The 51,254-nt window shown below is 40.8% G+C and carries 40 protein-coding genes, 4 tRNA genes and 2 pseudogenes; 29 read left to right on the top strand and 17 right to left on the bottom strand.

Translation table 11 applies throughout. From position 1 onward, the window contains the following. A pseudogene (locus ACNAV8_RS09635) lies at nucleotides 1-156 on the bottom strand (IS1595 family transposase); the annotation flags it as partial. A 100-nt stretch (nucleotides 157-256) separates the two neighbouring features. Here ACNAV8_RS09635 and ACNAV8_RS09630 point away from each other — a divergent pair. The 7 genes and pseudogenes from ACNAV8_RS09630 to ACNAV8_RS09600 all read left to right on the top strand — a co-directional run bounded on the left by ACNAV8_RS09630 (nucleotide 257) and on the right by ACNAV8_RS09600 (nucleotide 14,892). Next, complete coding sequence (locus ACNAV8_RS09630; RefSeq protein ID WP_103855558.1) at nucleotides 257-2,002, top strand: ShlB/FhaC/HecB family hemolysin secretion/activation protein; 1,746 nt, start codon at nucleotides 257-259, stop codon at nucleotides 2,000-2,002. Nucleotides 2,003-2,035: 33 nt separating this feature from the next. Further along, nucleotides 2,036-10,411, top strand: coding sequence for a two-partner secretion domain-containing protein (locus ACNAV8_RS09625; protein ID WP_415777636.1), 8,376 nt, complete (start codon nucleotides 2,036-2,038; stop codon nucleotides 10,409-10,411). Between the two features lie 2 nt (nucleotides 10,412-10,413). Next, nucleotides 10,414-10,815 carry a hypothetical protein gene (locus ACNAV8_RS09620; protein WP_103855285.1) on the top strand — a complete coding sequence of 134 codons (402 nt, stop codon included), beginning with the start codon at nucleotides 10,414-10,416 and terminating at the stop codon, nucleotides 10,813-10,815. A gap of 249 nt (nucleotides 10,816-11,064) precedes the next feature. Further along, nucleotides 11,065-11,586, top strand: coding sequence for a hypothetical protein (locus ACNAV8_RS09615; RefSeq protein WP_103855286.1), 522 nt, complete (start codon nucleotides 11,065-11,067; stop codon nucleotides 11,584-11,586). Nucleotides 11,587-11,861: 275 nt separating this feature from the next. Further along, a pseudogene (locus tag ACNAV8_RS09610) lies at nucleotides 11,862-14,273 on the top strand (hemagglutinin repeat-containing protein); the annotation flags it as partial. Continuing rightward, entirely contained in the window at nucleotides 14,270-14,620 is a 351-nt protein-coding gene (locus ACNAV8_RS09605) for a hypothetical protein (RefSeq protein WP_415777635.1), read from the top strand. The pseudogene ACNAV8_RS09610 and the gene ACNAV8_RS09605, both read left to right, overlap by 4 nt. An 8-nt stretch (nucleotides 14,621-14,628) precedes the next feature. Beyond that, nucleotides 14,629-14,892: a hypothetical protein gene (locus ACNAV8_RS09600; protein ID WP_415777634.1), complete on the top strand. Its 264-nt coding sequence runs from the start codon at nucleotides 14,629-14,631 to the stop codon at nucleotides 14,890-14,892. A gap of 438 nt (nucleotides 14,893-15,330) precedes the next feature. Here the strand turns inward: ACNAV8_RS09600 and ACNAV8_RS09595 are convergent, their stop codons facing one another. Next, on the bottom strand, nucleotides 15,331-16,095 hold the full coding sequence (locus ACNAV8_RS09595; protein ID WP_103855288.1) for an Abi family protein: 765 nt from the start codon (nucleotides 16,093-16,095) through the stop codon (nucleotides 15,331-15,333). Between the two features lie 153 nt (nucleotides 16,096-16,248). Beyond that, nucleotides 16,249-16,476 (bottom strand): hypothetical protein, encoded by a 228-nt coding sequence (locus tag ACNAV8_RS09590; RefSeq protein WP_103855289.1) that lies wholly within the window; start codon nucleotides 16,474-16,476, stop codon nucleotides 16,249-16,251. A gap of 198 nt (nucleotides 16,477-16,674) precedes the next feature. Here ACNAV8_RS09590 and ACNAV8_RS09585 point away from each other — a divergent pair, with 198 nt between their 5' ends. After that, a complete protein-coding gene (locus tag ACNAV8_RS09585) occupies nucleotides 16,675-17,247 on the top strand; it encodes a hypothetical protein (protein ID WP_415777633.1) in 573 nt (190 codons plus the stop codon). A 485-nt stretch (nucleotides 17,248-17,732) separates the two neighbouring features. On the opposite strand, the gene ACNAV8_RS09580 is transcribed toward ACNAV8_RS09585, so the two are convergent. The 3 genes from ACNAV8_RS09580 to ACNAV8_RS09570 form a co-directional block, all read right to left on the bottom strand. Beyond that, nucleotides 17,733-17,819, bottom strand: a tRNA-Leu gene (locus ACNAV8_RS09580). Between the two features lie 30 nt (nucleotides 17,820-17,849). Next, nucleotides 17,850-17,923 (bottom strand) — tRNA-Cys (locus tag ACNAV8_RS09575). A gap of 11 nt (nucleotides 17,924-17,934) precedes the next feature. Further along, a tRNA-Gly gene (locus tag ACNAV8_RS09570) sits at nucleotides 17,935-18,010 on the bottom strand. A 327-nt stretch (nucleotides 18,011-18,337) separates the two neighbouring features. Between ACNAV8_RS09570 and ACNAV8_RS09565 the strand changes: the two genes are divergently transcribed. The 3 genes from ACNAV8_RS09565 (at nucleotide 18,338) to trxA (ending at nucleotide 20,902) form a co-directional block, all read left to right on the top strand. Then, nucleotides 18,338-19,447 (top strand): methionine biosynthesis PLP-dependent protein, encoded by a 1,110-nt coding sequence (locus tag ACNAV8_RS09565; RefSeq protein WP_415777632.1) that lies wholly within the window; start codon nucleotides 18,338-18,340, stop codon nucleotides 19,445-19,447. 18 nt (nucleotides 19,448-19,465) lie between these two features. Next, nucleotides 19,466-20,461, top strand: coding sequence for a 2-hydroxyacid dehydrogenase (locus tag ACNAV8_RS09560; RefSeq protein WP_103855881.1), 996 nt, complete (start codon nucleotides 19,466-19,468; stop codon nucleotides 20,459-20,461). A gap of 117 nt (nucleotides 20,462-20,578) precedes the next feature. After that, on the top strand, nucleotides 20,579-20,902 hold the full coding sequence (trxA, locus tag ACNAV8_RS09555) for a thioredoxin (protein ID WP_415777631.1): 324 nt from the start codon (nucleotides 20,579-20,581) through the stop codon (nucleotides 20,900-20,902). Nucleotides 20,903-21,015: 113 nt separating this feature from the next. Here the strand turns inward: trxA and ACNAV8_RS09550 are convergent, their stop codons facing one another. After that, nucleotides 21,016-22,731: a protein-disulfide reductase DsbD gene (locus ACNAV8_RS09550; RefSeq protein WP_415777630.1), complete on the bottom strand. Its 1,716-nt coding sequence runs from the start codon at nucleotides 22,729-22,731 to the stop codon at nucleotides 21,016-21,018. A 254-nt stretch (nucleotides 22,732-22,985) separates the two neighbouring features. Between ACNAV8_RS09550 and ACNAV8_RS09545 the strand changes: the two genes are divergently transcribed. The 3 genes from ACNAV8_RS09545 to arcA all read left to right on the top strand — a co-directional run bounded on the left by ACNAV8_RS09545 (nucleotide 22,986) and on the right by arcA (nucleotide 24,344). Next, nucleotides 22,986-23,252, top strand: coding sequence for a type B 50S ribosomal protein L31 (locus tag ACNAV8_RS09545; RefSeq protein WP_103852717.1), 267 nt, complete (start codon nucleotides 22,986-22,988; stop codon nucleotides 23,250-23,252). 9 nt (nucleotides 23,253-23,261) lie between these two features. After that, the gene (ykgO, locus tag ACNAV8_RS09540) at nucleotides 23,262-23,405 is read left to right on the top strand and encodes a type B 50S ribosomal protein L36 (protein ID WP_415777629.1); all 144 of its coding nucleotides are present in this window, start codon (nucleotides 23,262-23,264) and stop codon (nucleotides 23,403-23,405) included. A gap of 225 nt (nucleotides 23,406-23,630) precedes the next feature. Continuing rightward, the gene (gene arcA / locus ACNAV8_RS09535; protein ID WP_103852715.1) at nucleotides 23,631-24,344 is read left to right on the top strand and encodes a two-component system response regulator ArcA; all 714 of its coding nucleotides are present in this window, start codon (nucleotides 23,631-23,633) and stop codon (nucleotides 24,342-24,344) included. 623 nt (nucleotides 24,345-24,967) lie between these two features. On the opposite strand, the gene ACNAV8_RS09530 is transcribed toward arcA, so the two are convergent. Both ACNAV8_RS09530 and ACNAV8_RS09525 read right to left on the bottom strand, forming a co-directional pair. Beyond that, on the bottom strand, nucleotides 24,968-25,225 hold the full coding sequence (locus ACNAV8_RS09530) for a DinI-like family protein (RefSeq protein ID WP_103855883.1): 258 nt from the start codon (nucleotides 25,223-25,225) through the stop codon (nucleotides 24,968-24,970). An 81-nt stretch (nucleotides 25,226-25,306) separates the two neighbouring features. After that, nucleotides 25,307-25,741: a LexA family protein gene (locus tag ACNAV8_RS09525; RefSeq protein WP_415777638.1), complete on the bottom strand. Its 435-nt coding sequence runs from the start codon at nucleotides 25,739-25,741 to the stop codon at nucleotides 25,307-25,309. 345 nt (nucleotides 25,742-26,086) lie between these two features. Between ACNAV8_RS09525 and sstT the strand changes: the two genes are divergently transcribed. The 6 genes from sstT to ACNAV8_RS09495 all read left to right on the top strand — a co-directional run bounded on the left by sstT (nucleotide 26,087) and on the right by ACNAV8_RS09495 (nucleotide 31,520). Further along, the gene (gene sstT, locus ACNAV8_RS09520; RefSeq protein WP_103855885.1) at nucleotides 26,087-27,331 is read left to right on the top strand and encodes a serine/threonine transporter SstT; all 1,245 of its coding nucleotides are present in this window, start codon (nucleotides 26,087-26,089) and stop codon (nucleotides 27,329-27,331) included. A 65-nt stretch (nucleotides 27,332-27,396) separates the two neighbouring features. Continuing rightward, nucleotides 27,397-28,842: a molybdate ABC transporter ATP-binding protein ModF gene (gene modF, locus ACNAV8_RS09515; RefSeq protein ID WP_415777628.1), complete on the top strand. Its 1,446-nt coding sequence runs from the start codon at nucleotides 27,397-27,399 to the stop codon at nucleotides 28,840-28,842. A 45-nt stretch (nucleotides 28,843-28,887) separates the two neighbouring features. After that, nucleotides 28,888-29,808: an SPFH domain-containing protein gene (locus ACNAV8_RS09510; RefSeq protein WP_103852710.1), complete on the top strand. Its 921-nt coding sequence runs from the start codon at nucleotides 28,888-28,890 to the stop codon at nucleotides 29,806-29,808. Nucleotides 29,809-29,864: 56 nt separating this feature from the next. Beyond that, complete coding sequence (locus ACNAV8_RS09505) at nucleotides 29,865-30,314, top strand: NfeD family protein (protein WP_415777627.1); 450 nt, start codon at nucleotides 29,865-29,867, stop codon at nucleotides 30,312-30,314. A gap of 4 nt (nucleotides 30,315-30,318) precedes the next feature. Next, the gene (locus ACNAV8_RS09500; RefSeq protein WP_415777626.1) at nucleotides 30,319-30,951 is read left to right on the top strand and encodes an NAD(P)H-dependent oxidoreductase; all 633 of its coding nucleotides are present in this window, start codon (nucleotides 30,319-30,321) and stop codon (nucleotides 30,949-30,951) included. Then, the gene (locus ACNAV8_RS09495) at nucleotides 30,951-31,520 is read left to right on the top strand and encodes a TorD/DmsD family molecular chaperone (RefSeq protein WP_103855886.1); all 570 of its coding nucleotides are present in this window, start codon (nucleotides 30,951-30,953) and stop codon (nucleotides 31,518-31,520) included. Before ACNAV8_RS09500 ends, ACNAV8_RS09495 begins: the two co-directional genes overlap by 1 nt. A gap of 87 nt (nucleotides 31,521-31,607) precedes the next feature. Here the strand turns inward: ACNAV8_RS09495 and ACNAV8_RS09490 are convergent, their stop codons facing one another. Continuing rightward, entirely contained in the window at nucleotides 31,608-32,543 is a 936-nt protein-coding gene (locus tag ACNAV8_RS09490; RefSeq protein ID WP_103855889.1) for a Kdo(2)-lipid IV(A) acyltransferase, read from the bottom strand. A gap of 132 nt (nucleotides 32,544-32,675) precedes the next feature. On the opposite strand from ACNAV8_RS09490, the gene hldE reads away from it, so the two are divergent. The 3 genes from hldE to ACNAV8_RS09475 all read left to right on the top strand — a co-directional run bounded on the left by hldE (nucleotide 32,676) and on the right by ACNAV8_RS09475 (nucleotide 35,647). Further along, entirely contained in the window at nucleotides 32,676-34,103 is a 1,428-nt protein-coding gene (hldE, locus tag ACNAV8_RS09485) for a bifunctional D-glycero-beta-D-manno-heptose-7-phosphate kinase/D-glycero-beta-D-manno-heptose 1-phosphate adenylyltransferase HldE (RefSeq protein ID WP_103855890.1), read from the top strand. A gap of 236 nt (nucleotides 34,104-34,339) precedes the next feature. Beyond that, on the top strand, nucleotides 34,340-34,678 hold the full coding sequence (locus ACNAV8_RS09480) for a YegP family protein (protein WP_103852704.1): 339 nt from the start codon (nucleotides 34,340-34,342) through the stop codon (nucleotides 34,676-34,678). A gap of 138 nt (nucleotides 34,679-34,816) precedes the next feature. Beyond that, nucleotides 34,817-35,647, top strand: coding sequence for a DUF5718 family protein (locus ACNAV8_RS09475; protein WP_415777625.1), 831 nt, complete (start codon nucleotides 34,817-34,819; stop codon nucleotides 35,645-35,647). A gap of 85 nt (nucleotides 35,648-35,732) precedes the next feature. Here ACNAV8_RS09475 and birA read toward each other — a convergent pair whose 3' ends face one another. Further along, nucleotides 35,733-36,665, bottom strand: coding sequence for a bifunctional biotin--[acetyl-CoA-carboxylase] ligase/biotin operon repressor BirA (gene birA / locus ACNAV8_RS09470; protein ID WP_415777624.1), 933 nt, complete (start codon nucleotides 36,663-36,665; stop codon nucleotides 35,733-35,735). A 174-nt stretch (nucleotides 36,666-36,839) separates the two neighbouring features. Here birA and guaB point away from each other — a divergent pair, with 174 nt between their 5' ends. Genes guaB through guaA form a run of 3 tightly spaced genes read left to right on the top strand, consistent with a single transcriptional unit; the run spans nucleotide 36,840 to nucleotide 40,282 of the window. Further along, nucleotides 36,840-38,303, top strand: coding sequence for an IMP dehydrogenase (gene guaB / locus ACNAV8_RS09465; RefSeq protein ID WP_103855887.1), 1,464 nt, complete (start codon nucleotides 36,840-36,842; stop codon nucleotides 38,301-38,303). A gap of 4 nt (nucleotides 38,304-38,307) precedes the next feature. Next, entirely contained in the window at nucleotides 38,308-38,712 is a 405-nt protein-coding gene (locus tag ACNAV8_RS09460) for an HNH endonuclease (protein ID WP_415777623.1), read from the top strand. A 10-nt stretch (nucleotides 38,713-38,722) separates the two neighbouring features. Then, a complete protein-coding gene (gene guaA, locus ACNAV8_RS09455; protein ID WP_103855888.1) occupies nucleotides 38,723-40,282 on the top strand; it encodes a glutamine-hydrolyzing GMP synthase in 1,560 nt (519 codons plus the stop codon). A 181-nt stretch (nucleotides 40,283-40,463) separates the two neighbouring features. On the opposite strand, the gene ettA is transcribed toward guaA, so the two are convergent. Further along, nucleotides 40,464-42,134 carry an energy-dependent translational throttle protein EttA gene (gene ettA, locus ACNAV8_RS09450; RefSeq protein WP_415777622.1) on the bottom strand — a complete coding sequence of 557 codons (1,671 nt, stop codon included), beginning with the start codon at nucleotides 42,132-42,134 and terminating at the stop codon, nucleotides 40,464-40,466. A gap of 349 nt (nucleotides 42,135-42,483) precedes the next feature. On the opposite strand from ettA, the gene ACNAV8_RS09445 reads away from it, so the two are divergent. Together ACNAV8_RS09445 and zevB are read left to right on the top strand one after the other, a co-directional pair. Beyond that, on the top strand, nucleotides 42,484-43,128 hold the full coding sequence (locus ACNAV8_RS09445; protein WP_103855118.1) for a DUF1007 family protein: 645 nt from the start codon (nucleotides 42,484-42,486) through the stop codon (nucleotides 43,126-43,128). Then, the gene (gene zevB, locus ACNAV8_RS09440; protein ID WP_103855119.1) at nucleotides 43,119-44,156 is read left to right on the top strand and encodes a zinc transporter permease subunit ZevB; all 1,038 of its coding nucleotides are present in this window, start codon (nucleotides 43,119-43,121) and stop codon (nucleotides 44,154-44,156) included. Before ACNAV8_RS09445 ends, zevB begins: the two co-directional genes overlap by 10 nt. A 66-nt stretch (nucleotides 44,157-44,222) precedes the next feature. On the opposite strand, the gene ACNAV8_RS09435 is transcribed toward zevB, so the two are convergent. Next, entirely contained in the window at nucleotides 44,223-45,194 is a 972-nt protein-coding gene (locus ACNAV8_RS09435) for a calcium/sodium antiporter (protein WP_415777621.1), read from the bottom strand. Nucleotides 45,195-45,356: 162 nt separating this feature from the next. Further along, nucleotides 45,357-45,432, bottom strand: a tRNA-Asn gene (locus tag ACNAV8_RS09430). A gap of 391 nt (nucleotides 45,433-45,823) precedes the next feature. Here ACNAV8_RS09430 and uvrB point away from each other — a divergent pair. After that, nucleotides 45,824-47,863, top strand: coding sequence for an excinuclease ABC subunit UvrB (gene uvrB, locus ACNAV8_RS09425; protein WP_103855121.1), 2,040 nt, complete (start codon nucleotides 45,824-45,826; stop codon nucleotides 47,861-47,863). On the opposite strand, the gene ACNAV8_RS09420 is transcribed toward uvrB, so the two are convergent. The 3 genes from ACNAV8_RS09420 to ACNAV8_RS09410 all read right to left on the bottom strand — a co-directional run bounded on the left by ACNAV8_RS09420 (nucleotide 47,854) and on the right by ACNAV8_RS09410 (nucleotide 51,148). After that, nucleotides 47,854-48,261, bottom strand: a complete 408-nt coding sequence (locus ACNAV8_RS09420; RefSeq protein ID WP_103855122.1) for an OsmC family protein — start codon at nucleotides 48,259-48,261, stop codon at nucleotides 47,854-47,856. The two genes, uvrB and ACNAV8_RS09420, sit on opposite strands and share 10 nt — an antisense overlap. 163 nt (nucleotides 48,262-48,424) lie before the next feature. After that, nucleotides 48,425-49,384: an AEC family transporter gene (locus ACNAV8_RS09415; RefSeq protein WP_415777620.1), complete on the bottom strand. Its 960-nt coding sequence runs from the start codon at nucleotides 49,382-49,384 to the stop codon at nucleotides 48,425-48,427. 126 nt (nucleotides 49,385-49,510) lie between these two features. Beyond that, nucleotides 49,511-51,148: an NAD-dependent malic enzyme gene (locus ACNAV8_RS09410; protein ID WP_103855660.1), complete on the bottom strand. Its 1,638-nt coding sequence runs from the start codon at nucleotides 51,146-51,148 to the stop codon at nucleotides 49,511-49,513. Nucleotides 51,149-51,254: the final 106 nt, after the last annotated feature.

The raw sequence follows: 51,254 nt of genomic DNA, 5'->3' as shown, positions 1-51,254 counted from the left end.
GTCAATCACAAGCCTGATTTTATGGTAGAACAAAGCGGCTGTATTAGGTTGAATATCTAGCAAATTTGCTGCCGTTCTTGCAGTAACTTCTGCGATAAAAAACTCCAGCAGTTTTTTCTGTATGGATTTCTTTAATTTACAATGTGTTATCTTCATTTTTGTAGTATAGCATTGTTGCTAATCTACTACAGCCCCTAAAATTAAAATATAATTTATTCTTGATTTTTACGGTTTCTTAATTTTTGTAGGGCTATATATGAAAAAGATAGCGGTATTGATTTGGTTTTGCAGTTTCTCGTCATTATTATCTGCGGTAGAACGACCTTCTCCAGAATTAAACCGTATTGATGCTCAACAGCAACAACGCCAAAAGGAGCAAATCCAACAGCAAAACGAACGGCTTCGTTCAGATGCTGATGTAAGAATGGAAATTTCTTCAGAAAAACCTACCGCACTTCCCTTAAATGAATCTCCTTGTTATCCCATTCAACACCTTTCCATTGTAGATTATTCCGCTGATAACACCGTGAAATCGAGCCAATTTCAATGGGCATTAAATAAAGCCATCACACAATTAAACCTCAAATTGCCACATTGTTTCGGGGCTCAAGGATTAGGCATTTTAATGAAACAGATGCAAAATAATGTGATTGAGCAAGGCTATATCACAACCAGAGTGGTGGCGAGTGAACAAGATTTAACGCAAGGCATATTTTCTTTAACGGTTATTCCAGGGCAAGTTCGCCATACCATTATTGCTGATGCAAGTCGCATTCCTTGGTTTAGTAAACTTACCGCAAAAACCGCATTGGCATTTAAACAGGGGGATTTAATTAATCTCCGTGATATTGAACAATCGTTGGAAAATCTCAAGCGTGTGCCAACGGCGGATGCCAACATTGAAATCCTTCCCGCCGATAACAGTGCTCAGCTTGGTGAGAGCGATATTAAAATTACCTATCAACAGCGTTTTCCTTTCCGGTTAAGCGTAAATTTAGATGATTCAGGTTCAAAATCCACCGGAAAATGGCAAGGCTCAGCAACGCTTTCGTGGGATAACTTGTTTTCTGCCAACGATTTATTTTATACCACCTTCACACATAGCATAAAACGCCATACGGACGATGACGGGCGTCGTGCCACAAGAAATTATGGTTTCTATTATTCTGTGCTTTTTGGCTACTGGGCCTTCTCTGCCTCACTGTATAAAACAAATTACCATCAAGAGGTTTTCGCTGCTTTTAATAATAACTATCTCTATTCTGGACAGAGTGAAACAACCAATTTGAATCTCTCCTATTTGCTTTATCGTGATGCGGTACGAAAAACCACAATCTCAGGTGGCTTTTGGTCTCGCCATTCGAAAAACTACATTGATGACGCTGAAATTGATGTTCAACGCCGCCGAATGGCAGGTTGGCAAATCAACTTGAGCCATATTGAATATATTAAGGCAGCAACACTGAAACTTTCTGCAGGATTTAAATGGGGAACGGGCGTACGCGGCTCTATGAAAGCTCCTGAAGAATATTGGGGAGAAGGCACATCTCGCCCAAAAATCCTCACTGCATCGCTTGAATTTAATTATCCTTTCCACATTGGCAAGCAGGCTTGGGCATTTAACACTGATTGGTCAGCACAATGGAATAAAACAACGCTTATTCAGCAAGATAGATTAAGCATTGGCGGACGTTATACGGTGCGAGGTTTTGACGGTGAACTCACCTTATCAGGGGAACGCGGTTGGCTATGGCGTAATGAGCTTAGTTGGAATGTGGCGAATAAGGGGCATTGGCTATATCTAGCACTTGATGGCGGCAGGGTAATGGGACGTGATGAAGAAATGCGTCTTGGTCATCACTTGATGGGTACGGCACTCGGACTACGCGGAGGTTGGACGCACTTTTATTATGATGTGTTTATTGGACGCCCATTAAGCAAACCGCGTGGTTTTAAAACATCGCATAGCGTAACAGGCTTTAATATCGGCTTAACCTTTTAATTTAGTGCATTAGGCTTAAACGAGGATTTTCTTATGAATAAACATAATTTTCGTGTGATTTTCAGCAAAACACTGCAACGCCTTATCGTGGTGTCTGAACTGGCAAAAGCGGAAGGCAAAGCAAAAAGTGAAATGCCTCAAACACAAAGTGCGGTTGGTTTTTTACCGATTTTTGCCACCTTAAAACCGCTCACTTTCCGTTTATTCTGTGCTTTGGGTTTTGTTTTTTCCTTCTCTGCATTTGCAGAAACCTTAATCATCAAAGCCGATCCTAATGCACCTAAAAATCAGCAACCCATTATCCTTCAAACTGCTAATGGATTGCCACAAGTCAATATTCAAACACCCAATGATAAAGGGCTTTCCCATAATAAATACCAGGATTTTAATGTAGATAAAAAAGGGGCAATTCTTAATAACAGCCACAAGACCACTCAAACTCAACAAGCTGGATTAATACAAGGCAATCCCTATCTTGCACGTGGTGAAGCCAAAGTCATTCTCAATGAAGTCACCTCTACAAATCCAACCCAACTGAAGGGGTATCTTGAAGTGGCAGGGAAAAAAGCCGAAGTAATTATCGCCAACCCAAATGGGCTGCACTGTGATGGCTGTGGCACGATTAACGCCACCCGTTCCACAATGACCACAGGCAAACCACTGATTGAAGAGGGACGTGTAACAGGCTTTCAGGTCGAAAAAGGCAAAATGAAAGTCAGCGGTCGGGGTTTAGATAACAGCCGTGTAGATTATACGGATATCCTTGCTCGAGAAGCAGAAATCAATGCAGGCATTTGGGCAGGCAAAAAGCTCAATGTGGTTACAGGGAAAAATACCGTCAAACAAGCGGATCTTGCCAATACCGACAGTGAACTACAAATTACCCGTATTGACAGCCAAAATCTCAGTGAAAATACACCGCACTTTGCCTTAGATGTGAGTGAACTTGGCGGTATGTATGCAGGAAAAATTCATCTTGTTGGTACTGAGCAAGGATTAGGCGTGCGTAATACAGGGCATATTGGGGCGAGTGCGGAGAATTTAGTGATTGACTCACAAGGGAAAATTGTCAATAAAGGGATACTCAGCGCCGCTCAACAACTCAGTGCCAAAAGTCAACTCGATATTGAAAATACGGGGCGTATTGAAACAAAAACGCAAAATATTGAATTACATTCAAATACGGGTATCAAACAAAATGGGCAACTTATTGCTCGCCAAGGTGCTATCAACGCAAAAACAAAGAATACCTTAAGCCAAACGGGGACAACCTTAGCACGAGGAAACATTCATTACCAAGCCGCTAACATTAACGCAACGCTAGAGTCACTTATTGCTGCCGGTGTGATCACCACGAATGCGGAGAATAAGGAAACCCACCAATTAGCCTCACAATCTGCACAAGAGGCAACCATTGATATTCAATCGGAAAATATCGCTCAACTGGCAGGGCAACAGGCTGCCTCAGGTAAATTTAATGTATCGGCTCAAGTAATTAATTTAGATCACAGCAGAAATAATGCTTATGGGATTTCTCTCCACGCTAATAATGGTGATGTCACGGCTAACTATAGCCAATTAAGTGCAGTGGAGAATTTAACCATTTTTACGCCACAAACCCTTTCCACCCAACATAGTCAACTGACTGCACAGCGTATTCAAACAACGCAAAAAGATTTAAATATGCAGAATGCACAATGGCAGCAGCTTGGCACGGAGCATTTTCGCTTAAATGCCAATACGATTTCCCATCAAGGTGGCACCTTAAGTGTGGGAGGAAATTTTACCCTTGACGCTGAGAACGTGGATAATACGGCTGGCCGTTTTATTTCGGGTAAGCAATTTACGCTTCGTGTTAAAAATCAATTTAATTCTACACAAGGCTTAGTTTTTTCTGGCGACAATTTGAGCATAGAAAGTGGCAACTTAATCAATGATAATGGCGTAATTCAAAGCATTGGTAATGCCGCTATCAATACAAAAAATAGCAAAATCTCCAATAAAAATACCCTTACCGATGATAATAGCAAAGGAATTATTGCGTTAGGTGATTTATCTATTAACAGCCATCAGATCGATAATAGCAGTGGTTTTATCGGCACAGAGAAAAAGCTGAACGTAAATACAAATCCGTTAAATAATGCGAAAGGCACAATAATCGGATCTGAGACAAGCCTCAATACTGGTAATCTCAATAATGAGAATGGCACAATTTTGGCGAACAAAACGCTGACAGTAGTCTCAAATATGATCAACAATGTTTTGGGTGCATTAGGTAGCCAAGGTACATTATCGCTTGATACTCAGCAGGCTTCTCTCAACAACCAGCAAGGACAAATTTTTGCTAAGCGAGCAGCGTTAAAGACAGGTGAAATAAATAATCAACAAGGTTTATTACGCGGTGATGAAGCACTTACATTGAATACCCATTCTTCACTATTAGATAACCGTTTTACTCAACGCACCAATCAAGGCATTATTGGATTAGGCGAAGTGTTGCTAGACCAAGTCTCTCAATTAAATAATACTGAAGGGCGTATCGCAACAGGGCAAAATTTAACGGTCAATGCCCAATCACTCCTTAATACCAAAGGAAATATCAACGGGCAACAGAATACGATAATTCAGGCTGCACAAGTTGATAATAAAGAAGGCACAATCTGGGGTGGGAATGTCAGTGTAGCTGCAACAGAAGTTGATAATCGAACCTTATCTGCTCAAGGCTCCTTGATTGGTGCGGATAATCAATTAACTGTGAATGCTCAACAACTCCATAATCAACAAACCAAAGCCACACAAACAACACCGACACAGGGGCTGCAAGGAAAACAGCTTCAACTCAATATTTCACAATTAAATAATCAGAATGGAGGGATTTATGCCACTGAAAATCTTTCTGCACGGGTTGAACAAATACTCAATAATCAACGCGGTGAAATTTTGGGTGGGAATACGGTTTCGATTTTATCCCCGCAACACCAACTGGTTATTGATAATCAAGATGGGCTGCTGGAGGCTGGGAGACAGTTCAATATAACAGCAAAAACCTTACTTAATGAAGGAACCATTAAAACAGCTGGGAATGCAGTTATCCAATTAACAGATGATTTTACCTTAAATCACGCATTTCAAATTGGGAATAATCTCACCTTTAGCGCAGCGGGGAGCTTTGTCAATAATTCCCCTTTAATTGTCGGCAACCAAGCAATGTTTACAGCCAAAAATCTCCTGAACAATAAAGAGGCTGAGATTTCATCAAAACGGACATTAATTAATACCAATACAGTGACAAACTATGGGCTCATTGATGGTACTGAAAATATAATTAAAACGGGGATATTGAATAATCTAGGTACGGGTAAAATTTATGGTAATCACCTCGCTATTCAAGCTGAACAATTAAATAATTTAAATGAGGGTGATAAATCAGCAACGATAGCCGCTCGAGAAAAGCTCGATCTCGGTATCCATACTTTAGTGAATAAAGATCATAGTCTCATATTAAGCCTTGGAAATTTATCTATTGGTGGTGAGCTTGATGAGCATAATCAAGCAACGGGCAAAGCGACCTTAATCGACAATGGTAGTGCAACGATTGAAGCCCTAGGTGATGGGGATATTCGTACTGAAAAACTCTTTAACCACGATTTACATATTAAAACAGGTATTCAAACAGAGAAAGAATATTTTGAAGAACACGCTTTAGGAAATAGTAGTACTCGCTATCGAGGCAATACAAATGGGAAAATTTATGATGGCGTATATTATGTTAATAATGGAAGCAGAGATCAACATTCCTACTTTCGTCTAAATAACGGTAAAAAAGTATCGGGTTTTGGTTGGTATTCTTGGTGGTATAACCGTACAACAGAAACAACAACACTAGAAGATAGCGATCCCGCTAAAATTCTGATTGGTGGATCATTACACTTATCTGGTCAACACCTTCATAATCAATACAGTCAATTATTAATTGGCGATCGTTTATCCCTTGATGATAAAGTTATTACCCAAAATCTACGTGATAACCTATCTTCTGACACATCAACCCTTATTAATGAAGATTTAATTGGCAATATCGATCGTAATGATAGTGGGACTTATCGTATTGAATACCGTATCAGAAAGAAAAAAGGAAAAACGCGTTACTATCATTACCATCGTAATGGTCTAAAGTATGAAGATGTTCACCCGACAGAACATTTCAATTTCAACTTGGTATTAAACGAAATTGGTTCCCCGGTTAATGGCACTGGCGTAAACATCGCTTCTCAGGCAGAAAGTGCGAACATTGCATTAAAAAATGTATCAACAACAGCACAGAATGAAATTATTTCTGGTCAGGTTGTTGCCCACTACCCAGAACAATTAGGAAATGACCGAATACCAACCATTAAAACCCATTTAGTGGATATTCGTCTTCCACAAGCAAGCCTTTATCAAATCAACCCTGATGCCCCTAATGGCTATTTAGTGGAAACCGATCCTCGTTTTATTGACCGTAAACAATGGCTTGGCTCTGACTATATGTTTAACGCATTGCGTTACGATCACGAAAATGTACAGAAACGATTAGGTGATGGTTATTATGAACAACGCTTGATAAACGAACAAATTCATCAACTTACGGGGCGTCGTTTCCTCGATAATTACAGTTCTGACATCGAACAATATAAAGCGTTAATGGATAGTGGTATCCATTATGCGAAGAAATTTAACCTGAGTTTAGGCATAGGTTTAACGGCTGAACAAATGGCAGAGCTAACCTCAGATATGGTGTGGTTTGTGAATAAAGAAATCACTCTACCAAGTGGCAAGAAACTGACTGTTCTCACCCCACAAGTTTACCTTGTTTCCCGTAACCTTGATGTGAGTTCACAAGGGGCGTTAATTTCAGCAAGAGAAATTGTAGGAAGCCTCAATGGCGATATCACTAACACAGGAACCATTGCCGGGCGAAATCTAACCGCACTTTCAGCCCAAAATCTCAATAACCAAGGGCTTGTTTTGGGGGATTCCGTTAATTTACTTGCGGAGCAAAAATTAGTCAACCTTGGCGGTAAAATTGAAGCATTAAGTCGTGCTACATTAGTTGGCAAAACAGGCGTTGAAATCGCAAGTACAACAAGTAGCCGAGCTTATCAAGATGACTTTGGTAATGAATTTAACCGCACTAATTTAGATAATCTCGCCAGCATTAATGTCAAAGATAAAACTGGAAAATTGACCATTTACAGCCCACAAGGCGTTACCACTAAAGGTGCTGTACTCAATAGTGCAGGTGAAATGCTTGTTCAAGCCAAACAGATTGATATTGGTACGATTAATATACAAAATAAAACGGATTACAATGCGGATGCGGATAATTACTATCGTCTAAATCAACAACAAGAAGTCGGCTCCCAACTGAATGGAGGAGGCAATATCACCCTTGTGAGTGAGCAAGGCACTGTCGTTCGCCAAGGAGAAATCCATAGCGAAAATGGTGATGTTAATCTTTCTTCAAATGGTGATATTCGCATTGAAGAAGGACGCAATAAAGAGCAACTTTCTTCGAGCTCAAAAGGGACAACAAGTGGATTCTTAAGCAAAACCACCATTATCCGTAAACACGCACACAATAATGATTTAGCCAAAAGCTCAATCATTGATGGCAAAAATGTTACCTTTAATACAAATAAGGGAAATCTCACTATACAGGGTTCTTCTGTTGTAGCGGAAAATAATCTTATTGCCAAAGCCAAGAACATAAGGATTCAAGAAGCTGAAAACCGTATTTATTCAGAAGATTTTTATAGTAAACAAAAATCAGGGCTAATGGGCTCGGGCGGTGGCGTTGGTTTTACCGTAGGAAGCAAAAAAGACACCACAGAAAATGATCAAACTAAATATTACGCTACAGGCAGCCAAGTAGGCAGCCTAAAAGGGAATACTACCCTACTTGCTCAAGACCATTACCAACAACAAGGCAGTACGGTTTCTTCTGTTGAAGGTGATGTGAATATCGGTGCGAAAAAAGTCGATATTTTGGCAACCGATGACAAATACGAAAGCCATTATAAACACACCATGGAACAAAAAGGCTTCACCATTGCGGTAAATATTCCTGTGGTGCAAGCGGTGCAAAATGCCCTTGCTGTAGCGGAACAAGCTAAACAAATGGGCGAAAGCAAACATAGCCGTGTTAATGCAATGGCAGCAGCGAACACTGCGTGGGGTGCATATCGAGCAGGTGAGGGTTTAATGAAAGCCAGTGAAACCTTAAGCCAAATGGCGAATGGTAATCTAGCTCAAGGAGCGATGAATGCCAGTGTGTCTATTACTTATGGCGAACAAAAAAATGTGCAAACCACCGATACTCAAGGCAACACTGCCACAAACAGTGCAATTAACGCAGGAGGAAAAGTAATCATTACCGCTACAGGGGCAGGCAAGGCGTCAGATATTAACATTGTAGGCTCTGATGTCTCAGGCAAACAAGGCACAATCTTACAAGCGGATGATGAAATCAATTTACTGGCTGTCAAACAAACCCACCAAGAACGCAGCAAAAATAAATCTAGTGGGTTTAATGCGGGTGTGGCAGTGAGTTATGGCTCTGATGGTTTTGCTTTTGGGATTACCGCAGGCGGCAACTACGGCAAAGGCTATGGCAATGGCGATGAAACCACTTGGCGAACAAGTCATATTGGCGATAAAGGTAGCCACACCATTATTCAAAGCGGTGGCGACACCAATATCAAAGGCGCTCAAGTGCGAGGCAACGGCATCATGGTTGATGCGGAAAACCTTAACATTGAAAGCCTGCAAGATACCATGACCTATAAAGGCAAACAAATGAATGTGAGCGGTCAAGTAACCGTTGGTTACGGCTTCTCAGGCTCAGCGAGTTTCAACCAATCAAAAATGAATGCCGATTATGCTAGCGTGCAAGAGCAATCTGGTTTATTTGCAGGCGATGAAGGCTATCAAGTCAATGTGCGGAAGCATACGGATTTAAAAGGTGGGTTAATTACTTCCACTGCACAAGCGGAAGCGGACAACAAAAATAGCTTCAGTACAGGCTCGCTTTCTTATTCAGATATTCAAAACCATGCAAATACTAGTGGAAGTGCCTTTGGCGTGAGCGGCTCAGTTGCCATGAATTTTGACACACCATTTGGTGAACATGGACAAGCACAAAGCAATAAGCAAGCTGTCAATGAACAAGGTGAGAAGTTATATATTGACAGTCAGGGCAATCAAACCACTGCAAGCCGAGATAGTTCTGGGAAAGAGAATAAAGTCAAATTAGCGGAGGGTTTAGATTCGCTAACGGGTAATCTATCTGTTGGTTTTGGTTATGAAAAAGAAAGTCAATCCAGCGTAACGAAAAGTGGCATTAACACCACAAATCTTCATATCCGTGATGAAAATGCACAGCAATCACTGACAGGAAAATCTGTTGAAGAAACGCTGCAAGATATAAAAACCGATATTACAACAGAATCAGCAGAGCAACATTCAGGTAAGTTAGCAAATCACTTTGATAAAGACAAAGTACTAAAAGAACTGAATATTCAAGTTAAGGTAACAAAAGAGTTCAGACAAAATGCCTTTTCAACGATAGATGCTTATGTTTTGCCGAAACAGGCTGAGTTAAGAAAGCAAATTAAAGAGGCAAAAACAGAAGAAGAAAAGACCGCACTTTATAATGAGATTTATAAACTCCAGTATCAAAAACGATTGCTTGAAACCGTGGTTGGTATTGTTTCAGGTTCACCTGATCTTGCAATTACGCAAGGCACTTTACAACTAGCAGCGACAAAAATGCGAGAGGAAACCTTAGCTAATTCACGAAAATTTAAAGGCATTATTGATGCTAAAACAGGTAAGAAAATCAGTAATGTTTCCTATGATAGTGGTTATTTTGATGGTGTGAAGTTAGGTGGGGTTAGGGTTGATGTTGATGCTATTTGTGGTTCAAGTAACGAGCGTTGTACTGTAAATTCTGATGGTAGTTATCAATATATTGGTGGTGTATCTAGTAACGGAAAACAAATTCTTACCTTAAAAGATGCGATTGATGTAGATTTAAATCCTGATGCTAAAGATATGTATGGACCAACAGGTGGTTTTCAAGCAATTAAAGGCGGATGGTATTTGCCATTTAATACAACTATTTCATATGAGGTTGGAAGTTTTTCAGATAGATTGGTAGAGTCTTTTGCTGGAACTCATGACCTAATAGGAGGACAAGCATGGGGTTTTTATAATTCGCAAGGAAATACAGCACAGAAAACAGCAACAGAAAAACTTAGAGCTGAAATAACAACAACTGCTGCTATTCCTGCTGCAACTCCTTTTGCAGTAGCGGATTTAATGTCATCTGATTTTGTAGAACTTCTATTTCAGTTAGGAGGAAATTAAAAATGAAGAAACTCTTGCTTATTTTATCATTATTTATCTTAAATGGATGTCTATATTCTTTTGAAAATGGTTGTATTAGACCAATAATTCAAACAGTTTCATCAAACTGTTATAAAAATAGAAAATATTTTCCATATGTAGCATATTTTCAGAAAGAAGGAACTATTGGTCACACAGATCCTACTATACGGTGGAATGATGTAAAATCTTGTGGTGGAATTAATATATCTCTTAAAGACAATACATTCAAATTGAAGAATGAAAGGGATTCTAAGGGTCTTTTTAATCCTGATGCATATAATGCTTTTGACCAATGTATGGAGAAGAAAGGATATATTCATTTTAAATATGAAGACTGTGGATCACAAGAACCTAAATGGAATAAAGGAAAATGTAACCTTTAAAAAATATTGATCAAGCCAGTTTATTCAAATGAATTATTGGGTGTGATTGCAGAAGGAAATCGAACACGCCAATATAGTAGCGACATTGTCAATTGAGACTATTTTAATTATGTTACTTCGCCAAAAGGTATAGTTGATCCTGTTATTTGGGAGGATTTATTAGTTGGAGGAGGATTAAAACTTGGAAGAAAAGCCCTTTCAGCTACAAATAGAGCCTTAACAGCAACAGGTGAAACTTTAGCAAAATCTATGGTATCAAATGAAGCAATTGTATTAGGTACATTTGCGGATACGGAATTAAAGCTGATGTTGGAAAAACTCGCAACGAATAGTAAGTCCTACCTAGATAATTCATTTAAAGCTGCAGCGAATGCACCAATGAAAACCACCCTTACTAAAGGGGTGGCGGCTGGTATCGCTTCACTAGGTGGTGAAGTTTATGATTACACTAAAGATAATAACCCGAAAGAGCTAACAAAAGACAACTTATATAAATCAGCGACGAATGTCACTAGTGATGCCTATAAAGGATTGCTGTTTGGAAATACCAATATAGGAACAACTATTATAGGGAATAGCCTTGTAGATAAAGCGGTAACTGGAGAAAGTAATTTAGAGCAGAATGCGGTTTCTGGGATAGAAGGGGAAATTATTGATAAACTAATTCCTACTGTGCCAGGTAGAGAATTTATTATTGAAGGATCACAAAAATTTCTTAATAAGGGGATTATAGAGAATGAAAATAAAGAGGAATATTGTAAATATTTTTAAGGAAATAGCAAAGAATTTTTTAAAATAATAGTTGTTTTTTTTTATGGTTATTTTTTTATACTAAACGTCTATTTAGAAACGGGTAGTTTACACACCTCTTTATCTAGAATAAAAGATGGGATAGATTATTATATCTTTTATTTTTTACCATTACTTATATTCTTCTATTTCTTAAAAAAGAATTTTTAATAAATAATTTATCTAATATTTATTAACCTTTTAAAGATATTAATATATTTTATTATTTTAGTTATGGTTACTCAGGCTAAAATATGGAACAAAAAGGTTTCACCATTGCGGTAAATATCCCTGTAGTTCAAGCGGTACAAAATGCTCTCGCTGTAGCGGAACAAGCTAAACAAATGGGCGAAAGCAAACATAGCCGTGTTAATGCAATGGCAGCAGCGAACACTGCGTGGGGTGCATATCGAGCAGGTGAGGGTTTAATGAAAGCCAGTGAAACCTTAAGCCAAATGGCGAATGGTAATCTAGCTCAAGGAGCGATGAATGCCAGTGTGTCTATTACTTATGGCGAACAAAAAAATGTGCAAACCACCGATACTCAAGGCAACACTGCCACAAACAGTGCAATTAACGCAGGAGGAAAAGTAATCATTACCGCTACAGGGGCAGGCAAGGCGTCAGATATTAACATTGTAGGCTCTGATGTCTCAGGCAAACAAGGCACAATCTTACAAGCGGATGATGAAATCAATTTACTGGCTGTCAAACAAACCCACCAAGAACGCAGCAAAAATAAATCTAGTGGGTTTAATGCGGGTGTGGCAGTGAGTTATGGCTCTGATGGTTTTGCTTTTGGGATTACCGCAGGCGGCAACTACGGCAAAGGCTATGGCAATGGCGATGAAACCACTTGGCGAACAAGTCATATTGGCGATAAAGGTAGCCACACCATTATTCAAAGCGGTGGCGACACCAATATCAAAGGCGCTCAAGTGCGAGGCAACGGCATCATGGTTGATGTGGAAAACCTTAACATTGAAAGCCTGCAAGATACCATGACCTATAAAGGCAAACAAATGAACGTGAGTGGTCAAATGACTGTTGGTTACGGCTTTTCAGGCTCAGCGAGTTTCAACCAATCAAAAATGAACGCCGATTATGCCAGCGTGCAAGAGCAATCAGGTTTATTTGCAGGCGATGAAGGCTATCAAGTCAATGTGCGGAAGCATACGGATTTAAAAGGTGGCTTAATTACCTCTACCGTACAAGCGGAAGAACTTGGCAAGAACCGTTTTGAAACTGGAACGCTAACCTATGCAGATATTCAAAACCATAGCAATTATTCAGCAAGTGGATTTGGCTTAAGTGGTGGTGTAACAGTGAGTGGAGGAGATGCTCCTAAAGAAGTAGGAGGAATGAAACTTCGACAAATTGGTCAAAACGCTCAAGATGGTTCTGCGAAAGTAGAATATGATGGTATTGCAGGTATTGGCAGTCAAGGGAACTGGGGAATAACAAAAGGCATTACAACCGCATTGTTAGGTCAAGTAAAAGATAAAGGCAGTGAAAGCGGTATAACCACCAGTTCAATCAATACCGCCAATATCACTATTCGTGATCACGAAGCTCAACAAAAGATAAGCAGAAAAACAGTTGAGGAAAGTTTACAAGGACTTTCTAAAATTAATCTTCATCAAGGTGTTGAAAAAGCCGATGTTGAAACTATCCGTTCAGATTTAGAGCGTGATTTAAATACTGCAACGGAATTTGTCAATAATGTTAATAATCAAGGTGATGAAATTCATTACAAAATGGAGAAAAATGAAGACTCTCTCTTTTCAATTCAACCTAACACACCTGAGTGTAATCATATTTCTTGTTTAGATTTCGATAAAGATAATTCCCAAGCACTTAAAAAACTTATTTATAGCGACGAATTATTGACAGAAGAACAAGCAAAATTATTAAGTAAAGTTGCAACAGCAGGTATGTTGAATTTGACTAGAGAAGAAAAAGTTTCAAGTGCCATTTTGTATGACAAAGACTTATCTTCAATTAAGGATACTGCATTGATTCTGAATAGAGGAAGTGCAGGGATTTTAAATGAATTTTTATTCACGGGTTTTGAGCGATTTAGAGCTTGGGCAAATATGCCTTCTCTCTTTGGTGCTTCGAATGCGACACGAGATCATGCTCAGATTGCGAAAAAATTAGATGAATATAATGCTTACGCAAAATCTCAAGGAGCAAAAACATATACATTTGAAAATGTAGCGCATAGTTTAGGTGTGTCTGGTAATAAAAATATGCTGAATTGGTCAGCGCATCTTGGTCAAAAATATGAGCATACTGATGTGGAATATTTACATTTAGGTGGTTCATATCCATCAAGTGAAGTAGATAAACAATCGAGAGAGTTATTTAAGGGTGTCAAAACACAATATCTTGGTGTTGAGAGAGACGTTGTATATGAGGGAATACCAATTTTAAGAAATTTAGGATTAGGAATGATTGGGAATAATCCTAATGCAACACCGAATAGAGCAAAGACATCCATTTTAGAAGCGCATTCTGAGGCTAATCAGAATATTAATAACTTAAAGTTTGTTTATGATAAAAATAATAAAGAATCTTTTAAGAAATGGCAAAATACTCTAGATATTTTGAATAAAACACATAAAGATGGAATAAGAGAGTTCAATGTTGTTGGAGAAAACAGATGATAAAAATTTTTTCCGTTTTATATTTAGCCTGCTGTGTAACTGGTTGCTTATGGATTTGGTATCCACCGTATTCTTCATTTTGGGATGAAGATATATGGATCCATAAAGAGAACAATACGCCACCTCCTAAAGATATAGTTAGAGAGTGTTATTCTCAATCATTATTACCATTTGAAACAAAAGTTGTAGGAGAGTTGGAGATACCAGTTAATCCTGAAGATCAGGTTAAAGCTAATGATCTTGATGGAGCTTGTTTGTATCAAAAAGGATTTCGGTTTAATGCTAGTTATAAATACTGTTATAGATTTGACAATACCTGCAAGCAATGGAATAAATATAGAAATTAATAAAAATTATGAATTTTGCCCCCCCTTTCGGCAAATATGGACAAGCCCAAAGCAATAAACAAGCGGTGAATGAACAAGGCGAGAAGCTGTATATTGATAGTCAGGGTAACCAAACCACTGCAAGCCGAGATAGTTCAGGAAAAGAGAATAAAGCCAAATTAGCGGAGGGTCTGGATTCGCTTACAGGTAATCTTTCAGTTGGCTTTGGTTATGAAAAAGAAAGTCAATCCAGCATAACGAAAAGTGGGATTAACACGGCTATACTCAATTAGAGAATGGTGATTATAGACACGTTAGCGGAAGCGTCATCAAAGGACCAGTTGATATTGGTCATATTTATGGTTGGGAGCATAGGAGATTATCTTTGGCTGCAAAAGAAGTTGGGTTATTGCTTTATTAGAAGCAGGGGCAGATCCAAATATACCTAATCGAGATAATGTGATTCCACTGGCAATGATGGGAGGGATCCCCGATAGATTAGACGTGCGAACACTAATGCTGGATAAAGGTGGCAATGTACATTATAAGAACGGGAATAATGAATTGGGTATTGTACATAGCGTAAAAAAAAACACCTTGGGAAACAAGATAGATATAAACCAATGATAGAGCTAATGGAGAAATATGCTTAGAAAATGCATTTAGGCCATTTAGCCCTTTGGCCTTTTCGGGTAAGACCTTTCCCCTTGGAAAGGTTACCCTTAAATCCCTTAGGGGATTTCCCTTATGCCTTTTCCTTTTTGAGGTTTTCGTGCGATTGTTTGACTTATACGCTCAAGTTGCTCCAATATATCTGCCGTTTTAGGCGAAATGTACCATAACACCTGTTTTATATTATTAAATACGTTGATAAGATCGATTTTACTTTCATCGAAAATTGGCTCATGGTGACAAATTCTATTCCTTAGATAACGCACTCGGCTTGTTATGTTATGTATCTCATTCACTATTAAATCACGTTCATCAGGGGAGGAAATACAAACATTAGGGAATGCTTTATTAAAATGATTTATCCATCTCATTCGATGAGTTCGCGATAACATATTTTCCCAAAATATAAAGTTAAGCTCTGCCACAACTTTTCCAGGCGAAATCTCATTAGTATCTATTCTTAATGGCTGTAAACGTCCATTGATGAAATGGAATTCGTAGGTTTTGTGTGAAGACAACTTATTTACAATACGGAGCAATTCTTCTCTTGTTGCAGGTTTTAATGCTCGAATAAAGTTATCATTTAAAATACTATATGCCCTATAACTAGGTTCTAGCGCATTAATAATGGCATTTCGTAATGCTACTTCATATAGGCTAATCACTTCCAAAAGTGCGCCACTTATTTGTATGTTCCAAATATAGAGTTCATATGCCTGCATATCTTTTAATGAAAGGTCATCTTCATCTTTGAAGTAAGATAGATAGGTTTCTATTCTTGCTTGGGATAATAGAGTGTGAAGCTCACTAATTTTAGACACCATAACGCTAAACCATATTAATTAATACATTGACAACACAGTTCTTGAAGTATAGCATATAGGAAGACTTAGGGACTGTGAAGATAGCAATCATTGATTAGCTGGACCCCCCTTTGCAAAAGCGATAGCCCCAATTTAATTGATTGGGGTTTATTTTTATTCCTCTGCTTCAATACCGTCTTCTTCTATAATCACCTCTTCCCATTCATCTTCAGGAAGAAACTGCCAATAATTACAAATCCAACCATCTTCAAATTTTTCCCATAAGCCTGCATAGTTATACGCTGTCACTTCAGGATCAGCGTGGCAAATTTGGCTCGCTTGAATTTGAGCATTGGCCCAACTTGAAAAAAGAAGGGGTATAACGATAATCAAAGCTCTCATTGTTATGTAATCTCATTCCTCCTGTTCCAGTATATTTATCCTAAATGACTTTTCCTCTCCTAAATTCTCTGAAATTTCAAAACAATTAATTCTCCTAAAATCCCCTGATATTTTGCAAAATAGCTACTGTCATTAGGGTATGCGTATGGGCAACCTGATAAGCCTTTTGTACATACCTTATTGGCACAAGATAAAACTGTGCCATCTGTTGCCGTGGGTGAACAGCTTAAACAGCAACGGCCTGAAGTGTTTGAGCGTACCGATGCCGCAGGCAATAAAACCCGCGAAACAGATCAAACCATTACCGATCGTTCATTTGTACGTGTAATTGAAACAGATACCGAAACGAAGAATATCGGTACATCGCAAAGCAATATTGACGCAGACAAACAAGTCAATGTAGGCGGAAATTATAGCTTGAGTGTGGTTGGTAACATTACAACGGTGACAATAGGCAATGCGACTACTGCCATTGGCGGAACATTAAAAGAGCAAATCAGCGGCATTGCAGAACGTTGTTCAGATGTATTGCTTAAACTGAAAGCCCCTACAATTCAGTTATTAGCAAGCCAAATTCATATTGGTTCAGGAGAACAAAACATCTTAAGCATTATGGAAGAAACAATTCAAATCGTTGCCGACCTTGCGAATACTGTTGCAAGTCATACCCATAATGGCGGCCCAGCACCAGATCAAAGCAGCACGTTCAGCGGCTACAACAGTAGGGCATTAAATGAGAAAGATAAATTCTCGCCTATTATTGAGCAGTAAACATATCATCAACATCCGGCCACCTATTTAGGTGGCTTTTTTATTACCTACCGCCTTTATTTAAAAGGCTTTAGCTACAGCTTTCCTTTTATAAAGTGAAGCCAAACTGATCCACGGAAAATTCTCACGCCACGTCAAACGTCACGAAAAATCCACTCTCCCACCCGCGTTTTTTATGCAAAAAATTGCCATTTTTTCAGTTAAGAAAGATCAGGTTTTATTAAAATGAAAAGCTATCATATTGAAATATAAAAAGAATTTCTATTTTACGTGGGGGGGCATAAAATGATTTACATCTAACCGCTCACACATCTGAAATTTGGTGACCATTGGACACCAAACAGGGAAAAGGTGGATTATCAGAATTTCTAGGATAGGCTAAAAATAGTCACCAAATGGACACCAAAAGAAAAAGTGCGGTAAAAATGAGATATAAAAAAAGCCGCTCTTGGCGACTATCTTATTGATTTAATTATGCTTTAAAATGGTGCCCGAGGGCGGACTTGAACCGCCACGACTCGAAAGTCGAGGGATTTTAAATCCCTTGTGTCTACCGATTTCACCACTCGGGCTGAGTGATATTGCTGACTGCGGTTGCATTATGGAGGCGTGTCCCGGAGTCGAACCGAGCTACATGGATTTGCAATCCAGTGCATAACCGCTTTGCTAACACGCCGTAGCGTAAATTGGAGCGGGAAACGAGGCTCGAACTCGCGACCCCGACCTTGGCAAGGTCGTGCTCTACCAACTGAGCTATTCCCGCTTTCGCTGCAACACATTCGCTGTCAGTGGCGTGCATTTTACTGACTTCTTGAACGCTGTCAATTAAAAATATAAAAAAATATTATTGATTGATGAAAAAAAATGCAAGGTGAGTAAGTGTGTTTTAAAACAAAGCAATTTATGGATAAATTTAGATCGTTTTTAATCTTTTTATCTCATCGCAAAACTAAATTTAAAATCTACTTTAAACAGGCGATCCTTTGTGCCAAAATGTGAAAATATGATTTATTTGAATCGCACACCTTTTTCTTTTGGGATTGTAGATAAAAGTGCGGTGAAATTTTTTGCAATTTTTACGAGGAATAATATGACACAGCAATACAAAATCGAAACACTACTCGCGCAAGCAGGCAATCGCACAGATGAAAGAACAGGCGCAGTTTCCACGCCTATTTTCCTTTCTACTGCCTATGGTCATCACGGTATTGGGGAAAGCACGGGATACGATTACACCCGCACGAAAAACCCAACACGCACTGTTTTAGAAGAAACCATTGCGAAATTAGAAGGCGGTGAACGTGGTTTTGCTTGCGCTTCTGGTATGGCGGCGATTCAGTTAATTATGCAATTATTCGCCGCGCCCGATGAATGGATTGTATCGAGCGATGTATATGGTGGAACTTATCGTTTATTGGATTTTGCGTATAAAAATACCCACGGAGTAAAACCCGTTTACGTGAACACCGCTTCATTAGAAGCGATCGAGCAAGCAATCACGCCAAATACCAAAGCGATTTTTGTGGAAACGCCGTCAAATCCATTAATGGAAGAATGTGATGTGCCAGCCATTGCAAAATTGGCGAAAAAGCACAATTTATTACTTATCGTAGATAATACATTCTTAACTCCGGTGCTATTCCGTCCTTTGGAATGTGGCGCGGATATTGTGATCCACAGCGGAACAAAATATATCGCAGGGCATAATGATGCCTTAGTGGGCTTGGTGGTAGCTAATGGGCAAGAACTTTGTGATCGTCTGTTTTATATTCAAAATGGTGCGGGCGCAGTGCTTTCGCCATTTGATAGCTTTTTGACCATTCGTGGAATGAAAACCTTGGCATTGCGTATGGAACGTCATCAGAAAAATGCGCAAGAACTCGCGAAATTCCTTGCTGAGCAGCCACAAGTGAAAGATGTGCTTTATCCGAATAAAGGGGGAATGCTCTCTTTCCGTTTGCAAGATGAATCTTGGGTTAATCCATTCTTGAAAGCGATTAAACTCATTACCTTTGCAGAAAGTCTTGGTGGCACAGAAAGTTTCATCACTTATCCTGCGACTCAAACCCATATGGATATTCCTGAGGCGGAGCGTATTGCACGTGGTGTGTGTAATTGTCTGCTACGTTTCTCGGTGGGCTTGGAAGATGTGGAAGATCTCAAAGCGGATCTGTTACAAGCTTTCGCCCAATTAAAATAACAAAGCAGGGAGAATAAAATGAGAGTCGCTGTTTATAGCACCAAAAGCTACGATCGCAAATATTTAGAATTAGTCAATGTGAAGTATGGATTTGAGCTGGAATTTTTTGATTTTATGCTCACGGAATCTACCGCCAAAATGGCAGAACATTGCGATGTGGTGTGCATTTTTGTGAATGACGATGGCAGCCGAAAAGTATTGGAAAAATTGGCCGCACTTGGAGTAAAAATGGTGGCCTTGCGCTGCGCTGGTTTTAATAATGTGGATCTCAAAGCCGCACAAGAATTAGGTATTCAAGTGGTTCGTGTACCAGCTTATTCGCCAGAAGCGGTGGCAGAACATACTGTAGGTTTAATGCTGACCCTAAATCGCCGTATTCACCGCGCTTATCAACGTACACGTGAAGCGAATTTTTCCCTTGAGGGATTGACCGGCTTCAATATGCACGGACGCACGGTTGGGGTGATTGGTACAGGGAAAATTGGCATTGCCGTAATACGTATTTTAAAAGGGTTTGGTATGCACATTTTGGCTTATGATCCCTTCAAAAACCCCGTTGCGGAGGAACTTGGTGCAGAATATGTGGAATTAAACGAATTATATGCCCGTTCGCAAGTGATTACGCTACATTGCCCCGCAACCCCTGAAAATTATCACCTGCTGAATCGTGAAGCCTTTGCGAAAATGCGAGATGGCGTGATGATTATTAACACCAGCCGTGGCACGTTGATCGATACACAGGCAGCGATTGATGCGTTAAAACAGCGTAAAATCGGGGCGTTAGGAATGGACGTGTATGAAAACGAGCGAGATCTTTTCTTTGAAGACAAATCAAATGAAGTAATTCAAGATGATGTTTTCCGCCGTTTATCTTCGTGCCATAACGTGTTGCTTACGGGACATCAAGCCTTCTTGACGGAGGAAGCGCTGACCAGTATTTCTAGCGTAACTTTAGAAAATATTTACAGCCTAAAAACAGGCAAACCTTGCCCAAATTTAGTGCTGCCATCTTAACTTTTAACAATTACATTGATTAGTGATGATAGCTTGAATTTATGCTATCATCGCCCCATATTAAGGAAAACGCCATAGCCTATGGCGAATTAGATAATAGAAAATAAGGAAAATAAAATGAGTGAAGTATTACATACCACTGACGCTACTTTCGACGCTGATGTTTTAAGATCAGATGTACCTGTATTATTAGATTTCTGGGCGCCTTGGTGTGGCCCTTGTCGTATAGTTGGCCCAATTCTTGATGAATTAGCGGCGGAATTAGGCGATAAAGTGAAAATCGTAAAAATCAACATTGACGAAAACCAAGCAACACCAGCTCAATTTGGCGTTCGCAGCATTCCAACTTTATTAATGTTTAAAGAAGGAAAAGCCGTTGCTTCGCAAGTAGGCGCATTGCCTAAAAATCAATTAGCGGCATTTATTGCACAAAATAGTTAATCCACTAAAAATAACCCCATCAGATGATGGGGGTTGTTTTAATTTCAATTATGTAAATCTTGTATTATACCTCGCTTAACCTGGCGTTCTACAAAGTTACACCAGTGGATTGTCTAATTTAAACGCACTTCCAACCACTCCAAAAATTCATCAGCATTCATAAATCCTGTAATGCGGGCGGAGTGAATTTCGTTACCTTGTTTATCAAAAAAGATGATGGTGGGTAGGCCTAACACATTCAGTTTTTCCATTAACGCTTTGTTTTCTGGGCTATTTTTTGTCATATTTACTTGTAACAATAAAATATCGTCAAAGGCCTGCTGAACATTGGCATTGGAAAAAGTATATTTTTCAAACTCTTTACAAGCCACGCACCAATCGGCATAAAGATCAAGCATTGCAAAAGTGCGGTCGTTTTTTTGCAAGATTTTTTGTAGTTCATCATAGCTGCTTACTTTTTGGAATGCGGTTTGATGCGCACGCGTTGTTTGCGCTAAATCAGGTTCATTCCAGAGCCAAGTTTGCAGTGGTTTCACCAAGATCATCGCTAAGATAAAAAATCCAATACGCAACACCCAGCCAATGCCCTGCCCTTTGATTTGCAAGCCTGCCCATAAGCAGAAAGACACGCCAAGTAGCGCCCATAAACGATTTTCCCAGATTTCAGGCAGAATACGAGAAAGCAGGAAAACCGGCAAAGCAAGCATTACAAAGCCGAAAATCACTTTCACTTTTTCTAACCATTCGCCTGATTTTGGCAAAATGCGGTTGCCGAAAACCGTGGCTAAAATCAGTGGCACGCCCATTCCCAACGCAAGTAAATAAAGGGTGATTGCGCCAGTAAATAGATCTCCGCTTTGCGCCACATAGAGCAATGCGCCCGATAGCGGTGCGGAAGTGCAAGGAGATGCAACAAGGCCGGCGATCATTCCCATCACAAAAACGCCGCCAAATGCACCGCTCTTTTGTTTTTGGCTTAACAAGGTGAGTTTGGTTTGTAATGATGAAGGCAGTTGTAAGGTGAACACACCGAACATTGATAAGGCGAGCAGAACGAAAATCACCGATAAACCGATAAGTACATAAGGACTTTGCAGCGCAATTTGGAACGGCAAGCCGATGGCGGCCACGGCTAAGCCGAGCAAGGTGTAAGTGAGCGCCATTCCTTGCACATAAGCAAGACTTAATCCCAACGCGCGCGCCGTGCTTGGACGTTGCCCTGTGCCAATCACCACAGCAGAAAGCAGCGGCAACATTGGCAATACACAAGGGGTAAACGCCAAGCCTAAGCCTAATAAGAAAAAGCCAAATACCGCATATTTGCTTTCAAACAGGCGTTGTGCCAAGGATTGTTGTTCGTTTAACGCTGGGAAAAGTGCGGTGTTTTTTTGCACTGTTTTTTCTGCTGAATTTATTGCAGAAGGCTGCCATTGCACGGTTTTGGTTTCAGGCGGATAACAAAATCCTTTCGTGCAACCTTGGTAGGTAACAGAAAAGGTTTGTGGCGTTGCTGATGAAATGGGCACATTTAAGCTGAGATGATCACGGTAAATTTCCGTTTCGCCAAAAAATTCATCTTGATATTTTTCTGCTGGCGGAAAAGGGAAATTTGCGACCTTTTGTTCCCCTTGTTCAAGCAAGATTTCTTTTTTGTAGAGATAATAATCTGGCGCAATTTGCCACGCCAATTGCAAACTTTCCGCCTGAGATTGCGCTGTAAATTGAAAGGCCTCGTCCGCTTTTAAAAATTGCGGTTTGCTGTCAAAAAGCCCTGCTTGCGCTACAAGTGCGGTGCAAAAATAGAGAAAAATAAAAAGGATCTTTTTCATTAAAAAGCCATAACTCGTTGAAAATAAAAGATAAGCCCAATGGCATAAAATAATGTTAGCTATTCTAGCACAATCAGGCAAGGCTGAATGTATGAAAAGTCTTGGATTCTTTACTTTTATCGTCTTCTGCCGTTCGTTTCTATCTTAGATCTCTCTTACTTATTTTTTAAAGAAAAATAAGAGTTGATAACCATTCCTATTTGATGTAGTATGCCAAACCTAGTTATTTCGCAATGAAAAATAAGGAGTTTGAAATGAAAAAAGGGATTCACCCTGAAAATTATCGCACGGTGCTTTTTTACGACAGCAATGCCAAACAAGGCTTTTTAATTCGTTCTTGCGCCAGAACCACTCAAACAATGAAGTGGGAAGATGGCAAAGAGTATCCTGTCTTTATGTGTGATACTTCATCTGCATCACACCCATTTTATACGGGAAAAACCAGACAAATTAATAACGAAGGCAGAGCAAGTAGCTTCCTAAACAGATACAGCAAATTCGGCTCGCTAAAATCAAAATAAGGAGACATAATGCAAGTACTTTCTTCATTAAAAACTGCCAAAACTCGTCATCCAAACTGCAAGGTGGTCCGTCGTCACGGCGTGGTGTACGTTATTTGTAAAGAAAATCCACGCTTTAAAGCGCGTCAAGGGGGCAAAAAGAAAAAACGCTAAGATGTTATAAGATATATTTCCATATCGCTCTCTGAATTTTTCAGAGAGCGTTTCTTTTTTATAAAATAAAGCAATAAAACCTATGATTTAGATCATAAAAGCACGCAGAATTCATTTATCCTACTTGTTACAATAATGTTGCAATTATACAATGGCAAACTTAGAATACCCTAGAATTGTTAGTTTTAACTCGCCAATCAATATTGGAAAGGAAGAGATGCGAATATGGTTACCGCAAAAATTTTAATCGTTGAAGATGAAACCATTACAAGAAACACGCTAAAAAGCATTTTTGAAGCAGAAGGATATGACGTATTTGAAGCCAATGATGGCGTACAAATGCACAAAATTCTTTCCAGTCAAGACATTAATCTTGTCATTATGGACATTAATTTACCTGGTAAAAATGGGCTAATGCTCGCACGAGAATTGCGCGAAACCACCAACACGGCATTAATGTTCTTAACTGGGCGTGATAATGAAGTAGATAAAATTTTAGGTTTAGAAATCGGTGCTGATGATTACATCACCAAGCCTTTTAATCCGAGAGAATTAACTATTCGTGCGAGAAATTTATTACAACGTACGATGGCTGAAAACACCAAGCAAAGTTCACAACCAGTGGAACAATATCGTTTCAACGGCTGGACGTTAGATCTCAACAGCCGCACCTTAATTAATCCAGAAGGTGAAGAATACAAACTCCCACGTAGCGAATTTCGTGCAATGTTACAATTCTGCGAAAACCCTGGAAAAATCCAATCTCGCGAAGAATTATTGAAAAAAATGACAGGGCGAGAACTAAAGCCACAAGATAGAACGGTGGACGTTACTATTCGTCGCATTCGTAAACATTTTGAAGATCACCCCGACACCCCAGAACTTATCTCAACTATTCACGGTGAAGGGTATCGGTTTTGTGGGGAAATAGAGGAGTAGGATTCCTCTATTTTTTAAGCGCGCCCCTAAAATTATAAGGCTATGATGTTATTATTTTAGATACGCGCGGTACACTAGATATTACCCTAGATATGTTGGTCTTTGCTACCGATTGTAATATGCCCAAATATCTTAAATCAGACGGATAAAGTACGGTAAGGTTATTGAATATTTTTTGTGAAATCATTTGACAAAATGAGGAAATTTATATTTAACGTCTATTGTGTGATGGCTAGGCCTTTGGGGATTGCATGAATAGATTGGCTGTAGGTGGTAGGCTCATCATTATTAAGGCATCCCCTTATATTTACTGATTGTAGTTATAAATATCCTAGATTAATTTGTTGAGCAACTTGCCTTTTAATTTCAGTCGAAAAATGATCACAGTGTAATTTTTGGCAAGGAAACTTGGGACTACAGAGAATTTACTATGCAGTAGAGCTTAAAGAGGAAGATTAAGCTGAGTTTTTTGATGATGTAGCACGGATTCAGAACAATTGTCTAATTCCTTATTATTGATAAATGAAGATGTTTTGACTGCGCAACTATTATTGCAAGTGCGTCAATATCGTCGTTAATATGGGAAACTAGTGACAATTAATATTACTTTCTATTTTGTTTTATCAATCCAGTTCAACTAACGAGCTGTCGTTCCACAGTTCTTCTAAATATTCCATCAGGCGTTCTTTCTCGTCTTTGTTTTTAATCCCTGTTACATCTACGCCAGCCGTACTGGAAAAACGGATACGAATATGAATATCATCAAATTTTTCTGCGATTTTTCGTGGCAATACTTCTTGGAGCTTAGCAATAACTTTTAATTGATATTCTTGGCGTTTTTTGTCGTTTTCTTTCATAAAACGAATGTCTAACTGTTTCATTATGTTCTCCTTATTTTCTTGATTATTTATTCTGTTCAGCAAAAATGAGAAAATTTGCACCGCACTTTTATTTTTAGGGTGTTAAGCGGCAAATCGCATTTGCTTTTTAGGTTTCATTTGATGAATGGTATTGGTGATGACCCCAATAATCGGCAACGCAGACCACTTTTCACATTTGATGCTTTGCATTTTTGCGTCTAGCGGCAGAAAGATAAATTCTTTACCGTCATAGGCAGCAAACTCATATACGCAGAATTGGTGATTTTGTTCCATTACGACTAAATCACCAATACTAAGATGATCGCTTTGTTCCACCACAAGCATATCGCCCATTTCAATTCCCCACGCCAACATATTTGGATTGGTTACCTGAACAAAGCAGGTTTTTTGTGGGCGTTTAATGCAATATAGGTTTAAATCAAGTTTTCGATTAAAGGTTGAGTTGAAAGACTCGCTATCCGTTAAAAATGGCATTGGCTGATAGGAAAATGGTGCTTGTTCGTTGAGGTAATTCATCATAATGCTCCGCTAATCATCAATTCACTGGTTGTTTATACAGTGAAGATAATACTGGTGTTTTATACAGTTCGTCAATACTGTATAAAAACTTTTTTTCACTTTTTTGTATGGCTAAGGCAAATCAAGGGAAGAAAGAAGAAAATAATGTGTTTTATCTAATTTAGAGGGAAATATTTCTATATTTATGCAAATAATGTGCGTTAATTTACGATTTTATATTTTCTTTAGCACAAAATTAGGCTATCTTTACACTCGCTATGGGGGATCTAATTTTAGATCTGAATATCAACAATCTTCTGAAGTCATTGATCTTCAGTTTTAAACACAACATTGTAAATAATTATGAACACATCTCGTTTATATTCTCTGTTTTTTCACGGAAGTTTAGTGAAAAGAATTTCTATTGGTTTAGTGCTAGGTTTGCTACTTGCGATCATTGCACCAAGCTTGCAATCTGTACTCGGTTTCAACCTTGCTGAAAAAGCGGGTTTTTTAGGGACTGTTTTTGTTCGCTCATTGCGTGCTGTTGCACCAATTCTTGTATTCTTATTGGTGATTTCAGCCATTGCGAATAAAAAAATTGGTACGCAAAGCAATATGAAAGCGGTGGTGGTTTTATATTTGTTAGGCACGTTCCTTGCAGCATTAACTGCGGTGTTATTTAGCTTTGCTTTTCCAACCGAAATCGCTCTACAAACGCAAGAAAATTCTTTATCGCCACCAAGTGAAGTTTCTCAAGTATTAGGCACATTAGTGTTAAATGTGGTGGATAACCCAATCAACGCGTTATTTAATGCCAACTTTATCGGTATCCTTTCTTGGGCAATCGGTTTAGGTGTTGTATTGCGCCACGCGTCAGATACCACTAAAAATGTGATGAATGATCTTTCTGAAGGGGTATCAAAAATCGTTCACTTCATCATTAGCTTTGCGCCAATCGGGGTGTTTGGTTTAGTGGCAGAAACCCTTGCGGATAAAGGCTTGGGCGCGTTACTTGATTATGTGCGTTTATTATGCGTATTAATCGGTGCGATGCTGTTTACTGCGTTCGTAGTAAACCCAATTTTAGTGTACTGGAAAACACGTCGTAACCCGTATCCATTAATTTGGACTTGTGTACGCGAAAGTGGTTTAACGGCGTTCTTCACGCGTAGCTCAGCAGCAAATATTCCTGTAAATATGGAATTAGCGAAACGCTTAAACTTAAATGAAGATACCTATTCTGTCTCTATTCCGTTAGGTGCAAGTATTAATATGGCGGGTGCGGCAATTACTATCACCGTATTAACCTTAGCCGCAGTGCATACGTTAGGCGTGGAAGTTTCATTCCCAACAGCATTATTATTAAGTGTGGTAGCGAGCGTATGTGCTTGTGGTGCTTCTGGAGTGGCTGGTGGTTCATTATTATTAATTCCATTAGCTTGTAGCTTATTCGGTATCTCAAATGACATTGCTGCGCAAGTAATGGGCGTAGGCTTTATCATCGGGGTGTTACAAGATTCTGCAGAAACCGCATTGAACTCATCAACTGACGTGGTGTTTACTGCAGCGGTGTGTATCTCTGAAGAAGAAGCGCAAAAAAGCTAAGCTTTACTCAAGATAAAAAGAAAAAGAGCGGATGAAAATTTCCGCTTTTTTTATAGGTAGCTAATATGATTAAGATCGAAAATGCAACATTCCAGCTTGCCCATCATCAACGCTCAAAAATTGATGAATTATCCATTCAACCCAATGCTTATTGGGGTGTGGTAGGTAGTAATGGCAGTGGAAAAACCGCGCTCGCCTTGGCGCTGGAAGGCAAATTGCCTTTACTGGAAGGCACAATGGAAAATCATTTCCAAACTATTTGTTCCCTTTCTTTTGAAAAACAACAGAAAATTGTTAGTGAAACCTTTAAAGATCGCAACAATGATGGCGTCAGCCCTGATGATTTCGGCAAAACGGCCAAGCAGACCATTTTGGCTGAACAGGGCAATCTAGCGTTATTTGAAGAATATATTTCTCTGTTAAAAATCACCGCACTTTTAGATCGCCCTTTTATCCAGCTATCCACGGGGGAAAGCCGTAAAGTATTGCTGTGCCAAGCCTTAGTGCAACAACCTGATTTGCTGATTTTAGATGAGCCTTTTGAAGGGCTGGATCAGCAATCCGTCAAAGAATGGAAAGCATTGCTCGCGCAGTTACAACAAAAAATGGCGATTTTGCTGATCTTAAATCGTTTTGAAGATATTCCTGATGAGGCCAATCATCTCGCTCTGCTAGAACATCAAGAGGTTATTTTGCAAGGAGAGCGCCAAACTATTGAGCAACAAAGTCTTTATCAACAACTTCACTATGCAGAATCCGCCCAGCATATTCCTTTGCCTGAGCGTGCAGTCCCTGAGATAAAACTCGATGAAAATCAACCGCTCTTTGAATTAGAACAGGTTACCATTCAATATGGTGAGAAAAAAATTCTCGATAAACTTGATTGGCAAGTTAAGCGTGGCGAAAACTGGTGGATCAAAGGCCCAAATGGTGCAGGAAAATCTACCTTGCTTTCGGTGATTAGCGGTGATCACCCGCAATCTTACGCTAATAAAGTGCGTTTATTTGGCAATCAACGCGGTTCAGGCGAAACGATTTGGCAAATCAAACAAAAAATTGGTTATGTCAGCAGCCAACTGCATATGGATTATCGTGTGAATTGCTCCGCGCGAGATGTGATCCTATCGGGCTTTTTTGACAGCATTGGCGTTTATCAAAAAGTGCCAGATGCCTTACATATTAAAGCGATGGAATGGCTTGCCCGCTTGAATTTAACCGCGCAAGCTAATCAGCCGTTTAAATCCTTGTCTTGGGGGCAACAGCGTTTATTGCTGATCACTCGTGCAATGGTAAAACATCCGCCCGTGTTGATCTTAGATGAACCCTTGCAAGGGCTAGACGGCGTGAATCGTAAACTGGTTAAAGGCTTTATTGATCAACTGGTGATGAACAGCGAAACGCAATTACTTTTTGTTTCCCACCAAGATCAAGACGCGCCAAGTTGTATCACCCATTTATTTGAATTTGTCAATGAAAATGGACATTATCGCTATGTACAAAAGCCTATTTAATTTGTTAGACTTCAATCAGTTATCCCCCATTTTAAGGAGAGAAAAATGGAATTGTTAGACGGTTTTCCTGTTGCTGTGGTCGTCTTTGTTATCTTTGTGATTGTTGTGCTGTTTTCCACTTTGAAAACCGTACCGCAAGGCTATCATTGGACGATTGAACGCTTTGGGCGCTACACTCGCACCCTCACCCCAGGGCTAAATTTTGTTGTGCCTTTTGTGGATCGCGTGGGGCGCAAAATCAATATGATGGAACAGGTGCTAGATATTCCTTCGCAAGAAGTGATCTCAAAAGATAATGCCAATGTATCCATTGATGCCGTGTGTTTCGTTCAAGTGATTGATGCACGCCGTGCCGCTTATGAAGTAAACCATTTAGAGCAGGCGATCATCAATTTAACGATGACCAATATTCGTACCGTGCTAGGCTCAATGGAATTGGACGAAATGCTTTCACAGCGTGATAATATCAACGGACGTTTGTTATCCATTGTGGACGAAGCCACCAACCCTTGGGGGATCAAGGTAACGCGTATTGAGATCCGCGATGTGCGTCCACCACACGAATTAATCGCCGCAATGAATGCACAAATGAAAGCGGAACGTAATAAACGAGCTGAAATTTTAGAAGCAGAAGGGATTCGCCAAGCGGAAATCTTGCGCGCAGAAGGGGAAAAACAATCCCGTATTCTTAAAGCGGAAGGGGAACGTGCGGAAGCCTTTTTACAAGCGGAAGCTCGTGAGCGTGCCGCCGAAGCAGAAGCCAAAGCCACCCAAATGGTGTCGGAAGCCATTGCAGGCGGAAACACCAAAGCCATTAATTACTTCATCGCACAAAAATATACTGAAGCGTTAAAAGAAATTGGTGGCGCAAATAATAGTAAAGTGGTGTTAATGCCACTTGAAGCAGGCAATTTAATTGGCTCAGTGGCAGGCATTGCCGAGCTATTAAAAGGTGAAAAGCAATAATTTGCCTATCAATATCAGGGGCATTGCCCCTTTAAATATAAACTAAGGGGATAAGTATGGAATGGCTCGCAACTTGGTCAGTGTGGCACTGGCTTATTTTAGGCTTTGGCTTATTAATTGCCGAAATTCTCATTCCGGGCGTATTTTTGCTCTGGTGGGGTTTGGCGGCAATTATTATCGCAGGCGTAATGGCATTATTTGTCACCTTATCCTTAACCTTTTTAATGATTGGCTATGCCATTTTAGCCATTATTTTAAGTTTTTCTTGGTGGAAATACCAACACGGCAAAGATCTCCAAGATCAATCGCACACTTCATTAAACCAACGGGATCACGCAATGCTCGGCACAAAAGGTATCGTGCAAGAAATCAATGAAAACGGCATTGGGCGTGGTCATTTTGGCGACACCACTTGGCGAATTCAAGGCAAGCACCTGCATGTTGGCGATGCCATTGAAGTGTATAACGTGGAAGGGATCACCTTATTTGTTAAGAAAGTAGAATAGCACAATGAAACATTTAATTATTTTCGCCCACCCAAATGGGCAAGACAGCTTTAATCGCAGCATCTTAGACCGCACTTTGAACGCCAGCCGAGCGCTCAAAGTGGAAACCCAAGTGCGTGATTTGTATCAACTAAATTTTGATCCCGTCATTTCGTGGGCTGAATTACAAGGGGCAAATCAAGGCATTACTCCCGCAGAAATTCGCGAAGAACATCAGCTCATTCGTGAGGCAGATTTGATCACTCTCGTTTATCCCCTATGGTGGATGGGTTTTCCTGCAATTTTGAAAGGCTATTTAGATCGCGTGCTGAGCCACGGCTTTGCGTATAAAACAGAAGACGGACAATCTGTCGGCTTATTGCAAGGCAAAAAAATGCAACAGTTTATCACCATTGGCAGTAATGTTGAGAAATATCAACAGCTTGGCATTGATAAATCCTTGCGTGATTGCTTGGTGGACGGCTTATTTAATTTTTGTGGTATTACCGATATTCAGCATAAATTCTTTGGCGATATTCATATTATTGATGACAAGACGCGCCAGCAAATGCTTGATGACGCCGCGAAAATTACAACGCAAAATTTGACCGCACTTTTATCCGCAAAAGAAATCTCAAACAGTAAGGAAACCCCATAATGAGCAACGAAAACAGCCTGAACCATTTTTCTCTTATTAGCCGCTTATTCGGCAATCTGTTTTACCGCTCACCGCAAGATGCCACCTTGCAAAATGTCTTTGCTTGGTTACACCAACAACCGCTCAATGCCCTTTGGGCATTGGAAACCGATAAGCAAAGCGAGCAAGCGTTAGCCGCATTGCAAATGAAGATCGACTTAGCCTTGCTCGATCAAGAATACCAACGCTTATTTGGTGGCGAAAATCCCTTAGTGAAAACCGATCTTGCAACTTATGACATTGATCCCGCGGATTTTCTTGCCTTTCGTCAAGAGCGAGGAATGCCTGAGGTAGAACAAAGTGCGGTGGGTTTTCCTCTCATTTTTCTCACCGCCTCTTGGATTGAAGACAATCTTGATTCCACAGAGGCCCAAAAAACCTTATTCGCCGAGTTTCTTCTACCTTGTGCAAGCAAATTTTTATCCGCTGTGGAAACACAAGCCAATCTTCCTTTCTACCGCTCACTCGCCATTCTTTCCCGAGAAATCCTTTCTGCAATGGCTGATGAGTTGGAAGAAACCGTTCTTTAAGGTATAAAAACTTCTGAAAATCCCACCGCACTTTAATGGGTAATGTCTATGAAAAAGGGTGAAAACATTATTTCACCCTTTTATTTTCTAATCATACAAACTTGGATCACTTTCATTTGGACGGGTTTTGAAACGCCGGTGCAGCCACATATATTGTTCCACGCCTTGCAAGATTTCTTGTTCAACCACTTGATTCATTCGAGTGGCAATGTCAATTTCAGTATTGACATCAGAAAAATCTACGGGGGCGGATACTTTCACGGTGTAGCCTGAGCCGTCCGCGTTGCGTAATGGCGCAAAAGGAATCACTTTGCTATTTGGGGAAGATTTCAATAAATAATAACTGCCCGTTGTGGTGGAAGCATCTTTCACCGCGAAGAAAGGCACAAAAACAGCATTTTTCCGCCCGTAATCGTGATCGGGCGCATACCAAATAATTTCACCACGGCGTAATGCTTTGATCATATTGCGTAAATCTTTGCGATCAAGCATATCTTTGTTAGAGCGTAGTCGTCCCCAAGTTTGCAGCCAATCCATTAGTGGATTATCGTTTGGGCGATAAACCCCAATGCCGGGGGTGTAAAGCCCTAAAATTCTTGCCCCTAGCTCAAGGGTAAGAAAATGCACGCCCGTTAGAATCACGCCGTCTTTTTGGTAGGTTTTTAGGTATTCAATGCCTTCCACCTTCGACCATTTTTTGATCCGTTTATCCGACCAAAACCACGCCATTCCTGTTTCAATAATCGCCATTCCCGTGGCTTTCACATTAGCCTGCGCAATGTCATCAATTTTCTGTTCGCTATAATCAGGGAAACAAAGAGTAAGATTTCGCTTAGCGATTTTCATTCGCCGCTTGCCAACGCTTAACTTAGAAAATAGCCAGCCTAATCCATTCCCTATCTTTAACAAAAGGGGATAAGGCAAGAAAAGAATGAGCCGCCAAATGGCTAAACCAATCCAAAATCCCCAATATTTTGGGGCGAGAAATGCACGTTGAAATCTTGGAAGTGATGAATTTGCCATAACTAAAAGAAAGCTGTTCGTTAAAATTGGTTTAATCAAAGCGGTAGTTTAGCGGAAATTTTAGTAAATAGCATTTATCCTATGGTAAAATCTGCAAAAATTTGTCATTTAATGGAAAAGAATGAGGTCAAAATGGCGCAATATTCTACTCAATTTCAACAAGCGAAAGTGCTTGTTCTTGGCGATGTGATGTTAGATCGCTACTGGTTTGGTGCAACTAATCGCATCTCCCCTGAAGCCCCTGTGCCAGTGGTGCGTGTGCAAGAAAATGAAGAGCGCGCAGGTGGTGCGGCAAACGTGGCAATGAATATTGCTTCGCTCAATGTGCCAGTGCAATTACTCGGTTTAACAGGGCAAGATGAGGCAGGCTCGGCGCTTTCAACAATGTTAGAAAAGCAAAACATTGATTGCAATTTCGTGCAATTAGCCAGCCACCCAACCATCACCAAATTACGCGTACTTTCTCGTCATCAGCAATTATTACGCCTTGATTTTGAAGAAGATTTTCATAACGTAGAAAGCGATTCATTATTAGCAAAATTACAAAGTGCGGTGCAAAATTTCGGCGCTTTGATCCTTTCTGATTATGGCAAAGGCACACTTAATCAAGTACAAGCAATGATCCAAATTGCCCGCCAAGCCAACGTGCCAGTGCTAATTGATCCAAAAGGCACCGATTTTGAACGCTACCGCGGTGCAACTCTATTAACCCCAAATATGTCAGAATTTGAAGCGGTGGTAGGCAAATGCCATAGCGAAGATGACATTGTGGAAAAAGGCTTAAAATTAATCCGAGATATTGAATTAAGTGCCTTATTGGTTACTCGCTCAGAAAAAGGAATGACCCTACTCCGCCCAGATCAACCACCATTCCACCTGCCAACAGAAGCGAAAGAAGTGTTTGATGTAACCGGTGCTGGGGATACGGTGATCAGCGTGTTAGCAACGGCATTGGCAGATGGCCGCAGCTTTGAAGAATCCTGCTATTTAGCCAATGTTGCCGCAGGCATTGTGGTGGGTAAATTAGGGACTTCTACGGTGTCGAACGTAGAATTAGAAAACGCCATTCACGGACGCACAACCACTGGCTTTGGCGTGATGAACGAACAACAACTTAAAGAAGCGGTGGCGCAAGCCAAGCAGCGCGGTGAAAAAATCGTAATGACCAACGGCGTGTTTGATATTATTCACCCCGGCCACGTTTCTTATCTAGATAACGCCCGCAAGCTCGGCGATCGTTTAATTGTCGCAGTAAACAGCGATGCTTCCGTGAAACGCTTAAAAGGCGAAAGCCGCCCAATCAACCCACTGGAAGCCAGAATGGCTGTACTTGCAGGGCTTGCCGCAGTAGATTGGGTAGTGGAATTTAGCGAAGATACTCCGCAACGTTTAATCAGCGAAGTGTTGCCTGATCTGTTAGTCAAAGGCGGTGATTACAAACCAGAAGAAATCGCAGGCGGCAAAGAAGTTATCGCCAACGGCGGTGAGGTCAAAGTGCTAAACTTCGAAAACGGCTTTTCGAGCAGCAATGTGATTAATAAAATTCGTAGTTTGAAGTGATACAGCTAAATAGAATGAGAGATATAGGATAAAAGTTCTGCTTTTTAATTTTATATTCCTAGCGCTTTATAGGATATAAACTTGAATTTGTTTCTCTTTCTTTTAGTTTTAGTAATAGGGTCTAGTTAGTTGAGTTAAGGTCATTAAGGTACTCTAATAAATCCATTGAAAAAACAGAAAAAAAGCTTATGATGAACTGGTGGAATATCCCACGATTCATTAAGAAGGAAAATAGTATGGCTTTAGGCTGGTATGAATTGAAAAAAGCAAGTGATGGTCAATTTATGTTTAACCTTTATGCGGCAAACTCGCAAATTATCTTGACCAGTGAATTATATAAAACCAAAGCGTCTGCGCTAAATGGCATTGAATCTGTGCAAAAAAATGGTAGCGATGAGGCGAATTTTGAGTTCCGCGTGGCGAAAAATGAGAAACCTTATTTCGTATTGAAAGCTAAAAATCATCAAGAAATCGGACGCAGCCAATATTATGCTTCTCAAGAAGGGGCAAAAAATGGGGTGAAATCAGTAATGAACAACGCGCCAACAACGCAAATTAAAGATTTAACTGCCTAATTTAAAAGATAAAAGCGAGAGTTTCTCGCTTTTATTTTATCAAAATAATAGATCATTTCCTCCCTGAAATTTCCCCTTGAAAATTCCTTATAACCTTGTAGGATTTGAATATGTCATCAAGATAAAAGGAGCAAGAAAATGATAAAAAATGTTATCGGCCTTGGCGTGGCAGGCAATTTTGCAGGGCATTTGGAACAAGCGGGTGAGGCAAAGGATTTTGCCCAAGTGAAAACGGCAGAAACCCACCAGCCCAAAGCGATTTTTCCTTTTTATGTGCCTGCAGAAAACTTAGGTGACTATGACTTTTTGGCGGTCAATCCGTTAAGTGCCGAATATATTCGTTTTCCGCAAGCGGGAGCGGATAATTTACAGATTGAGCCTGAAATCGCTCTGTTGTGTGAAGTGCAATATTCTGGCGAAAAAGTTACCGCACTTTTGCCTTACGCCTTTGCGGCTTATAACGATTGTTCGATCCGCCGTCCTAATGCCAATAAAATTTGTGAAAAGAAAAACTGGGGCGAGGAAACCAAGGGCTTGGCGGCGACAACAATTCCGCTTACGTCCTTTGACTTAGGCAGTGAAATTGATGATTATCGCATTGCTTGCTTTCATAAGCGTGATGGCGAAATGAATGCTTATGGCGTGGATAGCCCCGCTTTAGGATACAGCTATTTTCATCAAAAATTGCTTGATTGGATTGTGGGACAAATGAATAATCAGCCTGATTTCGGCCCGATGAATCATATCGCTGATTTGCTGAAAAAAGCCAATTATCCAACACAAGCGATCATTAGCATTGGTGCAACCCGTTATACTGAATTCGGCACGAGCCATTTTCTGCAACCTGACGATGTGAGCATTGTGGTGGTGTATAACGGCAAGAAATATTCACCGCAACAAATTGAGCAAATGGCAGCGCAAGAACGTTTTGCAGAAGATATTTCAGCCCTTGTACAAAAGGTGATTTAACGAAAGCGCAAAAGGTGATTTAACGATATTTGAAAAATAAGGGGAAGCATAAACAGCCTTCCCCTTTTATTTTATCTTTCGGCTTTTACGCTTTTCGCCGTAGCGACACTTCGCCGCCATTAAATCGCACAAGGCCCTGTTCCGTTTCTAATAACAGGTAGCCTTCGCTGTCTATGCCACGCTCAATGCCGTGTTGGCTCGCATTTTCGCTGATTAAGCTCACGGGCTGATTAAGAAAAGCATCCCATTCCGCCCAGCGTGAATGAAAAAATACCATTCCTTTTTGTTCAAAGAGATCGAGATAATGATAAAGTCGCTGCACTAGCGCGATGATGATTTCATCGCGATCAAAGTGCGGTAGAATTTCTCGTAATTCTGCCCAAGGTTGATTAATATTAGCCTGCTTCGGCAAGGCAAGGTTAATGCCAATGCCAATAATCAAATTCAGCAAGCCATTCTTACGATTAGCAATTTCCACCAGCACTCCCGCCAGCTTTCGCCCTTGCAATAACACATCATTCGGCCATTTTAACCCGATGCTTTGCGCGCCAAAGGCTTGCAAGGTTTCTGCAATGGCAATGCCGATAACTAAACTCAGCCCATTCAGCGAAATATGCGGTGGAAATGTCCAGTAGGAGCTAAGAATAATCTGCCCAGCAAAGGGCGAAAGCCAATCACGCCCTCGCCGCCCACGCCCTGCGTATTGATATTCTGCCAAGCAAAGCTGCCCTTTTTCTAGCTGCTCAATCTGTTCTAATAAAAATTGATTTGTGGAATGAATCACAGGTTTGACCAGCACGGGGTAAGGCGCAAGACGTAGCTCTATTTTCTCCGCCGAAAGCAAGGGCAATTCTGGCTTGAGCTGGATTTCATCACCGTTTAGTTCAAATTTTATGCCCTGTTCGCTTAGCGCCTGAATATGAGCATTGAGTTGCGTTTCATCACAATGTAAAAGTGCGGTCAAATTTTGGCGAGAATTTTTCTTGCCGTCTGCCAACAAGGTTAAAAGCTCAAACATTTCTTTTTCTTTCCTTTTATAAAATAGAAGTAGCGAATTTTTTTAAATACAAAAAATATTTGCGGTTTGCCATTCCCAAATCAGCATAAACTCTGTATAATCTCGCCGCAATATTTTTTACCCTTTTTTCATATTAACCTTAGGGATTTTCCCTTCTACAGAGAGAATATTGCTATGCTACGCGTATTAAAAGAAGCCCTCACGTTTGATGATGTCCTTCTCGTTCCAGCACATTCCACCGTGCTACCAAACACTGCCGATTTATCCACGCAATTAACCAAAACCATTCGTTTAAATATCCCAATGCTTTCTGCCGCAATGGATACCGTTACCGAAGCGAAACTTGCCATCTCCCTTGCGCAAGAAGGCGGTATTGGTTTCATTCATAAAAATATGAGCATTGAACGCCAAGCGGATCGCGTGCGTAAAGTGAAAAAATTTGAAAGCGGCATTGTTTCCGATCCTATCACAGTTACCCCAGATTTAACCATTGGCGAATTAGCGGAAATCGTGAAGAAAAATGGTTTTGCAAGCTTCCCTGTGGTGAGCAGCCAAGGCGCGTTAGAAGGCATTATCACAGGGCGCGATACGCGTTTTGTGAAAGATATGAATAAAACCGTTGCGGATCTGATGACGCCCAAAGATCGCTTAGTTACCGTAAAAGAAGGCGCATCTAGCCAAGAAATTTTCAGCCTAATGCACGCACACCGTGTAGAAAAAGTGCTAGTAGTGAATGATGATTTCAAATTAAAAGGAATGATCACCTTAAAAGACTTCCAAAAAACCGAACAAAAACCTAACGCTTGTAAAGATGAATTCGGTCGTTTACGCGTGGGCGCGGCAGTAGGTGCTGGCACAGGTAATGAAGAACGTATCGAAGCCCTTGTGCAAGCTGGCGTGGACGTGTTGTTAATTGACTCTTCCCACGGACATTCCGAAGGCGTGTTGCAACGTGTGCGTGAAACTCGCGCGAAATATCCTGATTTGCCAATTATTGCAGGCAATGTGGCGACAGCAGAAGGCGCGATTGCCCTTGCTGATGCTGGTGCAAGTGCGGTGAAAATTGGTATCGGCCCTGGCTCAATTTGTACCACGCGTATTGTAACAGGCGTAGGTGTACCGCAAATCACTGCTATCGCCGATGCGGCCGAAGCCTTAAAAGATCGCGGCATTCCTGTTATTGCTGACGGCGGTATCCGTTATTCCGGCGACATTGCCAAAGCTATTGCCGCTGGCGCAAGTTGCGTAATGGTGGGTTCAATGTTCGCAGGCACAGAAGAAGCACCGGGGGAAATCGAATTATTCCAAGGACGTGCCTTTAAATCTTACCGTGGAATGGGATCCTTAGGCGCAATGAGCAAAGGCTCGTCCGACCGCTATTTCCAAAGCGATAACGCCGCCGATAAACTGGTGCCAGAAGGCATTGAGGGACGCATTCCATATAAAGGCTATTTAAAAGAAATTATCCACCAACAAATGGGCGGTTTACGTTCTTGTATGGGCTTAACAGGCTGCGCGACCATTGAAGATCTGCGCACTAAAGCGCAATTCGTACGCATCAGCGGTGCTGGCATCAAAGAAAGCCACGTCCACGATGTTACCATTACCAAAGAAGCGCCGAATTATAGAATGGGTTAATGATATGAAAAATCTAAAAGTAGATAACAAATTTACTAACGAAGAATTATGCCATATTTTTAAATGTGCTCCACAAGGTGGAATGAGAAAGTCAAATACAACTAATACTCTTGTATTAATTACAAAAACATATGGCAAGGAGATCTATAGAGATAGATGGGAAAATGATATTTTCTATTATACTGGAATGGGGTTAGAAGGAGATCAAGAACTTAATAGACAAAATAAAACCCTTGCTGAATCAAAAGAGAATGGAGTTGAAGTACATTTATTTGAGAATGAAGCACCTAATACTTATATTTACAAGGGGATTGTTGAGTTGAGTGGCAGTATTGTTAAAAACCGTCAACCCGATAAAAATTCAAATTTAAGAAATGCTTACATATTTCCTTTAAAAGTAAAAAAATAGCGATATAAAAATGAACAACATCCACAATCACAAAATTTTAATCTTAGACTTTGGTTCGCAATATACCCAGCTTATCGCCCGTCGTGTGCGGGAAATTGGGGTGTATTGTGAGCTGTGGGCTTGGGACGTAACAGAGGAACAAATTCGTGAATTTAACCCAACAGGGATTATTCTTTCTGGTGGGCCGGAAAGCACCACGGAAGAAAACAGCCCGCGCGCGCCTGAATATGTGTTTAACGCTGGCGTGCCAGTGCTAGGAATTTGTTACGGAATGCAGACAATGGCAATGCAGTTAGGCGGTTTAACGGAAACTTCTGACCATCGTGAATTTGGTTATGCTTCCGTTTCTTTACAAAATCCAACCGCACTTTTCGCTAGTTTAGATGACGGCGAACACAAACTCGATGTTTGGATGAGCCACGGCGATAAAGTAACTCAATTACCACCGCACTTTCAAATCACAGGAACAACGCCAACTTGCCCGATTGCAGCGATGTCTGATGAGAGCCATCATTTCTACGGCGTACAATTCCACCCAGAAGTTACCCACACCAAAAGTGGCTTAGCCCTTTTAACCAATTTTGTGGTGAGCATTTGTGGTTGTGAACGCAACTGGACACCAGAAAATATCATTGAAGATGCCGTGGCTCGCATTAAAGCGCAAGTGGGCGATGACGAAGTGATTTTAGGTTTATCAGGCGGCGTGGACTCTTCCGTTACTGCTTTATTATTACATCGAGCTATCGGCAAAAACCTACACTGCGTTTTTGTGGACAACGGCTTATTACGCTTAAACGAAGCCGATCAAGTGATGGAAATGTTTGGCGATAAATTCGGCTTAAACATCATTCGAGTGGACGCCGAAGATCGTTTCTTAAACGCCTTAAAAGGCATTTCAGATCCAGAAGCAAAACGCAAAATGATCGGTAAAGTGTTCGTTGATGTGTTTGATGACGAATCGAAAAAACTCAGTAGCGTCAAATGGTTAGCACAAGGCACAATTTATCCTGATGTGATCGAATCTGCGGCGAGCAAAACGGGCAAAGCGCACGTGATCAAATCTCACCACAACGTGGGCGGATTGCCAGATTATATGAAACTGGGTTTGGTAGAGCCATTACGCGAATTGTTTAAAGATGAAGTGCGTAAAATCGGCTTAGCCCTCGGGCTTCCAGCAGAAATGCTCAACCGCCACCCATTCCCCGGCCCTGGCTTAGGCGTGCGTGTTCTCGGTGAAATCAAAAAAGAATACTGCGACTTACTCCGCCGTGCCGATGCTATCTTTATTGAAGAGCTTTATAATTCAGGTTGGTATTACAAAGTTAGCCAAGCCTTCACCGTGTTCCTACCAGTAAAATCCGTAGGCGTAATGGGCGATGGCCGCAAATACGACTGGGTTGTTTCCCTGCGTGCCGTAGAAACCATTGATTTTATGACTGCACATTGGGCACACCTGCCTTATGACCTACTCGGCAAAATCTCCAACCGCATCATCAACGAAGTAGACGGCATCTCCCGCGTAGTTTATGACGTCAGCGGAAAACCACCTGCGACGATTGAGTGGGAGTAGGGGAGACACTGCTCAAAAGTATGCAAGGAAGACGTATACATGAGGTGGCTTGCGATATATTTAAATTTGCAATTGACAGCTACCTACAATTTTATATTGCATATAACAAAGTTTTTCATTAATGAAGAATTTTGATTTCAAAGAAAAATGCGAAATCCCCATTTCGCCTTTTTTAATGCAATTATTTCGCAATCCGTTTGTATTTAATACGATGGGGTTGCACAGCATCAGCGCCGAAGGTTTTCTTCTTCCATTCTTCATAGTCTGAGAAGTTACCTTCATAGAAGGTGACTTTGCCTTCATCGCCGTAATCCAAAATATGGGTCGCGATACGGTCTAAGAACCAGCGGTCGTGGGAAATTACCATCGCACAGCCAGGGAATTCTAAGATCGCATTTTCTAAGGCGCGCAAGGTTTCCACGTCAAGATCGTTGGTCGGTTCGTCTAATAACAGCACGTTACCGCCTGCTTGCAATAACTTGGCTAAATGCAAGCGTCCACGTTCCCCACCTGAAAGCTCACCCACGCGTTTTTGTTGATCTACACCTTTGAAGTTGAAGCGTCCGACATAAGCACGGCTTGGGATTTCAAAGTTGCCAATACGCAAAATATCTTGCCCGTGTGAAACTTCTTCCCATACGGTTTTGCTGTCGTCCATTTCATCACGGAACTGATCCACGGAAGAAAGCACCACAGTATCACCAAGGGTGATGCTACCGTTATCTGGCTGCTCTTGCCCTGAAAGCATACGGAAAAGGGTAGATTTTCCTGCGCCGTTCGCGCCGATGATGCCCACAATCGCGCCTTTTGGAATGCTGAAAGATAAATCATCAATCAAAGTGCGATCGCCATAGGATTTACTCAAATTGCTCACTTCGATCACTTTATCCCCTAAGCGTGGGCCAGGTGGAATAAATAACTCATTGGTTTCATTACGTTTTTGGTATTCACCGCTGTTTAACTCTTCAAAGCGAGCCATACGCGCCTTGCTCTTCGCTTGACGGCCTTTTGGATTTTGGCGAACCCATTCTAATTCTTTTTCAATGGATTTTTGGCGAGCTGATTCAGCTGCGGCTTCTTGAGCTAAGCGTTTTTCTTTTTGTTCTAACCAAGAAGAATAGTTGCCCTCCCAAGGAATGCCTTCACCACGGTCAAGCTCTAAGATCCAGCCAGCTACATTATCTAGGAAGTAACGGTCGTGGGTAATGGCAACTACTGTGCCTTCATAATCGTGTAAGAAACGCTCTAACCAAGCTACGGATTCGGCATCTAAGTGGTTGGTTGGCTCATCTAATAAGAGCATATCTGGTTTTTCGAGCAATAAGCGGCAAAGTGCCACACGGCGGCGTTCGCCCCCTGAAAGATGCTCGATTTTGGCGTCCCAATCAGGCAGACGCAAGGCATCAGCAGCACGTTCAAGTTGGTTTTCAAGATTATGTCCATCGTGCGCTTGGATAATGGCTTCTAACTTGGCTTGCTCGGCGGCAAGTTTATCAAAATCCGCATCAGGATCGGCATAAAGCCCATAGACTTCATCTAAACGATTTAACGCGGTTTTCACTTCCGCCACGGCTTCTTCTACCGCTTCACGCACGGTTTGTTGCGGATCAAGTTTTGGTTCTTGTGGAAGATAACCGATTTTGATCCCCGGCTGTGGACGGGCTTCGCCCTCAAATTCTTTATCCACGCCAGCCATAATGCGCAGCAGGGTAGATTTCCCCGCACCATTTAACCCCAGCACACCAATTTTTGCGCCTGGGAAAAAGCTTAAGGAAATATCTTTTAAAATATGACGTTTCGGCGGCACAACCTTACCGACACGGTGCATAGTATAAACAAATTGTGATGACATAAATTGTTCTCTTAGCTGTAAAAAGTGCGGGTTATTTTACTTGAGATTTTACCTTTTTGCGAATTGAAAGCGAAAAAAAACCTCCCGAAAGGGAGGTAGGAAAGTAGTTTAGCTATTTATTTTGATTATTTTATTTAGGAACTTTATGAATATCAAGCAATCACTCGACAGGACATATACTACCTATAAGCTGTTGATAAATAAATGATGAATTTACATTTTTTTGATATAAATCACAGAAATAGAGTTTTTTTGTTAGATTTTGTTGTTTAAATCAGCAAATGGCATTTTGTCTGCCTTTGGATTTAGTGGTAGGATTTTGCTTTCTTTTGTTTTAGTAAGGAAGATTATGTTCAAAAAATGCTTGGGACTCTTAACGTTGGTTCCGTTGCTTAGCGTTGCCCACCCGCACGCCTTTATTGATATGCAAAGTAAGGTGTTGGTGGAAAAAGGGGCGTTAGTTGGGTTTTCGATGCAGTGGGTGCTTGATGAGCCAAGTTCTGCCAGTATTATTTATGATTTAGCCCAGTCCACGCAACCAAGCGATAAGCAAAGGTTGATTGATGAAGCAATGAAAAATATTGTCAATGAGCATTATTTTAGCTATCTCTTTGATAAAGATAAGAAAAAGATTAAGTACAAAGCACAGCCGCAAAATTATGGAATGAAGTCAAATGGCACACAAATGATGTACTATTTTGATTTTTTGTTGTCTAAGCCCCAAGTGCTGAAGGAAAACCAGTTTGAATTAGCGACATACGATCCCACTTATTTTGTGGCAATGACTTATCCAACGCAGAATAACCCCATACTGAATAAACAAAGTGCGGTGGATTTTTCACAACTTCCTGCCCAATGTACGGGCAAGGTGATTGAACCAAATGTTGATGAAAAGGTGCGTAAATACGCGGCGTCTTTAGATCGTAGTCAGCGTGATGAGGACAGTTCCCTTGGCGAAGTGTTTAGCCAAAAAGTGGAGATTGTATGCCATTAAACAAGTGCACCCAAAAGGGCTTTAAGTATCTGGTAATATTGCTGTTACTCGTAGGGCTAGGGTTTTATATCTTACCTTATTTATTTGGGCAAACCATCAGCTGGCAAAAAGCCTTTAACCAGAGTATTTCTGGTTATTTACATCAAATTAAACAATATCCTGTGCGAGCAGGTTTAGGCTTAATGTTTATCAGTTTTTTGTATGGCGTGTTGCACGCACTCGGCCCAGGCCACGGTAAATTTGTCATTGCCAGTTATCTATCCACTCACCAAGCGAAATTAAAAACCAGCGTTCAGCTCACCTTGTTGTCTTCTTTAATGCAAGGCGTGGTGGCGGTGGCGGCGACCTCCATTATTGTGGTGGGCTTGCGTTTATCTTCCCATTATTTCAAATTGAGCCAACTTTGGCTTGAGCGATCCGCCTTTATTTTAATGTTCTTGCTAGGCGCATATTGGATTTATCAAAGTGCGGTGAAATTTTTGCGAGAATTTCGTCAAAACAAACGCAGCATTTCAGTGGGAAAAATTCACGCCATCAAACCCATTTCGGCAAAAGCGATTTCAGAAAAACCAGTTCAGCTTGTGCAATCCCATTGTGAGCATAGCGATCACGCAGAGGGTTGCAGTTGTGGGCATCAACACTTGCCGAGTTCGCAGCAATTAGAGCAGGCGACCAATTTTAAATCTCGTTTGCTTGTGATTTTAACCATTGGAATGCGGCCTTGCTCAGGGGCGATTTTTATTCTTTTTCTTTCCTATATGCTGGATCTTTATCAATGGGGAATGGCAGCAGCAATGGCGATGGCAGTGGGCACAGGGATTACGCTTTCTTTATTTGCCTTGATTGTGCAATATGCAAGACAGACCGCGGTGAAATTAGGGCGTTGGTATGTTAGCGCAGAGCATTCCCCTTATGCCGAAATTGCGGTGAAATTGATCGCAGGGTTTGTGGTGATTTTCTTTGCGACAGCATTATTTTATGGCACAACCTTGCCTGTGCGTGGTGGCGCAGTGTTATTTGGCGGATAATCTTTCAGATGAAAAATAGGGGTGAAATCTCACCCCTTTTTCTTTTCATCGTATCACTCGTTCAGCTTAAAGTGCGGTGTAAATTAACAAAGAATTATAAGCTACATAGCACAGAAATAGCACAAATCCTTCAACATGGTTAATTCGCCCATTTCGTCCTTTGAAACCATAACCAAATAAAAACAGCAAGCCTGTTAATGCAATCATAACGAGCATATCTCGGCTAAACACTTCTGGCGTGGCTTGAATTGGGCTGATTGCGCCAGCAATGCCGACCACAGCAAGGGTGTTAAACAGGTTCGAGCCAATAATATTGCCCACCGCGAGATCTAATTCATTTTTTCTCGCTGCCATAATGGAAGCCGCCAATTCTGGCAATGATGTGCCAATGGCAACAATGGTTAAACCGATAATCAAATCACTCACGCCTAAATAGGTGGCGATATTCACTGCACCCCACACTAATAATTGCGAGCTGGCCATTAATAATGCCAAGCCAATCACTAACCACAACACTGCAGTTTTCAACGGCATTTGTGATTTTTCTTTGAGTTCATCGTTAATGTCTTGTTCAAGACTATCGCCTGAATGTCTTGTGCCTTGCCAAATTGTCCAGCCCATATAGAGGGTGAATACCGCCAGTAAAATCACCGCATCAAGGCGAGAAATGGTGGCGTCATAAATTAAAAAGGCAGAAAGTAGGGTAACTAGCATCAACACGGGCAATTCTTTTTTTAGCACCTGTGAATTGACCATAATCGGCTTAATCATTGCGGTTACCCCTAAAATCAAGGCAATATTGGTGATGTTTGAGCCGTAAGCATTTCCCAGTGCAATCCCAGGGCTGTGGTTTAATGCAGAAAGTGCTGAAACAATAATTTCAGGCGCAGAAGTACCAAAGCCGATAATCACAATGCCGATTAACAAAGGCGACATACCTAAATAACTGGCGAGAGAAGCCGCACCGTCAATAAAACGATCTGCGCTCCAGACTAAAATCGCCAATCCGACCAGTATAGCGAGAAAAGATAAAAACATTTGCGTGTCCTATAAATGATGAAAAGTAACGAATATTATCATTATTATGAAAGGCTGATGAGAAAAAATAAAAGCCCATAAGGAGGATATGGGCTTTAAGCTCTTTTGGAACGAAATAGCTTTTATAAAAGGAGACAAATAAAAACTGCCAAAAGAGAAAATTGGCTCCTCCTGCTGGACTTGAACCAGCGACATACGGATTAACAGTCCGCCGTTCTACCGACTGAACTAAGGAGGAATAATTCTGTATCACAAGGAATTGGTCGCAGATGATAATGATCTGTCTTTCCTTTGTCAACAGTGAAATTAAAAAAATTTTGAAAAATTATGTTCTTTTTTTATATCCACAGCACCTGTGGATAAGTCTGTGAGTTTTAATTTGAAAAAATCGCCGATCCCTTGAAAAAACTAGGGTTTTGCGAATTGGCAATAAAATTGATTGTAAAATAGCATTTATTTATTTATCAATAAGTTAATAAAAATCTAGAAATTTTTTTAAAATTTTTTTTGATTTTGTGAGATTTCAATCTTGACAAATATAAGTCTGTGTAAAACTTAAAATTTTGCTTAAGCCGAATGTAAAAAATTATGCTAAAATTGACCGCACTTTTCGGATAGGCAGTTTTTTTATGAGTAACAAAATTCACAGCAAACCTTTTATTCTTCATTCTGATTTTTCGCCTTCTGGCGACCAACCGCAGGCGATAGAAAAGCTGAGTGAAAATCTCAATGATGGTTTAGCGCACCAAACCCTGCTTGGGGTAACGGGATCGGGCAAAACTTTTACCATTGCCAATGTGATTGCCAAGCTCAATCGCCCTGCAATGTTGCTTGCGCCAAATAAAACCCTTGCCGCTCAGCTTTATGCGGAAATGAAAGCCTTTTTCCCTGAAAACGCGGTGGAATATTTTGTTTCTTATTATGACTATTATCAGCCAGAAGCCTATGTGCCGAGCAGCGACACCTTTATTGAAAAAGATGCGTCCATTAACGATCAAATCGAGCAAATGCGTCTGTCTGCCACTAAATCTTTTTTAGAGCGCCGTGATACAATCGTTGTGGCGTCCGTTTCTGCTATTTATGGTTTGGGTGATCCTGATAGTTATCTCAAAATGATGCTGCATTTGCAAACAGGGGCGATCATCAACCAGCGAGAAATTTTGACGAAATTGGCAGAGCTACAATACACACGCAACGATCAAGCGTTTCAGCGCGGAACATTCAGAGTGCGGGGCGAAATTATTGATATTTTTCCTGCGGAATCCGATGATCAAGCCATTCGCATTGAATTATTTGATGACGAAATTGAACGCCTGAGCCTTTTTGATCCGCTGACAGGCACGAATTTTGGTGCGGTGCCACGTTACACAATTTATCCGAAAACCCATTATGTTACGCCGCGCGAACGGATTTTAGAAGCCATCGATCAAATTAAAACGGAATTGGCACAACGGCGAGAATACTTCATCAAAGAAAATAAATTGCTGGAAGAACAACGCATTACCCAACGCACACAGTTTGACATTGAAATGATGAATGAATTGGGCTATTGCTCGGGTATTGAAAATTATTCACGCTATTTATCGGGGCGTAAAGAAGGCGAGCCGCCACCGACATTGTTTGATTATATTCCTGCAGACGGTTTGCTGATTATTGATGAATCTCACGTTACTGTGCCACAAATTGGTGGAATGTATCGCGGCGACCGCTCACGCAAAGAAACCTTGGTGGAATATGGTTTCCGCCTGCCTTCAGCGCTAGATAACCGTCCATTAAAATTTGAAGAATTTGAACGCCTCGCACCGCAAACCATTTATGTTTCCGCCACGCCTGGCCCTTATGAATTAGAAAAATCGGGCAGTGAAATTATCGATCAAGTAGTGCGCCCAACAGGCTTGCTTGACCCAGAAATTGAAATTCGCCCTGTGGCAATTCAGGTGGACGATTTGCTTTCCGAAGCACGCCAAAGAGCGGATAAAAATGAGCGTGTTTTAGTAACCACATTAACCAAACGAATGGCGGAAGATCTGACCGATTATTTAGAAGAACACGGCGTGCGCGTGCGTTATCTACACTCCGACATTGACACCGTAGAACGGGTGGAAATTATCCGCGATCTCCGCTTAGGGGAATTCGACGTGCTAGTGGGAATCAACTTATTGCGCGAGGGCTTGGATATTCCCGAAGTGTCTTTGGTCGCGATTTTAGATGCAGATAAAGAAGGCTTTTTGCGTTCTGAACGCTCATTAATCCAAACCATTGGACGAGCTGCACGAAACCTAAATGGTAAAGCCATTTTATACGCGGACAGCATCACCAAATCAATGGAAAAAGCCATCAACGAAACCAACCGCCGCCGCGAAAAACAAATGAAATACAACGAAGAACACGGCATTGTACCGCAAGCGTTGAACAAAAAAGTGGGCGAATTGCTTGATATTGGCCAAGGCGCAACCAACAACAAAGCAAAAAGCAAACAAAAACAAAAATCCGTGGCAGAACCCACCGCACTTTATCAACCAACCAGCAGCAAAGAACTTCAGCAACAAATCAAAAAACTGGAACAGCAAATGTACAAACACGCCCAAGATCTGGAATTTGAAAAAGCCGCTGCAGTGCGTGATCAGTTGCACCAGCTACGGGAAAGGCTTTTTGTGGATTATTCGTAATGAAAATGAAATTCTTGCACTAAATCTGCACTGAGACTTTTGGCAACAGGGCAGGTGTGAGCTGCGGCTTCTAAGGTTGCTCGCGTGCGTTCATCGAGATCTTTGCTAAGATAAAAGTCTAGTATAATGCGCGCTACTCGACGTGGATTAAGTGCCATTTCTTTTTGAACTTCAATGCGTGTTCCTTGTAAATCTACGCCAAGATCTCTTGCTCGAATTCCCATAATCGTCATTGCACAAGCCGCGAGCGAGGCAGCAAGCAAATCTGTTGGCGAGAATGCTTCGCCTTTGCCGTTATTATCCACTGGGGCATCGGTGGAAATTTTGTCGCCACTTTGTAAGTGGATTAAATCGTTGTGTAAATTTCCAGTGTAATGAATGGTTGAAATATGTGCCATAGGAACTCCTTGTTGAGGTGATTTGTAGTTTAGTTAGAGTAAAAGGAAAGCAGATTGACTGCAAGATAAAATTATTTTTTTATTTAGAAAAATAATTATGGAAAATGCTGTTTGAATAAGTTAAACAGCATTTTTGTAAGTGCGGTGCTTTTTTTTTTTAAATTTAGTTTAAAAGCCCAAGTAAAGCATCAATAAGTGGCACAATAGGAATAAATAATAGGGTGCTTGTGGTTACGATATTGGTGGCAAAGGATACATCGCCTTTGGCTTCATTTGCGAGAATAGGCAATATGGCGAGAGCAGAAACAGAGGATTGCAGAATAAGCGTCTGTGTTTCAATAGTTGGCAGTGGTAGCCAAGCTTTGCCTAGGAAAATAAGCAGCGCCATAATTGCAGGGGCGATAGCAAACTTACCGATGAGTGCGGTAATGGTATCTTTATCAAATCTGATACTTTTTAACCCTGCATCATAAAGGGTGATGCCAATATAAATAAGCGAGAGAGGTGTAACCATTGCACCAATGTAGCTTAACGTACTATGAATAAAATTTGGCACTGGAATATTGATAAGTAAAAATATTAGTGCGACTAGAAAACCTAGTAGTGGTGGCGGTAAAAGTTTTTTCCAGCTGAATGTGTTATGTGTTGATGGCTGCGGTTGGCTACTATCTTGCGCAATCAGCCAAGCACCAAATGTCCAAGTAGAAATTGTATTTAACACATAATAAACTAAAAAATAAGGCATACTATTTTCACCAAATAATGCAATATTTAATGGTAAGCCGATAAATATGGTATTAGCGTTTACAATCGTATTAATAAAGACACCTTTCCGCCCAGCGCGAATATTAAAGAATTTTTTCATTAACCACGCAATAATATAGCCTAATAATATTGCGATACTGCCATAAATTAATCCGTCTGATAGAGAAAATAATTTTTCACGAGTAAGGTGGCTTAATACGGAAACAAAAATAGATGCTGGTAACGCAATATTCATAATTAGTTTAGAAATATTACCAGCAAAGCTATCTGCAAAATAGCCTTTGTGTCGTAAACAGAAGCCTAATGCAATAATAAGCACGATAGATAAGATATTTTCAAGTGCGGTGAGAAAAAGCATATTATTTTCCTCTGTTTGAATTATTTATTTTTTAAGAGTTTAGCAAGATATTTTTTATATTAATTAATAAGATGTGGTACATTTTTGTAAAAATGCCGTCTAAATATCAGACGGCATAGATAATATTTAGCGATAAACCGCTTGCCACATTGCATCTTGTACGCTTTGCACCCAGTTATCACTCTGTCTTGTTGCCACGCCATCTTTTACCGCTTGTTTAGCAACGGCAACCGCAACAGTGGCGGAAGAGGCGCGTAAGTTATCCACTGGTGGAAGAAGCGATGCACCTAAATCTTGTGGGTTCACTTGGCTAGCTACGGCTTCGGCAGCAGCAAGTAACATTCCATCTGTAACCTGTTTTGCCCCAGATACAATTACCCCTAGACCTAATCCCGGGTAGAGTAGTGCATTATTGCCTTGTCCAATATGGAAAGTAGTACCGTTATATTGCACAGGATCAACAGGGATTCCCGTTGCAATTAAGGCTTTACCTTGTGACCAAGGCACGGCATCTTGTGGCATCACTTCGATACGTTCTGTTGGGTTAGAAAGCGGTAATAAGATTGGGCGTTCTACACCTGCGCAAAGGGCTTTAACAACTTCTTCGCTGAATGCGCCGTGATCTGTTGATGTACCAATTAAAATGGTTGGTTTCGCTTGTTTTACCACTTCTAACAATCCAATTTTGCCATTTTCACGCGCCCAATCAGCCACTTCCGCAGCAGGACGAGCATATTCCTGTTGGTAATTAGGCAGATTTGGCATATCATCAGTGACTAAGCCATTAATATCAATCAGCCATACGCGTTTTTTCGCTTCTTCGCGTGAAAGTCCGTTACGTTCCATTGCGGCGCTGATTTGATCTGCCATTCCTGTACCAGCCGTACCAGCACCATAAACCACAAGGCGCTGTTCTGCAAAATTCTGCTTTGTTACTTTTAAGCCTGAAATCACCGCAGCCATAACTATCGCCCCTGTTCCTTGCATATCATCATTGAAAATACGGTATTTCTCACGATTTTCAACTAAGATTCGGCGGGCGTTGGAAGGGCCAAAATCTTCAAAGTGCAATAGAGCGTTAGGGAACATTTCAGAAGCGACTTTGAGATATTCATTAATTAAGTGATCATAGCGTTCACCACGAACACGCGCGTGACGATTACCAAGATAAGTTGGATCATTGAGAAGAGCTTCATTATCTGTACCTACATCTAAATTCACCGCAATCACACGGCTTGGATCAATGCCCGCAGCTGCTGTATACACCGCTAGTTTTCCGACAGAAATATCTGTTCCGTTCACGCCCCAATCGCCAATACCAAGAATTTCTTCTGCATCAGAACACACGATGAGATCCACATCATCTGCACCAAGCCCTAATGTTTCAAAAGAAGCACGAATATCTTCTGGGCGGTTCACATTCAGATAAACTGCACGAGAACGGTGATAATCACGGCTCCATTGTTTAATGGCATCACCCACAGTTGGGTCATAAACAATTGGTAGCATTTCAGCAATATGCTCGGTAAGCAGGCGGTAGTAAAGCACTTCATTACGATTATGTAATTGATCAAGGAAAATATATTTTTCCATTGGTTTTTCATAGCGAGAAAGCTGTTCGTAAGCACGTTTGGCTTGTTCATCAAGGGTTTCCACCGCAGCAGGTAAACGCCCTGTTAAGCCGAGTTTAGCGCGTTCTTCAAAGGTAAATGCTGTGCCTTTATTAGTCAGAGGGTTAGTGAGAATATCAGGGGTATGACTCATTTTTAAACTCCTTATTTGTGAAATAGATTATTTTTGATAGTTAAAATAGCTATTTATTATTGAGTATATGCCCATAAATAATAATTTCAAGTGGAGTGCTTGTTAT

Origin of the sequence: Avibacterium endocarditidis (assembly GCF_965138825.1) — a bacterium.
Lineage (GTDB): Bacteria > Pseudomonadota > Gammaproteobacteria > Enterobacterales > Pasteurellaceae > Avibacterium > Avibacterium endocarditidis.
Note: the sequence above shows the minus strand (reverse complement) of the source record. Positions and strands in the feature narration are given on the sequence as shown.

Excerpts from the sequence above, each read along its gene's own strand:
- ACNAV8_RS09630 (WP_103855558.1), top strand. The coding sequence starts at position 257 with ATGAAAAAGATAGCGGTATTGATTTGGTTTTGCAGTTTCTCGTCATTA.
- ACNAV8_RS09625 (WP_415777636.1), top strand. The coding sequence starts at position 2,036 with ATGAATAAACATAATTTTCGTGTGATTTTCAGCAAAACACTGCAACGC.
- ACNAV8_RS09620 (WP_103855285.1), top strand. The coding sequence starts at position 10,414 with ATGAAGAAACTCTTGCTTATTTTATCATTATTTATCTTAAATGGATGT.
- ACNAV8_RS09615 (WP_103855286.1), top strand. The coding sequence starts at position 11,065 with ATGGTATCAAATGAAGCAATTGTATTAGGTACATTTGCGGATACGGAA.
- ACNAV8_RS09605 (WP_415777635.1), top strand. The coding sequence starts at position 14,270 with ATGATAAAAATTTTTTCCGTTTTATATTTAGCCTGCTGTGTAACTGGT.
- ACNAV8_RS09600 (WP_415777634.1), top strand. The coding sequence starts at position 14,629 with ATGAATTTTGCCCCCCCTTTCGGCAAATATGGACAAGCCCAAAGCAAT.
- ACNAV8_RS09595 (WP_103855288.1), bottom strand. The coding sequence starts at position 16,095 with ATGGTGTCTAAAATTAGTGAGCTTCACACTCTATTATCCCAAGCAAGA.
- ACNAV8_RS09590 (WP_103855289.1), bottom strand. The coding sequence starts at position 16,476 with ATGAGAGCTTTGATTATCGTTATACCCCTTCTTTTTTCAAGTTGGGCC.
- ACNAV8_RS09565 (WP_415777632.1), top strand. The coding sequence starts at position 18,338 with ATGACACAGCAATACAAAATCGAAACACTACTCGCGCAAGCAGGCAAT.
- ACNAV8_RS09560 (WP_103855881.1), top strand. The coding sequence starts at position 19,466 with ATGAGAGTCGCTGTTTATAGCACCAAAAGCTACGATCGCAAATATTTA.
- trxA (WP_415777631.1), top strand. The coding sequence starts at position 20,579 with ATGAGTGAAGTATTACATACCACTGACGCTACTTTCGACGCTGATGTT.
- ACNAV8_RS09550 (WP_415777630.1), bottom strand. The coding sequence starts at position 22,731 with ATGAAAAAGATCCTTTTTATTTTTCTCTATTTTTGCACCGCACTTGTA.
- ACNAV8_RS09545 (WP_103852717.1), top strand. The coding sequence starts at position 22,986 with ATGAAAAAAGGGATTCACCCTGAAAATTATCGCACGGTGCTTTTTTAC.
- ykgO (WP_415777629.1), top strand. The coding sequence starts at position 23,262 with ATGCAAGTACTTTCTTCATTAAAAACTGCCAAAACTCGTCATCCAAAC.
- arcA (WP_103852715.1), top strand. The coding sequence starts at position 23,631 with ATGGTTACCGCAAAAATTTTAATCGTTGAAGATGAAACCATTACAAGA.
- ACNAV8_RS09530 (WP_103855883.1), bottom strand. The coding sequence starts at position 25,225 with ATGAAACAGTTAGACATTCGTTTTATGAAAGAAAACGACAAAAAACGC.
- ACNAV8_RS09525 (WP_415777638.1), bottom strand. The coding sequence starts at position 25,741 with ATGAATTACCTCAACGAACAAGCACCATTTTCCTATCAGCCAATGCCA.
- sstT (WP_103855885.1), top strand. The coding sequence starts at position 26,087 with ATGAACACATCTCGTTTATATTCTCTGTTTTTTCACGGAAGTTTAGTG.
- modF (WP_415777628.1), top strand. The coding sequence starts at position 27,397 with ATGATTAAGATCGAAAATGCAACATTCCAGCTTGCCCATCATCAACGC.
- ACNAV8_RS09510 (WP_103852710.1), top strand. The coding sequence starts at position 28,888 with ATGGAATTGTTAGACGGTTTTCCTGTTGCTGTGGTCGTCTTTGTTATC.
- ACNAV8_RS09505 (WP_415777627.1), top strand. The coding sequence starts at position 29,865 with ATGGAATGGCTCGCAACTTGGTCAGTGTGGCACTGGCTTATTTTAGGC.
- ACNAV8_RS09500 (WP_415777626.1), top strand. The coding sequence starts at position 30,319 with ATGAAACATTTAATTATTTTCGCCCACCCAAATGGGCAAGACAGCTTT.
- ACNAV8_RS09495 (WP_103855886.1), top strand. The coding sequence starts at position 30,951 with ATGAGCAACGAAAACAGCCTGAACCATTTTTCTCTTATTAGCCGCTTA.
- ACNAV8_RS09490 (WP_103855889.1), bottom strand. The coding sequence starts at position 32,543 with ATGGCAAATTCATCACTTCCAAGATTTCAACGTGCATTTCTCGCCCCA.
- hldE (WP_103855890.1), top strand. The coding sequence starts at position 32,676 with ATGGCGCAATATTCTACTCAATTTCAACAAGCGAAAGTGCTTGTTCTT.
- ACNAV8_RS09480 (WP_103852704.1), top strand. The coding sequence starts at position 34,340 with ATGGCTTTAGGCTGGTATGAATTGAAAAAAGCAAGTGATGGTCAATTT.
- ACNAV8_RS09475 (WP_415777625.1), top strand. The coding sequence starts at position 34,817 with ATGATAAAAAATGTTATCGGCCTTGGCGTGGCAGGCAATTTTGCAGGG.
- birA (WP_415777624.1), bottom strand. The coding sequence starts at position 36,665 with ATGTTTGAGCTTTTAACCTTGTTGGCAGACGGCAAGAAAAATTCTCGC.
- guaB (WP_103855887.1), top strand. The coding sequence starts at position 36,840 with ATGCTACGCGTATTAAAAGAAGCCCTCACGTTTGATGATGTCCTTCTC.
- ACNAV8_RS09460 (WP_415777623.1), top strand. The coding sequence starts at position 38,308 with ATGAAAAATCTAAAAGTAGATAACAAATTTACTAACGAAGAATTATGC.
- guaA (WP_103855888.1), top strand. The coding sequence starts at position 38,723 with ATGAACAACATCCACAATCACAAAATTTTAATCTTAGACTTTGGTTCG.
- ettA (WP_415777622.1), bottom strand. The coding sequence starts at position 42,134 with ATGTCATCACAATTTGTTTATACTATGCACCGTGTCGGTAAGGTTGTG.
- ACNAV8_RS09445 (WP_103855118.1), top strand. The coding sequence starts at position 42,484 with ATGTTCAAAAAATGCTTGGGACTCTTAACGTTGGTTCCGTTGCTTAGC.
- zevB (WP_103855119.1), top strand. The coding sequence starts at position 43,119 with ATGCCATTAAACAAGTGCACCCAAAAGGGCTTTAAGTATCTGGTAATA.
- ACNAV8_RS09435 (WP_415777621.1), bottom strand. The coding sequence starts at position 45,194 with ATGTTTTTATCTTTTCTCGCTATACTGGTCGGATTGGCGATTTTAGTC.
- uvrB (WP_103855121.1), top strand. The coding sequence starts at position 45,824 with ATGAGTAACAAAATTCACAGCAAACCTTTTATTCTTCATTCTGATTTT.
- ACNAV8_RS09420 (WP_103855122.1), bottom strand. The coding sequence starts at position 48,261 with ATGGCACATATTTCAACCATTCATTACACTGGAAATTTACACAACGAT.
- ACNAV8_RS09415 (WP_415777620.1), bottom strand. The coding sequence starts at position 49,384 with ATGCTTTTTCTCACCGCACTTGAAAATATCTTATCTATCGTGCTTATT.
- ACNAV8_RS09410 (WP_103855660.1), bottom strand. The coding sequence starts at position 51,148 with ATGAGTCATACCCCTGATATTCTCACTAACCCTCTGACTAATAAAGGC.